Source organism: Streptomyces sp. NBC_00250, from assembly GCF_036192275.1.
Lineage (GTDB): Bacteria > Actinomycetota > Actinomycetes > Streptomycetales > Streptomycetaceae > Streptomyces.
This window is the reverse complement of record NZ_CP108088.1, coordinates 1-57,525: the sequence shown is the minus strand read 5'-3', so window position 1 is coordinate 57,525 and position 57,525 is coordinate 1. Positions and strand designations below refer to the sequence as shown.

Sequence of the window (57,525 nt, the reverse complement as noted above, 5' to 3'; positions counted from 1 at the left end):
CGGGCAGCCCGTGGTCCGCCTACTTCTCGATCCTCCTCCCTTACTGCACGTCGAAGAGCGCGCTGAACGCGATCACCGTGCTCTACGCCAATGAACTGCGCGCCGAAGGGATCCTGGTGAACGCGGTGAGTCCCGGCTACTGCGCGACCGACCTCAACCGCCACACCGGTATGCGCACGGCGGAGGAGGGCGCGGCCGTCGCGGTCGGCCTGGCGACTGTGGGCGATGACGGCGCGACGGGCACCTTTGTGGCCGAGGACGGGCCGATTCCGTGGTGAGACCATGCCGCGCCGTCTCCGCCCGAAGCCTGACGGGGGTGTTTCAACCCCCGCCGTGACGATCACTGGCCTCTTGCACGGCACCCATCCCCACGTGCGTTACTGGTAGTTGGTGGGCGCACAAGCCAAGCCAGGCACGAGGTGATCACTCATCTCGCGGAAACAGCGTCAAGGGCTGGGCCGCGAGTCAGCCTGCGGTTTCCATCGCGGTTGTGTGCTCGTCGTGTTCGCGCAGCATGCGCTTGACTGTGGCGGGTGAGGGGTGCTGGCCCCTCTTCGTGCCGGTGGTGATGACGAGGTGTTTGGCGATGTCTCGTCGGGCTCATCTCCTGCTCGCGCAGGTGGAGGGCCATGGACAACATCGACTCGTCGGTGACGCCCGCGCCACCGATCGCGTTGTCGCGCTTGCGGGCGGACTCGTGGCCCTCCAGGGTGCGGTCGCGGAGGCACGGAGTTGGGACACGGCGGTGAGCAGACTGTCGGCATGGCTCTCCAGGTCCGCCCGGGAGGCCGTTCGACCGGTCCGCTTGTAGGTCACGCTCGTCAGCCACCAGGCGAGCAGGGCGGTGAAGACAGCATTCCGAAGTGGTTGAGTGGGTCCACGAGCGCAGCCTCTTTCGTACGCGCGCGAGTAAGGGTGCGCCCTGCTGGTACACAACGACGATCGAGCCGTGACCACTCGTCGGCCAGGGAGGCAGGGCCTCGGGCGCGTCCACGTCGTCGACGAGAGGCTCCGGGACATCGAGGGCCCGCGTGCTTTGCTGCGGCGTGCTGCCGCGGTTGGGCGGGGACCGGGCCCGTGCGCGGCGTCCTTCGCGCAGGTGACGGGCGGGGCGGATGCGGCTGGGGGCCGGTCCCGGTCCAGGGCGGACCGGTCGAACGGTGCCTGCGGCTGCCTGGGGTCAAGTGGACCGCCTCGGCCCAGCCGGGCAGGCCACGGAGGGCTTCGGGATCCGCCGCGCCACCCTGTCCCTGGGCGGCATCACCCTCACGATGCGGCCGCTGGAAGGAAGCCTCCCCAAGTACCGGAGCCTGTTCCCCCAGACCTCCGCCACGTCCGCCCGGCTCGACCGCGCCACGACCGTACGGGCAGTGAAGAAGTGTCAGGCCATCCAGAGGGCCAAGTGGCTCAAGGATGTCCCCGTGGCGTTCGTCTGGGACACCGGCGGCCACATCCCGTTCGCCCCCCGCCTGGAAACGGCCGAAGGCGACGCCCGTACCAAGGGCATGCCCGTCCCGACGACCGTTACCAACGGCAGCGGCGAACGCCTGTACGGCGGCCTCGCAGCGTTCAATCCCTACTACCTCTTGGACGGCGATCAGCACCTTCACCAGCGACACCATCATCCTGCACCTGGGCGAGACGAAGGACGGGCACCTCAGTAGGCCCGGCCTCTTCACCGAAGGCACGGAGATGACGAGGCCGGGACTACAGCCACTTGCTCATGCACGTCCGGCTCAGCTGACAACGCCGAGCCCCACCCCCGCCCCCTCCGGCGGGGAATGGCCCCGGCCGGCCCCGAAGACACCCCAAGGAGGTAGCCCACGGCCGTGACGCTCGACTGGAGGGGAACCCCGATCACACACAGGTCCCACGTCCTTGTCCCGAGGAAGTGGGGGACAGAGCTCCCACTCGACGGAGATGGTGGAAGGAGTAGTCAAGGCCCACACACCCACCGGACGGATCATCGTGGAGGTCCTAGGATCCTCCCGCCCGCGTGCTGAGGGCGGCACCGGCCGCTCCCGCTGCGGCATCGCGGCGCACAGCGTGACGTTTGTCCCCAGCGCGGCCGGCTCCCTTCCGGAGGGCCGCCCAGACAACGACGAGCTGGCAGAGCTCAGCGCATTGTCGAGTCGAACGTCTCGTCGGAGGCGTGGGGAGGTGCTTCCGCCACCACTCCCGTCCGTGGACGGCCGGGGCACGGTAGGCGTCGTAGGCGATGACTCAGTCGAACCCGGTCAGGCCGCTCCAGTGGTGGACGAACCACGCGACCGCTCCTGGATGTAGAAGGGGTCAATTTCGGCGGCGAAGGCGTCCGCGTGGACGCAGGCGGCCTCTGCTTCCAGACGCGCTCTGCCATAGGCCCGTCTGGGCATGGCTACGGTTGCGCCGGGTCCAGCTCGGCGGTGATTTGACCGATGAACACCCGCTTACGTCGCGATCGCCTCGAACTAATCGTTCGGCGGCTGGACCAAGGCCTTCACCGACCCCCGGCTCTGCGCGGCCATCGTCGACCGGCGCACCTTCAACGGCACCATCATCGAGACCGGCACTGACTCCTTTCACCTCGCCAGCACGCGAGCCCGGGCTGAGGAACCCGCCAAGGTCGGCTGAGTGCGATGGCTGCCTGTCTTGACCTGAGTGACGAGGGGGTTGGGGGGCATCGGAACGAAGGCCGGTGCGAGAAGATGGTTGTATGTGGGTTCAGCGTGTGATCGAACTGACCGGGTGGGAGCCGCTCGGGATCTCCGTCGACTGGGCGGCGATCGAGGGAGAGCTGGGGGTTCCGCTGCCGGCGGACTACAAGGAGCTCTACGAGGTGTTCAGCGGCGGCGTCTTCAGTGATTCCCTCTACTTTCTGGGGCGCGACGAAGGCCTGGCGTTCGACTTCCTGACGCAGTGGCGGGTCTTCCTGTCGGTCGACCAGGACAGCAAGTTCGGGAACGTCTCCGCCGTGGAGCCCTATGCGATCTACGCGCCGGGCGGCAAGGGACTGGTCGGGTGGGGCTCTACCGAGTGGGCCGACGAGTACTTCTGGCTGATCGATGCAGAGCGGCCGGGGGAGTACCCCGTCCTCGCGCGGTCCAATGACGTCGGCGCGTGGCACCGGTACGACATGTCCACCTCGGAGTTCCTCTATCGCGTCCTTGCTGATGCCGATTTTCAGCCTTTCGGGATCGCGCAGTACAACCTCGGCACAACGTTCGAGCCCGGCTCCGGCGGCCCCTTCGGCGGCGGGCCACTCTGACGGGAGGCTGGCTGTCCCACGTTCGTGGACACGAGAGTGCCGTAGTTTCTCGGTTCTGGCACTGATCTTGGGGAGCCGTCGTGGAGCGTGACGTCGTTGTTCGATTGCGAGGGGCTGGCTCGTGCGAGACGGCGTACGCCTAGGCGTCTGACAGCCGGAAGCGACGCTCCCTCAGGTGCCTTTCGTTCGCTGCTGTGGTCGGCGGTGGACGGTGATGGTCATGCAGACCGACGCACCGATCTGGGACTCGCTGGTGCTCGCCGGGATTGACGAGACGGAGGTCGAGGCGGCTACGGCCGGCTTCGGCACGGTCGAGGTGGTGGCGGGAGGCCGAGCCGCAGGGGCTGCATGTCCGGACTGCGGCCGCTTCTCGGGCCGGGTCCACGACCGTTATCAGCGCAGGCTGAGGGACCTTCCTCTGGCTGAACAGGGCTTTGTGATCCGGCTGACGGTCAGGCGCTTCATCTGCGGGTCGGCGGACTGCCCACGCTGTGTTCTCGGCGCTGAGCACGATCGACCACGGCGATCGAGCCCGTCGTAGAGCTGTCTGCCCTACTTCGTCGGCACAGCCGGAGGAGGCGTCACACCTGGCTCGATCGTTGACCTGATGTATACACGAGTACGACCTGATTCGAGTGTGTGTGCGAAGAGGTCGACGCAGTACTGGACATCCTTGCCGTAGGGCGATGCGACGTCACCAGGGCAGAAGCCGCCTTCCCGCAGCCCTTGGACGAGCGTCTCCGGCTCGACCAGACCCAGGTGGGAGAAGCCCGCCGTCGCCTTGTAGCCCTTCTGCTGGGGGTGCAGGTTGGGGATCATCTCGGTTCCCTCCGGCCTCAACGGCAACAGATAGGCATCGGCGTCCTTGGTGGGCAGGGTGAAAGCGAGAAGTCCGACGTCGTAGCGCTCGCCGGTCTTGTACCCGGCGCGCCGGTCCGAGGCCTCCGCCGGGACCCTGATGCCGATCTGTTCGCTCATCCAGGCAGGTGTGACACCGCTCGACCAGCAGCAGCTTTCCTCTTGGTTCACGTGGTCGGAAACTGCGTCCTGCACGGCGAGCGCAGCAGCGACGACTGCTGCGGCCACGGTGAGGACCACTCCTGTGAGGACAGCGACTGGGCGGCGCACTGACTACTCCTGATGCGTTGCGGATTCGGATGCGAGCGTGCCGACGGTTGCAGTCGGGTGGTGGGGCCCGTTGGAGAACGCTTCAGCGGTGTCCGCCGTCGTCGCGGACTCCCCCCTGTTCCCGTCCCGGGTCCGTGCGCGTGCCCTCCCGGCCAGGCTCGTCCGGGGCGGGGAGCGGTTGCCCGCTCGGAGCGTAGCCACCCAGGTCGTACTGCTTCACCGAGCTGCTGCCCGACATGTCGAACTCCCGGGCAAGGCCCGTGGTGTGCATCTTCGCCATCTCACCGTCCGGGACCCCCATGCCCAATATGGTGACGCCCTTGTCCTTGTCCCAGTTGTAGCGGTCCCACACATTGGCCTGGTAGTCGAGACGGATCGAGGGCTGACCGTTGGCATCCGGCACCACCGTCACCACCCCGGTCACGTTGGACCTCGTCGACCCCACCGCATAGAACCAGTTCTTGTCCTTGTCCTGATCGAAGCTGAAGTCGTCGTTACCGGTCTCCACCGGAATGGCGACCGGCTGCCCGCCGTTCCGGCGGAACTCCTCCAGCGCCTGCTCACGCCATGCGGCCTGGTGCTTCTCGACCGTTTTGTCGATGTGGGTTCTGAAGTCCTTGTCGTCGGACATCATCTTGTCCACGGGCAGCTTCAGGGGATCGCCGTCGTTGCCCAGATAGTGCGCCATATGGCGGGAGGCGTCGTCGAGACCTCCGAAGTCGGCGCCCTCGACGATCATCTTCATCTTCTCCCTCGTCCACCGGTCCCTCAGGCCAGGCGACTTGACGTCGTATGGTCCCGATCCGGCATCCGGCGCAGCTCGCTTCACCGTGGGATGGAGAAGGCCCGCCGCCAGCAGTTCGTCCTTGCGCGCCATCCACAGCTCGCCCCGCGCGGTCGGGCTCAGCGACTCCCAAAGCCGCCGCAGCTCGCCCCGCTGCGGGTCGGTAGCCTTCCCTCCCAGCGACGCCAGATTCATCGCGCGCGGCAGTTGGTCCTCGTCAAGGGAGGTGTACGCGGCGTGGCCGGCGTTGAGCGGGTCGCCTCCGTGACTTGCCTTGAGGGCGCGAGTGGCGGCGGCGTCGATCTCCGCGGCGTGGGCCACCAGGCCGGTGATCGTGTCGGCGTACCACTGCATCAAGTCTTTGGTGCGCTGTGAGGCCGGTTCCGGCGTGCATCGCAACTCTGTCACGCGCACGATGCCGCCGACCCCGACGGACACCATCAGCGGCGCGGGAGGGGCGCCCCCGGTCCCGTCTCCGCCCTTGGCTTGTTCGGCCAGCGAAATGACCTGCTTCTGAATGTTCGTCAGCTCGGCGTGCGCGTCCTCCAGGACCCGGTGGATGCTCTGTGCCTCCGCGTGCAGATCGAGAAATTCCTTCGCGGTCCCACGTACGAAGTCCTTGGTGACCGTGGCGTTGATGCCTTCCCACTTGGCCGAGTCGGACATCTGCACCAAGCCGTCGTAGACCTCGGTCCGCAGTTTGTCGAGTTCGTCGGCCATGGTCTTCCAGCCGGCGACGGCCGTGCCGAGCTTGCCGAGATCCATCTCGACGAGATCCTTGTATGTGAACACCGCTGCTCCCCCCTTCGGCCCGCTCGTCCTACGACATGTACTTGGAGAGCTCGGACACTGGCATCGCAGAGCCGTCACGGCCACGCATGGACGCCTCGATCAGTTCGTCGTTCTTCGCGTGGGTCTTCTGGGAGTAGTTCAGGTGGTTGGAGATATGGGCGCACATCTGCAGGACGGTCTTGACCTGCGAGTCCCAGACCGAGAGCGTCGTGGATAACTCGTCTCCCATGGTCATGTTGTGCGCAGACAGCTCCTGCGCCGCCTGGGCGGTCGAGCCGGCTCCGTTGGTGTTACTGCCCGCGCCGGCGATGTCGGCCTTCCTTCGCAGCTCGGCGTGCAGCAGGAAAGCCTGGTTGCCGACCGCGCCCAGGTCGTCCTGGGCGACCACTAAGTCGAAGGGCGAACCGGCCCCAGGGGTGCCGGCAGGATTCTCCCCCGCATTGAGTCGCATCCCGACCGGTTGCCGCTCCTTCGCCTCGGACATGAGACCGGCCCACTCCTGATTGAACGTCATGCCCGCACCATCCCCCCGACGGATTACATGAAGTAGGAACAGTACAGCCAGAGTTGACGTTTCGTCAGGTCAATCCAGCACGTCCTCGTGCGCGTGCCGGGAGTCGGGAGACGGGACCACACCGAATCGGCCGCGCCCTTCGCGTACGCCATGTGCACGAGGCGTGTCACCCGCTGGCGTTGATGTGCTCGATGTGGGTGCCCGGGCGCACGCCTGCTACACCCGGCCCACGCCCAGCTCCGTGAGGGCCTCGCACCCCGATCCTGCCGACGGCAAGCTGCACCAGCGTGGAGAGCCCGGCAACCGTCACCATCACCCCGGCGTCCCCGATTGGGCCCTGCAATAGAATCGGCCAGCTCGGACGTGTGGTGACGCCACCGCATCGCAAGTTCAGGAAGTACGCCCCCCACTTGTACGAGGAGATGTACGAACGCCAATGCAAGGCAGGCCCCTCCCGCGGCTTCCGAGTCGAGCACGCCATCGGCCACCTCAAGAACCGGCCGGCACTGACCGCCGCGAGAACGGGAGCGGCATCGTCCAGGCCGTCGCTAGTCTGCTGTCTCATCAGCAGACGGGACCTGATCCCCACAGGCAGAGGTGAACACTCATCCCCGACGGTCCTCGACGTCTCACCGCCTACGGTGCACGAGCCCGCCAGCCGGCCATCCGTCCAGTACTCCCGGTCCTGGCGCGCAATCGGCTCGGGCTACCTTCTGGAGGTGCCCCCCGCCGTCGTGGCCGGCTGATCGGTGTCGCCGTGCCAGGTGGGCCAGCCGAGGAGCCGGGGCCGTTCGGTCACCCAGGCGCGGGTGTCCGTGCCGATCTCGGCGTCGATCAGGGCTTCCAGCCGGCGGGAGTAGTGCAGGACGAGGTCGTGGTGGGCGGGGTCGGCTGCGAGGTTGCGGACTTCAGCCGGGTCTTCCTGGCGGTCGTAGAGCACGACGTCGTTGTCGGCGAACAGATCCTTCAGGTCCGCTGGGCGGTTGGGGTTCAGGGGGGAGAAGTACCGGCCGAAGGTGTAGCGGGCGTCGGTGTAGCAACGGAGGAATCCGCGCTTGGTCCAGTCGGGGCGCAGGGCGCCGCTCTGGACGCGTGCCGGGGCTTCCGGGTCGGCGAACTCGAACCAGAACGAGGCGTCCAGGGTCACGAGCGACTCGACGGCGGACAGCACTCCCTCGCGTGCTGCCGAGCCGTTCAGGGCAGGCAGGAGGGAGCGGCCTTTGAGCGCGGGAAAGCGGGTGGCGATGTCCGCGGGGGCGACACCTGCGCATTCGAGAAGCGTGGGGGCGAGGTCGACCGCCGACGCGAGGGCGTCGGTGCGCGTGCCGCCGTCGATGTCGGGGTGGCAGAGGATGAACGGGACGTGGAAGTTCTCGTCGTAGACGAGATTCCCCTTCTGCCGTAGACCGTGGGATCCAGCCATCTCCCCGTGGTCGGCCGTGAAGACGACGAGAGTGTGGTCCGCCTGTCCGGAGGCTTCCAGCGCGTCGAGCACCAGCTCGACGCTGCGGTCCACGTCGTGCAGGGCGTTGAGGTAGAAGTTCAGGCCGTCGTACCAGTGTGTGTCGTCGGCGACGGGCCCGAAGACGGTGTCGAGCATCCGTGCGTACTCGGCCACGGCGGGAACCGCGCCGGACAGATCGTCGTGCAGGCTTTCTGGGAGCGGGAAGTCCCAGCGTTTCCGGTACACCGGAATGTCGGCCGCCGCCTTGGCCACTACCGCGTGAGCGAGACCGAACGGCAGCTGGACCTGGGGGGAGCCGCCGTAGTCGAAGCTCATGATGTCGTGCGGGTTGACGAAGTTGACGGCCATGAACCAGGGCTGGTCCTCCGCCACGGCGGGCGCCCTGTTGCGTAGCCAGCTCACCGCCTGGCCGGCGATCACCGGGTCGATCTTCAACCCTGCCCATGCTCCTCCGTCGATGTCGCCCCAGTCGTTGAACTCGCTGAACCCGTAGGGCTCCAGTGCGTCTGTCGTCGGTGCGGGGCGCTCCGGCGTGACGTAGGCGTTCGAGAGGTGCCACTTCCCCTGGTAGGTGCAGTAGTAGCCGGCCGAACGGAGCATGGTGCCCAGCGTGCCGAGGCCCGGATCGAGCGGGCGGATGTACGGCATGTTGTCGTTGTCGTAGATCTCGGTGGCGGGCAGGTGCTGGCCGGTGTAGAGCACGGACCGGGCGGAGCTGCACATCGCGGATGCTGAGTAGAACCGGTCGATGACCGTGCCCCGTGCGGCCAGCCGCTCTCGTGCCGGCAGGGAGAAGCCGTCGGGGCGCGGGATCGCCGCCCGCTCCTCGTCCGTGACGATCAGCAGAATGTTGGGGCGACGTGTCATGGCCACTTTCCCTTCGACATGCTGCACCTGCGGTGGCGCCGCGCAGTGCAGGGTGCACCGATAGCGGTGCACCCTGCCCGAACCTAGGTCGCGCAGACACGTGCTGCCTGCGAGGAAGCCATGACGTGAATCCGTCCGGGTGACGGACATGCCGCCTATCAGACGCAGTCTCGCTCCCCGACGGCACGGCCAGGCGGCTGGCACCGGGGCGATCCCGGGCGACTTCGACGGCGTGAGAACAATGTCCTGGTACGGCATTGCGGACCATGTGCGGCCGAACACCGGAGCCGGTGGATGCGGCGGGGTGGCTCGTCCAGTTGCCGCTGTGAGGTCCTCACCCCGAAAGCAGCCGGCGCTCACCGACCGTGCCGTTGGTCACCCTTCGACCTGGAGCGTTCGGACGCAGTCGCCCTGGACCTGCACAGCGTGCCCGGCGGCCTGAGGGACGCCTGGTAGCGCAGGCCCGGACGGCGACTCGTAAGGTGGCGGCATGCCTAGAACTTCACCCGCAGTAGCCCTCGAAACCCTCCTCGCCGGGAACAGCCGATTCGTGGCGGGTACGCCCGGGCACCCCAACCAGGACGCCGCCCGCCGAGCTGAGCTGGCCCCGGGCCAGGAACCGTTCGCTGTCGTCCTGGGATGTTCCGACTCCCGCCTGGCCGCGGAGATCATCTTCGACCAGGGGCTCGGTGACCTGTTCGTGGTGCGCACCGCGGGGCACGTACTCGGCTCCGAGGTACTGGGCAGCGTCGAGTACGCCACCACCGTGCTGGGCAGCCGTCTCGTGGTCGTCCTGGGTCACGACTCCTGTGGCGCTGTCGCGGCGGCACGGGCCGCGGTCGAGGACGGGTTCACGGCGAACGGCTTCGTCCGCGACGTGGTCGAGCGTGTCACCCCGAGCGTGCTGGCCGCGCGAGCTGCGGGCCTGACCAAGGACAGTGACATCATCGACGAGCACATACGGCACACGGTCAGCCTGCTTCTGGAACGCTCCCGCGTCCTGTCGGAGCAGGTCGAAGCGGGTGAAGTCGCCGTCGTCGGAATGGGCTACCACCTCGCCGACGGCAGCGCCCGGATCGTGGCGTCCCACGGAGCCGTCTCCCATGACGCACTGTCGGCCGTGGGGCAGGCCTGACTGTATGACGACGACCCGATAGCCTGCCGAGCCACCGGCCCGTGCGGCCGGACTCCGGGAAGCGGTAGCCGCCTTCCGGCAAGACCGTCGATTCATGCCGGCATTGGCGTCGAGTCATGCGGCCCACGGACACCGTCTACGGCGTGGCCACGGACGCCTTCGCGGCCACGCCGTCGCCGGCCTGCTGGCCGCGAAGGGACCGGGCCCCAGAAGCACCACCGTCGGGCGCTGGGCCGCCTCCTGGTCCCACTCCTCCTGAGGTCGGCTTTCGGTGTCGGCCCCGGCCCTTGCTCATCGCGGGCCGGTCCCACTCGGCAGGCTTCGCCCTCTCGGGCGGCGGTGGGCGTAGAAGGGCTTTGGCAGCGGCCAGGTTCTCGACAACGTCGACCACCTGCCACTCCGTGCCGGTCCACTCTTCGATCGCTCTCGGCGCGGCGGGGTCGACGTGGGCCTCGCGACGAGGACCGCCGCTGAGCGGCACCGCGCGTCGACGCCGTGCCGCTCGGCCCATGGCTCCACCAGCGCCGGCCGCCCGGCCAGGACCGGGTCAGGGAACTCAACCTCTGTGGTCGTCCCTGCTTCTCCGTGAAGCCGTAGTCCTCCGGGGCATCGTGGGGTACTTCGCCCTGTTGGAGCCCACCGAGGCCACCGGCCGACCCGATACCGCCCGCCGGACGCAGGGGGCCGGAGCCAATGCCAGTGGCTCCGGCCCCCTGCCTCGTGACTGTAACCCTCCCGGTCACACGTTCCGGAAGTCCCGCCGGCCGCGGTCCACGGACAACCGCATGGTGTTCCGACGCCGACCGCCCTGGATCTCCCTACGCCGCCGCTTGACGCGCGTACCTGGCGCAATCGGGACGAGTCTACGCGCGGAGACGAAGGGCATGCACTCGAAGCGGAAGACATCCATACCGGGGGCTACCCGCCGGTACGCGCACCCTGCTAGAAGTGTCGCGTTCAACCAACTCACCTCCCACACTCTGGATTTGAGGCTGATCGCCATGCTCTGGCGAAGATTCGTGCTGTCCGCGTCAACCGCGCTCGCGGTGGCCGCCGCGGCCCTCGGAGTCGCCCAGCCGGCCGCCGCCGCCGGCCACCGCTACGTGGCCCTCGGAGACTCGTACTCCTCCGGCGTGGGTGCCGGAAGCTACCTCTCGGACAGCGGCGACTGCCGGCGCAGCACCAACGCGTACCCCCGTCTGTGGGCAGCGGCCAACTCTCCCTCCTCGTTCTCCTTCACCGCGTGCTCCGGTGCGACCACCGGTTCCGTCCGCAGCGGCCAGCTCGGCCCTCTGAACGCGTCCACGACCCTCGTCAGCGTCACGGCGGGCGGCAACGACGTCGGGTTCGCGGACATCATGCAGACCTGCGTGCTCAACAGCGAGGCCACCTGCGTCGCGGCCGTGAACACCGCAGTCGGGAAGATGAACAGCACGCTGCCTGGTGGCCTCTCCGCTCTCTACGGGGACATCCGCAGCCGCGCACCCCAGGCGCGCGTGGTGGTTCTCGGGTACCCCCGGTTCTACCAGCTGTCCGGGAGCTGCATCGCCGGACTCAGCGAGACCGAGCGAGCGGCCATCAACCGGGGTTCCGACACCCTCAACGGCGTTCTGGCGAAGCAGGCCGCGAACGCGGGCTTCACCTTCTCCAGCGTCGTCGACGAGTTCACGGGCCATGAGATCTGCTCCGCGGACTCCTGGCTGCACAGCCTGTCCGTCCCGCTGTACAACTCCTACCACCCGAAGGCCACCGGGCAGTCGGGCGGATACCTGCCCGCTTTCCGTTCGGCTCTCTGACGCTGCCAGCAGCTGCTGACCGGCACCGGCACCGGCACCAAGGCGCAGGCAAGAGCCCGCACGTGCGATACCTGCCTGTACGAAGGGACCGGATCGGCCGCTCGGCGGCCGATCCGGTCCCGTGTCACATCTGGGTCAGTCAGCGCGCGGCCTCGTTCCCGGGCCGCCTCCCAGTCTTGTCGCGGTTGTCGCCGTAGCCGTTGTCGCCGTAGCCGTGATCACCGTTCTTGCAGCCGCCGTAGCCGTAACCGTCGGGCGGGCAGACGGCGGGGATACGGAGCCGGACCGAGGGGCTCTCGACAGCGGAGCCGTCGGGGTCGGTGCCGGTGGCCTTGGCCGTGTTGGTGACGTGGCCGGCGAGGGCGTCGGTGATCAGGACGGTGGTCTGGCCCTTGTCGGCGAGCCGATGGATCTGGTCGAAGACACGCTGCTCAGCGGCCGCATCGAGGGCGCTGGTCGCGATCTCGGCGTTTGGTCCGCCTCCGCGGCTAATGCTGTGACCGTGAACGTTCACCGGGTCGCTCGTTGTGCTGGTTGGAAGTGACGACGCTTCCAACCATCGTGGGGAGGCAGGGTGGCGCATCCGGTCAAGGTCCGTGGGCTGACCGAGCAGGAAGGGCAGAAACTGCAGCAGGTCGTGCGGCGGGGCAGTACCAGCTCGGTGCGGTTCCGGCGGGCGATGATGCTGCTGGCCTCGGCCGGCGGCAGCACGGTCCCAGTGATCGCGCGGCTGGTGCAGGCGGACGAGGACACCGTGCGTGACGTGATCCACAAGTTCAACGAGATCGGGCTTGCATGCCTGGACCCTCGGTGGGCGGGAGGCCGTCCCCGCCTGCTCAACCGTGACGACGAGGACTTTGTCGTTCAGACGGCCACCACCCGGCCGACGAACCTTGGCCAGCCCTTCACCCGCTGGTCGATCCGCAAGCTCGCCGATCACCTGCGCAGGAACATAGCCCGGCCCGTCCGGATCGGCCGGGAGGCCCAGCGCTGCTTACTGGCCCGCCGCGGGATCTCCTTCCAGCGCAGGAAGACCTGGAAGGAGTCTCCGGACCCGGACTTCGACGTCAAGCTCGCCTGCATCGAGTACGCGATCAACGAGCGGACCGACCGCACGTTCGCCTTCGACGAGTTCGGGCCGCTGGGCATCCGCCCGACCGCCGGCTCCTGCTGGGCCGAGCGAGGCCGCCCCGACCGGCTGCCGGCGACGTTCCGCCGCACCCCGCGGGATCACCTACTTCCACGGCTGCTACTCCGTCGGGGACGACCAGATGTGGGGCGTCAACCATAGACGTAAGGGCATCGACCACACCTGGGCGGCCATGCGAACGATCCGGGCGGCCCGTCCGGACGGCGCCCCGATCTACGTGATCCTCGACAACCTCTCCGCCCACACGAACTGGCGGATGAAACGGTGGGCAGTCAAGAACACGGTCGAGCTGTGCTTCACCCCGACCTACGCGTCCTGGGCCAACCCCATCGAGGCCCACTTCGGACCCCTGCGGCAGTTCACCCTCGCCAACTCCCACCACCCCAACCACACCGTCCAGATCCGTGCCCTGCACGCCTACCTGCGCTGGCGCAACAACAACGCCCGCCACCCCGACGTCCTGGCCGCCCAGCGACGCGAACACGCCCGCATCCGCAGCGAGAAAGCCATCCGCTGGGGCGGCAGACCCCTGCCAACAGCGGCCTGAGCAGGACGCAGCGTCGGCCTCACCCTGCGGGCAGCGCGGAAATCGGGCTGCGACACACTGACGTGGTGACCGACAACGCCTTCGTGATCGTCTCCGGTCTGCCGGCCAGCGGCAAGAGCACCCTGGCCCGCAGGCTCGCCGTGGAACTCGGCCTGCCGGTCATCGACAAAGACGTGATCCTGGAATCGCTCTACGAATCCCTCGGCATCGGCGATCAGCCATGGCGCTACCGACTGAGCCGGGCCAGCGACGACATCCTGTTCGCGCTCGCTGCCGACGCCGGGCGAGCAGTCCTCGTCAACTGGTGGCACCGCGACACCGCCCCCGCCCGACTCCACCAACTCGACGCCCAGCTGGTCGAGGTGTTCTGCGACTGCGATACCGAACTTGTCGCTGAACGGTTCCGGACACGCAAACGCCACCGCGGCCACCTCGACCAGGATCTCACCCGCGAGGAGATCTGCGACCGCGTCGCGGTCTGGGCCGCCTACCCAGGACCGCTCGGACTGGGCAGGCACGCTTTGATTGTCGACACCACCCAGACAGTCAACATCACCACCCTTGCCGAAGAGATCGACGCTCTCCTCGCCGGCACTCACCAATGAACTGACGGCGACACCACGACCCGAACGGGACAGCTCCTGGCCGGTCTTGGACGAGGCCGTGACGACGAGCAGCCCCGACGGCAAGACGCGCACCCGCTTGTTCTGCAGGTCCGTCAGTTCCTCTCGGCGGTGGAGGTTGTGGTAGGCCAGCGCCAGGGCGAAGGCGTCCCGCTTCCCGATGTTCGTGCTCTCGTCGCACCGTTCCAGGCACCTGAGCAGGTAGGGGATGGTGAGAGCTGCCGATCGTGTGATCTCGCCACCGGCGTCCCTCCACGCCTTGCGCCACACGCGGAGCCTCGCGCGGAACTCGGTGGGGTCGGGGCGCATACCCTCGGTCTGCCAGTCGTAGATGCGACTCATGTACTGGCGGACGGTGTCCGGCCTGAACTCGCCAGCCTTGCCGCGCCGGATCAGATGCAGGCCGCACGAGGTGTACGCAGGCGCGGTGCACAGGTGCGCGACCCGCTTCTGCTCGGCACACCACCGTAAACTCATTGGGTGCTAGCCCGGCAGCGCGACACCCGGGACGGCGGACGATCCAGCGAACCCATGATGCGACCGCGCGAGGGCACCAGGATGTCTTCATGCGCAAAGAGGGTGCGGGACCGGGGCAAGTGGCCGGTGGTGGTGAGGGTTCTGGTGGAGCCGGTAGGGGCCGCGATCGAGGCCGATGCCCTTGAAGCGGTGGTATGCAGCAGCGAGGGGTCAATTTCTGCCATCTTCCCGGTGTTCCCATAACTCCTGGTTGCGTGTGGGTAGCGTCTGCGGTCATCACTCGGCCGGGGTGTGAGTCGGCCGGCGTTGTCCAGAACAGAGGGAGTGGGTAAGGATGCTGAGTGTGGAGACGTCTCTGAAGGAGGCGATGACCTCGATCGAGGGGAGCGTGGCGGTCGCGCTGGTCGATTACACGAGTGGCATGGCGCTGGGAACGCTGGGCGGGGGCAAGGACCTCGATCTGACGGTGGCCGCAGCGGGGAACACCGATGTGATCCGGGCGAAGGTCCGCACGATGGAGATGCTGGGCCTCAAGGACGACATCGAGGATGTGCTGATCACCCTCGGCAGCCAGTACCACCTCATGCGACTGATCAGAGGCCGCGGGGGCAACGGCCTGTTCCTGTACCTCGTTCTAGACAAGGGCCGGGCGAACTTGGCGATGGCCCGGCACCAGCTCAGGAGAATCGAAGCGGGCCTGGAGCTGTAGCCGTCTCCTTGTTTCCGTCTCTGCATGCCCACGAGTTGAAAAAGTCTTCAACTCGGCACATGTGAATGTGATCAGGCCACGGCAGGCCGGGCTGGGAGACGGGAGGATGGGTGCATCTGGGTACCGAGGGTCCGGCAGCTTCAGCTGCCGGACCTGCAATGGTCGAACCGTTGGTTGGGAGAGTTGTTCGCATGCAGGTGCCGCTGTATCAGGCCAAGGCGGAGTTCTTCCGCATGCTCGGGCATCCCGTCCGGATCCGTGTGCTGGAGCTGCTCCAGCACGGCCCTGTACCCGTACGCGAACTCTTGAACGTGATTGAGATCGAACCGTCGAACCTCTCCCAGCAACTCGCGGTATTGAGGCGGTCCGGCATCGTGATCTCCATCCGTGACGGTTCCACCGTCAGCTACGCTCTCGCCGGCGGCGACGTGGCGGAACTTTTGCGCGCCGCACGGCGCATCCTCACCGAACTCCTGGCTGGACAGAACGAACTCCTTGCCGAGCTTCGGCATACCGAAAGCTCGGCGCAGGCGGCTTCGGCTTCCCCCACTTCCGGGAGGTGACCTCTGGCCGCTGGGTCGTTGAAGATGTCGATGCTTTCAGAGCGCTTGGATCCCGAACGGCTGGGCGATCGAGACAACATGATCGGTCTTCGTTTCGGCTGCCGGCTCGATGCCTTTCGACAGCCTGTAGCCCTTCCAACAGGGGGTAACGCTGCAGATCGCTGAGACCGTTCTCGACATCGCTTGATCGGGCGGCCCAATCGTATTGACCATCGACGACGCCCAGCACATCGACCCGAGCAGCAAGCTGGTGATCGATCGGCTCCTGCGCCATCTTGCCGACGCGCCGCTCGGCCTCGTACTCAGCCACACGACGGATGGCGTGCGCGGTGGCGGACACGCGGCCATGGTCGAGGAGATGCTCCAGCCCTGGGCGGACGACGGTGTGCTGGCTCGTCGACAACTGGACGGCCTGCCGGCCGATGCCATCTACGAGTTGGTTCGAAGAGTCCGTCCCACGGCTTCCCTTGCCTTCTCCGAGAAGCTCGCCCGGCTGACCGACGGCAGGAGGCCCGGCCGCGGATCGCGGAGGAACTGGGCATCAGCCCGGGCGAGCTGGCCGGCCTGCATCGCAGGCTCGAGGTCGTGCCCGGAGCGCAAGCCCAAGGCGACGGCCGCCACAGGATTATAGGGCAGCTGGCGGCAGGCCAAGGCGGTCGTGCCATGCCCGACGGCCGACGGGCGTCACGGCGAGAGCGCGGGTAGTGCCGATGCGCGTCATCCATCCAGTGGCGAGCGCGTGGGCGCACAGGGCAGCACCCACTGCGCCCGCCAGGTGGGGACGGCGCTCGGTCCAGTCGAGGCATGCGCGTACCGGCGGTCGGCGTGAGCCGCCAGGCACCGTGATGCCGACCTCGGCCAGCCAGAGGGCGCCCTTGCGGGTCAGGGCCGGCTCGGGCCCCCAGTCCAGCAGCGCGCGCTCGACCATTGCGTCGGTGATCGCGAGCGCGACGGTTCCGGCCAGGTGGTCGTAACAAAGTCGCGCGCGGGCCAGTGCCTGCTGCCGGCCGGAGGCCGACAGCGAACGTGGCGGGGCGCTGCGCTGCGGAGCCAGCGCGGCAAGGCTCTCGATCAGTTCGACCACACTGCGGTCGGCCACCCGAATGTATCGGTGGCGACCGTGACGCTCCTCGACGAGGAGTCCGCCATTCACGAGCAGATTCAGATGCGACGTCGCGGTGGAGGGCGCGACCCCGGCATAGCGTGCCAGCTCGTTCGCCGTCCACGCCCGGCCGTCGAGCAGCGCCAGGCAGAAAGCGGCCCGGGTCCCATCAGCCAGCAGCCTTGCCACGCCCGCCAGGTCTACACCCACGTCCTGACCTGAGCGCTCAATGTTCACCGTCCCATTGTCGCCGAATTCCCTTCGACGCTCGTCGAAGCGTCTGCGTCATAGCGTCGGTATGTGTACAGGGCTCGCCGGCCCTGCACCTGCATCCACCCGCGAGGCGGTGCCGCCTCCGCTCACGCACTGGAGCAACCATGACCGCGTCACCACATCCCGGACTCCGGACGGACCTCGTGGTCACCGACGCCCCCATCCCGGCGGACATCGCGGTTATCTCCGACGCGCTGGACCGTTTCAACATGGAGAACACGGGAGTCGCCGACCGCAAACCGCTCGCCGTCCTGGTCCGTGATCCCCAGACGCACCAGGTAGTCGGTGGACTCACCGGACGCACCTCGCTCGGGCTGTTCTTCGTCGACCTCTTCTACCTGCCGCCTCAGCTGCGTGGCAGCGGGCTGGGAAGAGAGATTCTGCGGCAGGCCGAGGGCGAGGCGCACACCCGCGGCTGCCGCATGGCGGTGCTCTACACGATCACCTTCCAGGCCCCCGGCTTCTATCGGAAACAGGGGTGGAAGCGTCTGGGCGACGTCCCCTGTGATCCGCCGGGCACCAGCCGCGTCTTCATGACCAAAGAACTCACCGCATCGACCGGCAACCCCGGTTGGCCCCGGTAGGTCTGCCGTGCCCATTTTGCTCCTGCCAGCGCCTCGGCCCGTTCCTCGGAGGTGACGTCGTCGTATTCGCCCTCGGGCCGCTGCGACTGCCGGTGGTCGAGGTAGCACTGGTAGTGGCCGACGACGTCCTCCGATCATGCGTGCCGTCCAGGCCGACGCCGACCTCGCGGGCCGGATCGACTGGAGCATGGTCAGCGTCGACCCGAGGTCATGCCGAGCCCGTCAGCACGCGGCCGGGGCCCGAAAGAAGAAGCCACCCGTCTGTTCCGCAAAGTTCAATAACTGGTGCGAACGATCACGCCGACGGAGCGGCCATTAACGCTGAGGACCGATCCTGCGTGCCTAGTACGGTGACCTTCTCATCGACCGAATCCCTCGATGAGATCCTTAGGAGAAGGGGGCCGGCGCAGCCGCGGTGGCGGGGGTGCCAGCGGCAGCTGCGTTCATGGCACTGGCAGGTTTGCAGGTACCGGGGGAGGAGCGAGCGGCGGGCATGGCCTGCGAGAGCCGCCGAGCGTGCGGAGCGGCCGTGAAGGGATTCGGGAACGGAGCTGCAGTGAGGGCAGACGAGCAGAGGGCCTTGAGGCTGGGGCCGTAGCTCGACGACGGGTGCGTCACCCGATTGCCTGCCGCTGCTTGAAGGCCGCTCACGGGCACTGAACCCCTTCCGGCAAGCTTGGATCACCACCCGAGGTGCAGCGATGAACTTTGCAGTGACCATGTCCGAACTCATCAACAGATTCGGCATCACAGGCATCAACCTCTTCCCCCGATACGACCACCTTCCCCCACTGCACGAAAAGACAGCTGCCTTCCTCAGCGCAGTCGGACTGCCTCATAGCGACCAGTTCATGTCCCGCACCGAAGGCGACCCCATCAACCTCGCGGACAGGTTCTCCGAAGAAGACGGAGAACTCCCGAAAGAATGCGGAACATGGCTGGAGATCGGCTGGTTCCAAAACATGATCATCGCCCTGGACCCGGCGGACAGAAAAGTGTACGCATTCCCCGAAGGTACCCCACTCGAGGATTACGAACAGCTGAACCGTGACGTGGAATCCCTCGTCCATACCGTCGTGGCGTTCGAAGAATTTTCCATCGCCTGCCAGGAGGCAGAAGACCTCGACCTCTTGGAAAACCGCTTCAAGCACCAGATCAACCTGGACGACCAGCTCCCGTTCAGCGACGAAGACTCGCAGTGGTCACGCATTACCGATGATGTTCTGGAAGCATGCTGGACCGCCTGACCGACGGATCAGGAGTAGACAGCGGCAACAGCGCGACCCCAAGGCCGGAAACCTCTTTCCAGCTGAGTGAACAAGTCGCTCTGAACGGTCTTCGTGAGGCGGTCCTCGCCCGCGATGCCGAGTACTACCGGGAAGCGGGCGTTGAGACGCTGGCAGTGCTGATGGCGAGCGGTTGGCTGGAGGAGGAACCAGCGCATTCGGCGCTTGACGTCGAACGCGTGGTCCGCTGCGAGGAGGACATGGAGGAGCCCGGCGACGTAAGAGTGGTCGAAGCGGCGGAAGGCGTCGAACTGTTCGGGACGGCGCAGCGCGTGCGGGAGGTTGTCGAGGAAGCGGTTCGGGGCGGGCTGGGTGTGCGTCAGAACTGCAGGTCACAGAGTCTGCTCCCCGCACCCGCAGGGATGGCCCCCCACCACGCTCCTGACGGCCCTCGTCCAGCACACGCCCGGCACCCCGAACCAAGTCGTGCGCGTCCATCAGCTCATCCAGCGCACGACCCGCCACACGCTCACCCCCCCCGCCAATACGACCGGACCGCCCGCAGCGCTGCCGACGCCCTCATCGCGGCCGGCGCCGCCGCCGCGTTCGCCGAGCTGCTCGCCGACCGCGTGCGAGTACAGGGGAAGGATCACCCCGACACCCTCATTGCTCGACACAACCTCGCCCATTGGCAGGGGGAGGCGGGGGATGCGGCCGGAGCTGCCGCGGACCTGGCCGAGCTGCTCGCCGACCAGGTGCGGGTACTGGGCGACGACCACCCCTGCACCCTCGCCACCCGAGGTGACCTCGCCCGCTGGCGGGGGCAGACGGCCGAGACGGGCCCGAGTGTCGAATAACGATCGCACCCTCAAGTGATCAAGCACCCCTACGGGTGATCTTGTGGCCGTGGAGGTACAGGTGCGCACGGGGCCGAGTCCTTGGCCTCCGAGTAGGGCTGGCCCGAAGGCGGGGCGGGCTGGCTGGCCTTCTTGGGCGCGCCAGTGGTGTTCCTCGGCCATGGTGTGCCGACGGGTCCAGCGGCATGGCCATATGAAGCGGCGATGGAAACCGGTGGGGGTGGGGGCGAAGGCGCAGCGGCCCCCAGGCGGATCTGGTCAAGGTGGAACCCTCCGGAGAACAGGCAGCCGCTCAGGTCGGTATCGGTCAGAACCAGGTGCGCGGCGTCCACCCCGCGTACCGAGACCACCCGTACGCCGCTGTCGATGCCTGCCAGCAGCGCCCGCCCCGGTCACCGGCGCGCCCCGGCCCGCCGACGTCCTGGCCTGGATCGACTGCACAATCCGCGCCGTCCACACCGGCGACGACCACCTGATCGTCGTCGGCGCGGTCGAGGTCCTGGGCGCGGAGGACGACGCCGCGCCGCTCCTGTTCCACCGCGGCCGCTTCGGTCGCCTCAGTCCCTGACGGGCTCCTCGCGGGGCTGGTCGTCGGGCTCCAGAATGTACAGGTCCCAGGCGTCGGGGTCGCCGACGAGCACGTACAGCTTCGGGTGCTCGGGGGTCCCGAACACCTCCCAGGGGCCCAGGCTCCCATCGCAGGCGTCGACGGAGACCCCCACATTCTGGGACCACGGCCCGTCGCCCCTGTGGTGGACCCAGGTGCCGGAACCGGTGCAGGGCTGCCCCGCGTCGTGACGGTCGTCGTCGAAGCCGAAGGTCTTGACCCCGTCGGCCGTGACCTTGCCGTCCGCCGTGAAGGTGATCCTGCCGCCGTTGCCGTCGGACCACGTCCCGGCGAGCCGTTCCGCGGTCAGCCGCGGAGGTTCGTACCCGATCCCGGCGTACAGGGCGATACCGGCGAGCGCGCCGGTGACGACGACGCCGAGCGTCCCGCACAGCGCCACCCGGCCGAACACCGCGATGCCGGAAACCCGCGGGCGGTCCGGCAGCACCAGCCTGCGGACGACCAGCGCCGGGATGCCGAGCGCCGCAGCGCCCATGAACCACCCAATGAGGCCCGATGAGACGTTCTCCGGGAACCCGGCGGGCACCATCGACGCCGAGACGAGCCCCGGCAGGGTGCCGCCGACGGCCGCCAGGAGCGGGATCCACCACCAGACGTCACGCCCCGAGACCGTGCGGCCGAGCCATCCGGCGACGGCCACGAGCGGCATCACCACGACGACCGACAGCAGGACGGCGCCGACCGCCCCGGCCGCCACTCCGATCAATCCCATGACGAACAGGAAGAAGATGTTGAACAGGTTGTAGCCGAGGGCCGGGACCTCCTGGGTCTCCATCCACACGTAGAACACGATCGCCCCGATCACGGCCTCGAAGAACAGCACCGAGACCGACGCCGTGAACGCCGAGCCGAACCGGTCTCTCACCCGCACCCGCGTCTGCGCCCGGGCCGGAACCTGTGCCTGCCACGGGGCCCCTGCCTGCACCTGATCCCGCATTTCTGAACGCATTCGAATCCCCTCCGCCGCGCATCATCCTCCATGCGGGGCGGAGCCGCACCCTTGGGGTCGGTGTCGTTGATCATCGTTGCGTGGAATGTGCGGTGCGCGAACACCCCCCCGGATGTGTAGGAGGAATGACGGCCAGCGCCTCAGGTCCCCGGCAAGGCCTCCTACCAGCGGTGGCAGCAGAAGCTCGGCTACTCGGGCAGCGACGCCGACGGTGTCCCTGGCAAGAAGTCGTGAGACGTTCTCAAGGACCCCAAGCAGCTGTAGTCGTTGAACCTCCATGCGCCTGCTCCTCTTGACCCTCACCGTGGCCCTCATCCTCGGAGGGCTCGTCCTCCTGGTGACCGGCAGTTCCACGGCGGCAGCGATCTGCACGGCCTACTTCGCAGTCGTGATCCCGCTCGCCGTGCTCGTCGGCCGGGCCATCAAACGCTCCGACCCTCCATCCTCGGACTGAAGGAGTACTTCGTGCGCAAACGAGCTCCTCTGGCGGTTGCGGCCATGGGGGCTGCACTCGCACCCGTGGAGCCCGTCGACGGCAGCGAATGAAAGTCGCTGGGGATCCAGCCCCCTTGTCCTACGGTTTCTCACCGTAATAGGGGGACCCGGCAGAAGACTTCGAGGTCGGGGAAGAGATCACCGTCGTCGTCGTGGAAATCGAGCGGCCCCCGCCGGGTGTTCCTCGCCGGGCCGGAGAGCGGCCGGCGCGCAGGTGTGGTGCTGGCCACGTGACGGAGGTCGTGCCCGAGTCGTTGATGTGACGCGGCCGCTGCTCGCTTGCCGCCACCTTGGGCGCCTGCGGGCTTGAGGGGGCCTGGAGCTCAGACGCGCCCACCGAGTCCGAAGTGTCTACGAGCACCTCACATTTACCTGCCTGCGAAAGGAGCCGGCCGACCACCCTGTACGAGGTGGGAGACGCGGCGGCGGACCAGCGGCGCAACCCCCGCGAGCCGAGACAGAACGCCCCTGGCCAACGCGGGCTGCGGGAAGGAGGCTTGAAGGAATATGTAGATCGGTCTACTGTTCCCTCATGGGGTTGAAGGGTACGGAGACGCGGGTCCGAATGCTGGATGCGACGCAGGAGTTGATCGAGGCCGGGGGGTACCACGGTGCCGGACTCAACCAGGTGATCGCGGCCAGTGGCGCGCCCCGCGGATCGTTGTACTTCCATTTTCCCGGGGGCAAGGACCAGCTGGTCGGCGAGTCCGTCCGGCGGGCCGGACGCGTGATCGGTGACGCCCTGGAGGGTCTGGCCGACTCCAGCGCGTCGGTGGCGGAGTTCGCCGACGCGGTGCTGCGGCATCTGGGCGGCCGGCTGGAGGAGTCCGGATGGCGCAAGGGGTGCCCCGTGGCCACCGTCGCGTTGGAGACCGCCGCCACCAGTGACCCGCTGCAGGAAGCGTGCTCGGAGGTGTACACCTCATGGGAGGCGGCTCTGCGTGCGCGGCTGGCGGGCCGTCCCGATGCCGATGATGTCGCGGTCGTGATCCTCGCCCTCGTGGAGGGGGCGCTCCTGCTTGCCCGGACGCACCGCAGTATGGAGCCGTTGGATCGGGTCGCCCGCCAGATCCGTGTGCTGCTGAGCTGACATGGCCCGCCGGAAACCGGCGGGCTTTTCCGTGCCTCAAAAATATGTAGACCGATCTATTAAGGATGCTTCATGGACGCGATCGTCTTCGGCGCAACCGGCTTCATCGGCCGCTCCCTCGTCGCCGAGCTGCTCACGCGGGGGCAGAGGGTGGCAGCAGTCGCACGGAACGACACACTCACCCCCTGGCTGATCTCCCAGGGCGTTGACATCGGCGAGCTCGACATCGTCGCCGCCGACATCACCAGACCGCTGACGGAGCTGCCCGAGGCCCGCGACGTCTACAACGCCGCCGGTCGCTTCGCCTTCGGACTCGGTGAGGCGGAGGCGCGGGCGACCAACGTAACCGGGGCGCTCAACGTGGTGGAATGGGCTGCCGGCCTGCCGAGGCTGCGACGGCTGGTGCACATCAGCGGATACCGCGTCAGCGCGTCCGAAGGCCGCCTCGACTACGCCCGGCTGGGCGCCTACGAGGCGTCGAAGATCGAGGGCGACCTCGCGGTGCGCGCCCGGGCGGATGCCTTGGCGGTCCCGCTGACCATCGCCAATCCCAGCACCGTGATCGGCCCGGGCCAGTACGTCGGCATGGCCGCCCTCGTCGAGGATCTGTGGAAGGGACGGCTCCCCGCGCTGCCAGGCGGCCCCGACACCTTCCTGCCGATCACCACGATCGACTACCTCGTACGGTTCCTGGCAGAGATCCCGGCATCGCCCGCAGGCGAGCACTACTGGGTGCTCGACGACGAGACCCCTCTCCTGCCCGAGCTGATCGGCACGATCGCCGACCACATGGGCGTACGAGCACCTCGCCGCTCCATTCCCGCCGGCCTCCTGCGGCGCCTCCCGCGTAGAGTGACCGGCGCCGACCCCGAGACGCTGTCGTTCCTGTCAGCCGACCGCTACCCGACGGCCTCCGCCCGTACCTTCGCCGCGGGCGCCGGCCTGGAGATGCCCCCGGCCGCCGACGCTCTGCGCGCTTGGGCCGACGACCTGGTGGCCGCCCGCTTCGGGGCCGCAACGCCCTGGCTGAGCCCGCACGGCTTCCGCCGCTCCGCGGCCGGAAGCGCGACCTGGGTAGCCGGAGAGCGGCACCACCCCGAGCACGTCCTGCTGCACGGACTGCCGATGAACGCCGACCTCTGGGCACCCCTCGCCGCCCACATACCCGGCCCTGTTCTCGCCCCCGACCTGCCGGGCCTGGGACGCTCGGCCGCCACGACCCAGCCGGTCGACGCGTGGCTGGCCGATCTGCTGATCCCGGTACAGACCCGCCCGACCTTGGTCGCCCATTCCCTGGCCTGCGGACCCGCGCTCCGCTTCGCCGTCGACCACCCGGACCGCATCAGCCGCCTCGTCCTCGTCTCGCCGTCGTTCCTCCAGGCGCCCGCGCCCCGGCTGGCTCGTTCGCCCCTGGCCGCGCCGATGCTGCGACGCATGCCCGCCGCTCGGCTGGCGCGGGCACTCGGCGTCCCCGAAGGGCCGGAAGTGCAGAGCGCGGCAGCGGACTTGCGTCGTCCCGGAGCTGCCCGCCGGGTGGCCGCGGCCGTTCGCACGGATATCGCCGAGCGTCAGCAGTCACGAGCCCTGCTGGACCGGGTGAGCATCCCGGTCCAGATCGTCGTGGGCTCGGCCGACCCGCTGATCATGGCCGTCGACTGCCCGGTTGCCGAGCTCGCCGGGGCCGGGCACTACCCCCAGTTGACTCATCCTTCCCAAGTCGCCCACCACCTCGGCGCTCTCTCCATTTCGACCGGAGGATGACCATGACTTCAGTGCCGGGGGGCTCCTGTCAGGGCATGGCGGGGCTGGACCTGTCGTTGAGTACGTCGTTGCAGGCGGGGTCGGGGTGCGGGGCGACCTGGTGGTCGATGGCACGTGTCCAACGAGTGGTGGCTGTGGCGAGGTCGTTGTCGGCGGCAGTTGCGAACCAGACCCAGCCGTCGTCGTATGCCGCGTCGGGGACGGTGCCGACGACGTAGCGGTGGCCCGGCTCGAGTGGCAGATAGGCGGGCTTGGTCTTCGCGTAGGTGCCGTCGGCCTGCCGCAGGACGGACTGCCCGATCGTCAGCCTCGCGGCCGGAGCGCCCTTGAGCGGCTGGACGACCGTGACCTTCGACAGCAGTGCGCCGCCCGAGGCTTCGTCCTCCTCGCGGTACTCGACCGCGTGGTCGACGGTGACCAGGGCGATGGTGCGGGCGTAGCCGGCCTTGTCCTCGTCGGTGTCGGTCGCGGGCAGGCACACGCCGTGCGCGGTTGTCGGGGGTCCGCTCCCGGCGGGGGTGTCGAGGGTGGTGTACCAGGCGGTGCCGGCGGTGGTGAAGACGCTGAAAGCGCTCACTGCCGGCCCGTCAATCTCCCCGCCGGAGGCCGCTGCCATCGTGCGCCCGCGAAGCGTACGAGCGCGTCATCCAATTCGGGTCGGATCGTCGCGTCGCCCGGGTCTCCGGTGGGGCAGTCGAGCGGCCACAGGGCCACCCAGCCCGCGCTGTTGACACGGATCCGCGGCTCGGGAGTTGCCTCGGCAGTGAGCCGCAGGTGAAGCATGACGGTGCCGTCGTCATTCTTGCCGAGCGGCGGTTCGAACAGGCGCGGTGCGACGTCCGCGACCTCCCGCCACTCGAAGCGGAGCGTCCGCCTACCCAACGCGAACTCGATCCCGTTCTCGTCCAGGCATAACTCGGCGCGCCGCCAGGTGAGGGGCGGGATCAGCAGGTCGATGGCGGGGGGAAGCGCCACGAAGAAGCCCACGGTCTGCAAGGCGCCGGGATCCTGCCAGCCGTCCTCGAAGGTGATGATGCCGACCCACACCAGCGCGATCGTCCACATCCCCACGTACATGGCCGGCTGCCCCCCTCTGGTGATCCGCGGCCCGACGTAACCGGGGATGCGTACGGACTGTGGGGTGGTGCTCGCCGCGGGCAGCGGGCGGACCGGCCAGGGCACGCGGGTGCGGGCGCGCCGCCGACGCGCCGGGGCGCCGCCGCGCTGACGGGCCGCGAAGCCTGCCTGGATCTGGGCGTGGCGGAACTGGTAGACGCCGCCGACCTGTCGCAGCAGACCCACGCGGCGCGCGTCCTCGAGGAACGCCATGGTCGACCATGGCAACGTTCCCAGAGCCGCGAGAGTCACCTTCGCGAGCAGCCACTGCGTCCAGGGGCTAAGCGCCACGATCACCGCGGCCGCCCCGGCGGTTCCGGAGATCCAACTGCCGAACAGCACGCTGCGGTCGGGGGTGTGGACGATGCTGAGGGTGCCGATGGCTCCGATCACCGGTGCGACACCGAGCACCATGAGCACGGTGCTGGCCCGCTCTCCGCTCAGCAGTGCCCGCGGTCCGACGGCCTGCGCGGTGTCGGCGGGCGCGCCGACGACCATCATGAGCAGCGGCGGAACGATGAAGCCCAGCGCCATGAACGGCTTGTCCTGTGCCAGGAGCAAGACGATGGGTGCCAGAAACACAAGAAGCCAGAACAGGCCTGGGATACGCGACCGGTGGCTGCCGAACATGGCGAGCCGACGGGGCAGAGGCCCCTTCCACAAGTGCGAGAGCAGCAGGAGTAAGCCTCCCATCGTCCCGAACATCGTGGCGGCCCAGGCTCCCACGGCTACCTGGAAGGCTTGAAACGCATCGCCTCTGGTGATCCAGTCCTGGAACCACGAGGAACCCGTCATCAGCAGGACATAGCCGATCAGCAGCGCCGGCGCCTTGAGGAACGTCGGCGCCTTCGCTCGGTGCAGCTCCCACCAAGCTAACTCTTTGGTCTTTGCCGCGGTGAGATGGGCGGCTAGGAAGCCAAGGGCACGCTGCGCCTGTGCGTGCCCCCACTCGCGTACTGGATGGGGCTGGTGGGGCGAGGCCGGTCCGGAGGGGAAGGCTGCCGGAACGATGGAGTCGAGCAGGTGCCGTTCGATGGCCACGACATCGGGAAAGCGGGATTCGTCGACGAGCTCGCCGGGATCGGCGTCCGCGCGGGCGTACACCGTGCGGGCCAGCCACAGCATGAGCGGGGACGAGAGGGCCCTGGCCGACACGGCTTCGGGGTGGTGGGTGATGTGGTCCAGGAGCCCCTGCCAGCGCCGGGTGCGCTGGGGATGCGAGGAGCCGCGCAGGTACACGGCCGCCGCGGCCCCTTCCACCGGCTGTGCCTTGATCACGGCCGCCGCCTGTAGCACGGTCTCTTCTTCGACGAGTTCGGCATACTCCGTCGTGCGGGAGGCGAGAATGAGCGGCGCGCTGTCGGCGCCTGTCTTGTTGAGTCCGGCCAGCGCCGCTGACCGAAGCGGACGCGGTAGTTCGTCCAGGCCGTCGAGAACCGGAAGTACCCGCCGGTCGCGCACCAGGTCGCGGATCCGGGCTCGGTCGAGATCCCTGCTCAGGCCGATGTATTCCTCGTGGATGCGGCGCGCGAGCCAGACGTCGAAGTGTTCCTTGCTCGCGTCCCAGGTGGAAACCAGTAGCGGTACGGGAACGGGCCTCGTCACATCGTGCAGGCTCAGCAACTGCAGCGACAGAAGGATCGCCAGGGACGTCTTGCCCGTGCCGGGACCACCGATGATCACCAGACGCTGGGCGGGCAGAGCCTGGAAGGCAGCGGCGAGTTGGGCGAGGCCCGCAGTGCTGCCTGCCACGTCCGCCCCGATGTGCTCGCGGTGATCGGCGACCGTCCAGTCGGCCCGCCAGCCCACCGCGAGCCTGGCGCTTCCGGCCAGGCCGAGAGCCCCCGCCTCGTCCCGCCACTGAGCGAGCACCACGCGCGCCAATTCGGCGGCGGCGCGGTCCTGCGGCGTCTGCGGCAACGGCAGATGCAGGTGAACGGCACTGAAGTCCCGGCCCTGGATCACGTACGTCGCATTGCCCGAGAACACGTTGTGCACGTCGCCCTGTGCCTGCTCCGACATGGCCGCTCAGCCGGTCTCTGTCCGCGGTCTACAGGAAAGCTTCATCTTGTACATCCCCGTTTCGCCCGACGTCGCGTTCCTGCCGCTCCGATATCGGGCGGCGCGCCTCCGGACGTACAGACTCGTGGAGGCGGACTCGTGACGCCACGTCTGGACGCTCCATCACGGCACGGCAGGGCCGACGCCGCGTCATGGCTGGTTGAATGTGATGGGGCTGTGGAAATCCCGCCCCATGATGACGGTGTCCTGCCTGCCGCCCGTGATGCGGTTGTCGACATCACCCGCACCGGTTCGGGCTGCGGCGTCTTCCGCACTGCTCCGCCAGGCCGTGAGATCGTCGCGAAACGCGTGGTCGTACGTGGCCCGCAGCGCCAGCACGCGGGCGAGCGCTCGCGCCCGCTCCATGCTCTCGGCCTGCTCGTCCAGGGCCACGAGTTCTTCCTCCCCTGACGGGACCTCCTCGGGTGCGCCGGGCACCCTGTCCGGTTCGGTGCGACGCCGCACGAGGTCGCGCAGCGACATCCATGCCTGCTGCCCCGCCGCGCCCGCAGTGCCACTGGCCAGCGCCGTGAGGAGCTCGGCCGTGATCGCTTCCATGGGCCCTCCGTCCCCCGTGGTCCCTCCCAAATGCCCTCGCCTCCAATGGAGTTGGACCCGGCGGAGAGGGCGCTACACGAACGGTACCTGCCCGGATCTCACTGCGCCCGAACCTCCGTGCCGGGGAACTGCTGCAACACCCAGCCCCTCGCCGAGTATCGAGCATCTGCGCAGGACCATGAAGGGTGCCCTTCTGTCGGCAGGACAGCCGGCGACCACAACCGGCAAGGCCACCACCGACCAGCGCCGCAGCTGCAAGCCGGTGATCGGCTACAGCTACATCCACTCGGCCGTCGACGATCACTCCCGCCCGGCCTACAGCGAAGTCCTGCCCGACGAACGCCAGCCCACCGCCACTGCCTTCTGGCAACACGCGAACGCATTCTTCGCCGCCCACGGCATCACCGTCGAACGGGTTCTGACCGACAACGGCTCCTGCTACAAGTCCCAGCTGTTCACCCAGACGCTGACCACGGCCGGCATCGCCCACAAGAAGATCCGCCCCTACCGGCCGCAGACCAACGGCAAGGTCGAACGCTTCAACCGCACCCTCCTCGACGAATGGGCCTACCTACGGCCCTACACCAGCAACACCGAGCGAACCGAAGCCCTGACAGGCCTTCCTCCACACCTACAACCACCACCGCTGCCACACCGCACTCGACGGCCACCCGCCCATCAGCCGCGTCAACAACCCTGCGGGTCAATACAGCTAGGCCGTTGTATCGGAAGTGGATCTCGTCAGGTGTCGAGTGGAAGTTCCAGCAGTTCGTCTGGGGGCTGGAAACCGAGGCGCCGATAGAGCGGGGTGCTGCGCTCTGACGGCCAGACGATCAAGCCCTCAAGGCCTGCACTGCGGGAATGCTGCTTCAGCCCCTCAAGGAGCGCGGAGCCGGCTCCTTTGTTCCGCTGTGACGGCAGGACGAAGTAGTTCGTGACATAGCCGACCGGGTTGTTGTCCTCGTAGGGATCCGGCATCCGCTCCACCAGACAGAGGAAGACGTGACCGCAGATTTCACCTTCGGTCTCCGCGACCCAGGCCAGCCAGTGGCCGTCCCTGAGCCGGTCGTGGATCCATTGCTCTGCCTCTTCCAGGGGCCGAGCGGGGGTCGGTGGTCGCCCTTCGTGGTCCTCTTGCTTGAACGTCCATCGGAGTTCGGCCAGGCGGCCCGCATCGGCGGGTCGGGCGGAGCGCACGGTGAAGTCTGTGATCATGGGGCGATTTTCCCGGTCACACCGCGGTGGGGCGATCTGATTTCCGTGCCGGCCACAGCCATTCGTTGATGGCCGCGACGAGGACGGAGTCTTCGTGGCGGACGGCGAGTTTCTCGTAGTGGGTGGCCACCGCCCGGTGCCTCTGGGGTCAAACCTCCGCATGAGCGTCCGAGTCCGCGGCCGGCCGGCTCGATGTCGACACCACCTGGCGGCTCGACCTGCAGTTCCCCCTCTTTTCGAGCCCGGCGGCGTGCTGGTGGGCCCGGCACACCGTGGAGTCGACGTCGATGTCCCACATGATCAGATGCTTTGCGTCGGCCTGGGCCTGCAGCTCGGCGAGGAAGCGTTTCCAGGTGCCGTCCCGCTGCCAGCGACGGAACAGGTCGTACACGCGGCCCCAGGGACCGTACCGCTCTGGCACATCCCTCCACGGCGCCCCGGTGCGTGTCCGCCAGCGTATGCCGTTGATCAGCTGTCGCCGGGTCCAAATCGGCGACCGTCCAGGGTTCTTGCCCGTTGGCAGCAACGGCTCCAGCCGGGCCCACTGAGCATCGGTCAGATCGCCACGTTTCACAAAGTGAGATCATCTCTCAGCGGACTGCCTGACGGGACACCTGGCGGATGGGACGATCCGTGACGTGATCGCTTGGATGCACCGAACCCGACTCCGGGTGGTGATAGTGGTGTGCGCTATTGCAGCCGGCCTGCTTCTCGTTGGCGCCGTCGCGCATGTCACCGACCTTCTTCACCACGGCCTTCAGCCTTACGAATGGGCTCCGAGGTGGCTCAACTTCTACTGGTCCTCGCTGGCGCTCCTCGACCTGCTTGCAGCGGCGCTTCTGGTCAGCGGCAAGCGCCGAGGGATAGACCTCGCTTGCGCCATCATGACGACCGACCTCGCCGCCAACTGGTACGCGACCTGTGGCATCCAGCAGAGCAACCTCGCCGCTCAGCCCGGCCTCCAACGACTGGTCGCCTTCAGCGCATTTGTCTTGGGAACGGCGCCTTTCGTCCGACGACACCTCAGCTGAGCTGACGGGAAAGGGACCCACTTCCGACACACGGCCTACAGCTTGCATTGCATTGCCTTCGAGGTGCCGCTGACCTCCGATCGGTCTGTCGTCGTCGGTCGTTGGCGGCCGTCGTTGAGCCTCCTCGCGCGGCCCCGAGGCGGCCCGACCCGGCCGCGCGGCAACTGATCGTCAGCGCTGCCGGGTCTGCGCCCTGTCTCCGGCGCGTCCTGTTCTGAAGCCGGGCGCATCCCGGCTTAGCCTTTGAGTTCGAGGAGGCCGGGCAGACGTGCGAGCCCAGTCGGCCCCTCCTCGTGGAGCCCTCGCGAGCCATCCGGTAGGCGCACCTGCCGGGGCCGCCCGCAGCATCCCCATCTGATCCACTTCCGCCAGGGCTTGCTGACCCCCGCGTCGCGCGCCGGGGTTCAAGCGTGCCAGGACTGTGGGAAAGACGCCTCGGTTACTTGCGTCCTTCACGGTGATGTAGTCAGGCGTGACATCTACGATTAGCCATCGGGGACGCGAGCTGTACATGACGCTCGGGCAGAGCCGGAGCTCGACGTCGTTCCATCCGGTGTCGGCGTCTCAGGTGGGCGGAGCCGAACAGGTGTCATGCAGCGCGCGCAGCGGATTCAATGGAGAGGCGGCGAAGGTCATACCGTCCGGGCCGCTTTCGTTTCGTCAGCGACCCGGAACCATAGTGGATACCTCGTGCCAGGGGGCCGAAGTGCCAGTCATGCTCTACTACCCGCGGATCGAGCCGCCGACCGAGCTGATCCACCAGGCGCTTCTGTACTGGGACGGTCTTTCGACCGTGGTGCCGGCCGACGGCAACCTTCGGCAACTGGTCATCCCGCCCGTGCTGACCGACCTTCAGGCTCGCGGCTTCTACAAGCCTCAATCCTTGGACGTGGATCTGCTGTGGTCCAACTCCCCAGCCGCGCAAGCCCTGCGCGCAGATCTGTTCGAACTGGCGACACACAGGGCAGACACTCCCGGACTGAACCATCGTGACACCGTGCTCTGGGGGACCAAACTCGCCGGTTGGCTGCGGCGCGAGTTGCAGCGACTCGGCTTGGCTGGTCCGCAACTCACGGCCCCCGACAACAGTCATTACATGCTGGTCCCGCGTGCTGTCTCGCAAGTCGTGATCGGTGTTGTCGCGCGAGAACTCGCAGCCGCTGACTCGTGGTCGTCGCAGATCCCATGTACGGATGACTCGTACTCGGAGGACTCGGCCTTGCGGCACCCCGGCCGACTTTCACGCTGGCCCTCCGGGTGGCGGCCTGCTTGGGAGGTCGAGATCGGCAGGCTGCTACCGCTGCCCGCTTCCTCGACCCCGATCGCGGACGTCATCGCCTTCCGTGAGAAGTACGACGACGAGCGTCAACGGCTCATGCGATGCATCCACACCATGCTTGGTGACCTGCGTCGCGACTACGAGCACCCGGCCGACGTGCTCGCACACCTTCGAGCCGAGATCTCCGAAGCGGCGGAGGACTACCACCGGATCGTACGCAGCACCCGATTCGCCTGGGTCCAACGATCCATCATGGTCACCGTCGCCGTGACTGCGGCCGCCGCAGGCTCGCTCCTCGCCCCGGAGGTGGGCTGGGTGCTCGGCACCGTGAACGGCTTGGCCCTCAATCTCGGTACGCGGGAAATCCGCGGCGCAGGTCGTTTCGGCGAGCGGAAGGACTTCAGCTATCTGCATCGTGTGGGGGCCGAACTCGCCTGAGCCATGAGCCATTCACTGATCTGAGAGCTCTTCCGCAGGTCGCGTCACTGCCGCGGAAGGTCGCCGACGTCCTGGAGGTGCATCGTCATCCCGGAGAGGTACGCACGGCCCTCGGACGTACCCCCTGCGGTATGACCTCGAATCGTGCCTGGTGGGGCCGCGCGGGCCCCCTCTCCCTCCTAGCGTGGAGGGCATGTCGTCGTCACTGTTCACCTTCACCGTCAAGGACTTCAGGGCCCAGCTGCGCCAGCTGGTGCTCACGGGCGCGGCCGTCGCCGTCGGCGTGGCCTTCCTCGTCCTGTCCGTCGGCGGTGCGGGCGCGCTCGTCCGGTCCTACGAGCAGTCGGCCGCCGCCGACGTCGGCGACGCGCCCGTCCAGGTGGTCCCCAGGGCCGGTTCGCCGCTCTCCGCCGACGCGGCGACCCGCGCCGCACGGGTACCGCAGGTGATGGAGGTGGCCGAGCGGCTCGTCGGCCACGCGAACGTGATCGCCCCCTCCGGGCGCCCCCTCGACGACCGTGCCTTGGTCACCTCGATCGCCGCCGATCCGGCCCTGCGCTGGCAGCGCCTCGCCGAAGGCCAGTGGCCCGAAGGCCCCGGCGAAGTCGTCCTGGACCGGAAGAGCGCGCGGCGCGTCGGCGTACGGCCGGGTGGCACCGTACGGCTGACGAAGGCCGACGGCGGCACGGCGGACGTCCGGCTCACCGGGCTCCTCGACACCTCCGCCTCGAACACCCTCGGCGGGCAGCCCGCGATCGGGGTGCCGTACGCGCAGGTGCCGACGTACGCAACGGGGGTACGGGCGGAACGCCTCGACCTTGGCATCGCCCCGGGCGCGGACGACCTCGCGGTGGCGACGGCGGTCAAGAAGGAACTGCACGGCAAGGTCTCCGCTTTCACACACGCCGGGGCCGTCGAGGACGCGAAGCGGAGCGCCGGAACGATGTACGCAATCGTGATGACGGCTGCGCTGTCGTTTGTCCTCATCGCGATGGCCGTGGCGCGCATGGTCGTCACCAACACCTTCTCCGTGGTCCTCGCCCAACGCGCCCGCCATCTCGCCCTGTTGCGGTGCATCGGCACCGACCGCGAGCAGATCCTCCGGATCATCCGCCGCCAGGGCCTCATGCTCGGCGCGCTCGCCTCCGCCACCGGGCTCGCGGCGGGCGCGGCGGCCTGCGCCCTCGGCACGGCACTACTCGCCGGCCTCGCCGACCTGGGCCCCATCGAGGTGTCGCTGATGCCGGGCGGGTGGACGTTCGGGCTCGCCGGGGCCTTCGGGGTGCTGCTCACCCTGTGGGCGGTGCGCAAGCCGGCCCGGGCCGCCGCCACCGTGCCCCCGATGGCCGCGCTCGCGGCGAGCGGGGCGGCGAAGCTGCCGGAGCCGGGCAGTCGGGCCGTCCGGGAGTCGGTCTCCGTACTGATGCTGGTCGCCGGTGCGGGACTTCTTGTGCTGGGCGCGTTCGGCGGCTCGGCACTCTCCCTGCTCGTCGTGACGCTGGGCGCGATCCTCACCTTCTTCGCCGTCCTGCGGTACGCGCGCCATCTGCTGCCGCCGCTCGTCGGACTGCTCGGCCTGGCGCTGCGCCGGCCGTTCGGCACGGTCGGCCGGCTGTCCGTACAGCAACTGCGGGCGAACGCCGGCCGCACCGCCGCCGCCTCCTCGGCGATGCTGGTCGGCGTGACCGTCGCCGTCTCGGCCGTGACCGCGATCGGAGCCGCCAAGGGCGGACTCGACACGCTGCTCGCGAGCCGAATGCCGGCGGTCTTCACCCTGGACACGGACGCAGGCCGGGTGCCCATCGACGCGGTCACCGCCCTGCGCGCCGCCTCTCGCGAACTGACGGTCACGCCTGTGCGTACCGCGACCCTCACCGTCGACGGCCGGAAGACGCTGGTCGCGGCGGCCGACCCGGCGGGCCTCAACCCGGACGCCGAGGGAGTGGCAGCGGCCCGCACCCTGAAGGACGGCGAGGCGCTCACCCTCGCGGGCCGGGGAAGCACGCTGACCGTCGCCGGCACCCGGCTCACCGCCGTACCAGGCGCGGCTTCGCTGCCCGTCTCCCTCTTCCCGGAGGCGACGGTGTACGTCACCGGGGCCACCCTCGACCGGCTTTCGCCGAGCGGAGTCACCGTCTCCACCGTGCTCCTCAACCCTGCGGGGGACACCGGCCACGACGCGGCCCGCGCGGCGGTCGACCGGGCCCTCGCCGCCCACCCGGAGATCCGGATCGCGGACACCGGATCCGACGCCGACCTGATCCGCGGGATGCTCGACCGGATGATGCTCGTGGTCACAGTCCTGCTCGGCTTCTCGATCGCGATCGCCGCGATCGGCGTGGCCGCCACCCTGATGCTCACGGTGGAGGAACGCACCCGCGAGTTCGGGATGCTCCGCGCGATCGGCCTCGCGGGCGGGCAGCTGCGCCGGATGCTGACCCTGGAGTCGGTGCTGCTCGCCCTCACGGGAGCGCTCGCGGGAACACTCCTGGGACTGGTCTACGGCACGCTCGCGGCCCACTCGGTCCTCGCCGGCCACGTCTCCCCGCTGGAAGCCCTCGCCTCCTCGGGCGGCACGGCCCTGACGGTCCTCGCCATCCTGGCGACGACGCTCCTGACGGGCATCGCGGCCTCGGTCGTCCCGGCCCGGCGGGTCCGGCGGATGGTCGTGGTGGACGCGCTCCAGGCGACGTAGCCGGGAAGCTGATGGGAGGCGCTCGGCTCAGCTCTCTGGTTGTGGGGCTTTCCACGCGCGAGCCGGGAAGGGCTTGTCGTGCGAGCCGAGCCAGGGATGATCGACTCATGCGAGGCAGCTTCGTCAGGGTCGCCGAGTACTCCAGCTGTAGATCGTGATCTTCATGTCTGGCATGCGGCTTGTCGCTGGTAATGGCTGGTGCGGGATCGCTGCTGATGATGGCGTCGCCAGTCGGACCAGCCGAGTCGGTGGGCGACATCGTGGAGGGGCTGGAAGACGAGCGTGATGAACAGGCGCTGGATCTCGTTACAGGACAGCGGGACCAGCCCGTTTGGGGCGGGGTTGCGGGCGTGTTCGTCGGCGCGGACGACGGCCAGGAAGGCGTGAGTGAGCATTGCGAGGGTGACCCAGCGGGTCCAGGAGACGAGGTAGACGGCGACCTGGGAGTTCTCGATCCGCCCGGCCGTTCCGGTGTACTGGCGCTGGACCCCGACCGTGTGGGTGCCCTTCTTCACGTCGCCGGTCTCGTCGACGACCAGTACTGCTGCCTCGTCGTGGAGGTGCTCGATGACGTATTCGCGCACGTCGTCGCGGACGGCGTCGGCATCCCAGGAGGCCCGGCACAGCAGATGTTGCATGCCGTGCGGACTGGCCTCCCCGGCCCACTCCGCGATCGTCCAGCAGTTTTTGCGCGGCAGGTCCGACAGCAGTCCGAGCACCGGCCGCCCGACCCGGCGCCGGGGCTCAACACGAGCGAACCGGCCCGCGATGCGGCTTATCAGGCCCTCGAATGCTTCCTGCCAGCGGGCAGGGTCCACGCCGTGACTTACGGCCACCACCTGATCTTCTGTCTTCACGCAACGATGATCAACGGTGGCCGTACCCGTTCCCGCAGCGACCCCGCCAGCAAGATCATGATTTGGCGAGTCTGCCGTGGCAGGTGAGTGCTTCCGCCCCGTTCCCCGAAGGCACCGCCAACCGCGCTGTGGATGCCGTTGACAGCAGGGCTCGGCCAGTCGCTTTACCCGTAGTTCATGAACCAGTGAGTATCGAAAAAGCGGGCCATCGTGAACGGGTGATGCGGATCGATGAGGATGCGGCAGACGAACTCAGCGGCTTGGCAGTCGAAGGCGACATCCTCACCGTCGAAGGACCGGACCACGACAGGCCAACGGTCGGGGTCGCCGCCGTCGGCCCTCCAGCAATACAGGTTCTCGTGCTCCGTGCCTGCCCAGATGAGCAGGCCGTCCTCCCTGAGACTCGTCCACGGCTCCTGGTTCAGGTCCAGGAATCCGTCGAAGGCGCCCTTGCCGAACGTCTGGACCATGCGCTTGTAGTCGCTCGGCAGCGCGGTGCCCAGGCGGGACTCCATCTCCACCCAATCCATCTCCGGCCGCTGGTCAGACTGTGTCCAGCCGGTGATCAGCCTGAGCCGCTCCATCCAGTCGATGTCCTCGTCCTCGTCCGGAGCGACCCCCAAGGGTTTGGGCACCTCTCTGGGAGCGATTACCAGCACCGACCGCTCGGTCCCCTCTGCGTCCCGCGCCGTCCCCGTGCCAACCCACTGATCCCCGTACGCCCACGCCCGTAGCATCACGGCTCGGTCCTCGAAGGGGATGATGAGAGCCGCCCCCCTGGAATCGTCGACCGTCGGATCGGTGAAGCCATCGAGGATGAGGGTGCGCGGGGCGCCATACCTGCCTTCGAGTAGGTCGGTCAGGTCCTGCAGGTCCAGATCGCCGGGCAGGTACATGTAGCTGTTCCCGGGGCCGAGTCGGGCCAGCAGATCGTTGACGTCCGCTTGCGTGAGCTCCATGGCGGACAGTGAAGCGCACCGCACTGACAATGCGGCCCATCAGGCCTTCGAATGTTTCCTGCCAGCGGGCAGGGTCCACGCCGTGACCTGCGGCCACCACCTGATCTTCTGTCTTCACGCAACGATGATCAACGGTGGCCGTGCGCGTTCCCGCAGCGGCCCAGCCAGCAAGATCACGATCTACAGCTGGAGTACTAGCGTGGGGTTGCCGTAGTTGGCCCGTTCCCGGTAGAGGGAATCGGCACTCTCCCGGTCCCCAGCCTCCTCCTGCAGGCGGGCCAAGGCGCATAGATCGTAGGTGACGCCCTGGGCAGCGGCTCCCCGGCAGAGTGCTTCGGCGTACTCCCGACCCCCTCCCCTCTCCCACATCTGTAGTAGGGAGCTGAAGAGGAAGTGGTGGCCCTGAGTGGCAACTTCAAGGCTGAGGGCTTCAGTGCCCTCTCGGTCCCCAGCCTCCTTCCGTATTCGCGCCAGCTCGTGCAGGGCGGAGGTGTCGCTCACCATCAAGGTCGGGAAGAACGCGGGCAAGTCGCCCTCGGTCGCCTCGCTCTACCGGGCGCACGCTGAAGCCGAAGAGGCCGCGGCGGACGATGACCTGCCGCTGTGGCGGCCCAAGCCCGTCCGCATCCGCCGGCCAGAAGACCCGCTCACCCCCGAGGAGATCGAGCTCCGCGAACGCCTCCAGGCCCAGCCCCACCCGAGTCGACGTGGATGCCGAGGAGGAATCCGGCCACGGCGTGCCCGGCCTCGTGGATCGCGACCTCAGCGGTGCGGTTGCGGAGGTCGAGGCCCTCTCCGTGGATGGATGGCGCAGCACAGGCGCCGCTGCGGGGGCCGGTGGAAGTACGGGCCGTGCTCGCCCCAGTAGTAGGGCGGCTGGTCGAGGAAGGCCGCGGGGCCCGGGGTCGTCGAAGTCAAGAGGGATGAGGGTACGACTCGGCGGGGTGATCGTCGGATCGCGCGATCGACCGACAAGCAGATGACTCGACCCTTCGGGTGGACGTCCCCACTTGCCTTCGAGCTCCTGGGCCAAGCGGACGAGTTCGCCCAGGACGCCGCTGGCAATCGGGCTCGCGACGAGCACGCCGGGCGATCGGTGCCAACTCCCGCTCCCGCTCTGTGCCGGGCCGGGCCGGGCCGGGTGAGAATCCCCGCCGCCGGGCCCGGACCGTGCGGCGCAACGGCCGCGACCCACTCGGGCTCGGCGCGGCCATTAGCCTAACGAGGCAGGAGGCCGCCGCGTTTACGGCATGCTCACCTTGAACCGCGTTCTCGATGGGGACGCGTCTACGTGGAAATTACTCCCTGATCAGTGACGGAGCCTTCGTGTCTCTCATCACCGAGTACAGCACCAGTGCCCGGCCGGACCGTGGGCTCGTGGAGGTCTACGACTCGGACGCCTACCTCGGCAGCGACGCGGCGTTCTACCGGTCAAGGACCCAGGTAGTCGCCGGAGACGGCTATCACCTCTACCTCCAATGCCTCCAACCCGGCATCGTGGTACAGGTCGTCATCAGGGTGTGGGACACCCCCCAGAAGCCCCCGGAAGACGCCGAGGGCACGGTCCCGGTCTCTCTGGAATCAGAGACGGGCCAGCTCGTCGTCAATCAGCTCTCCTTCGGGCCGGCGGGCACGATGGACTTGCCCCGACCCGGCGTCTACGACGGGCACGCGGCATGGAGCGGGCGCGAAGCCACGGCTGCCTACTACAACACGTGTACCCAGCGCGGTGCCGAGGAGCAATGGGACGATCAACAGATAGGAGCAGCGTGGAGACAGTGCCCCACGGCTGAGCAGTACACCCTCGACCTCTGGTTCGTACGGGAATCCGAACCAGAGGTCGAGTGGGACGAATAGCCTGCGCCCACCAGCGCATCGAGCGCCTTCTCCAGTTCCCCCTCCGCGCCCGCGGCCGCGTCCGGACCAGGGATCGGCGACGGCAGGGGTTCGGGTCGCGGTGGGGGCCCGCCGCAACCTCGCCGCCATCGCCTTCCCCGACATCGAGGACGGCCAGGAGGACGAGGTGCCGATACCGCTCGAGGATGTCCGAGCCACCCGCCGGAAGCGCCAGTCGGGAAGGCACGCTGGGCGTCGGCTTCAACGACGTCACGCAGGTCCTCGTCGTCGGGGGGCAAGCCGAGCGCGGCTGGTCCTCAGCCCCCGCCCGCTGGCCCGGGGGGTGAACTGGGCGGTCGCGCAGGACCTTGACCACCAGCAGCCCCGGCCGCCCTGTCCCTGTCCCGGTCCAGGGTGCCTTGTTCCCCGCGTGACCGCCCTCGCCGGTAGCACTCTCAATCCCTCATCCTGTCGGATCAGGAGGTGCCCTCGGGGGCGAGCTTTCAGGGCGTCCAGCTCGCCTCACTCACCTGCGGCGGTCACGGGCAGCCCGGACCGTTCGGGTTGACGTTGCAGCTCACCTGCCAATTGCTCCAGGAGCCGTTGGTGTAGCGCACCCGGAACCAGTAGTTGTCGTCGCTGCCGATGGCCGCGATTGTGAAGTTGTAGGGGTTGTCCTGCAGATGAGCGATTTCGATCCCGCTCTTCACCCACCCGCCCATGGATACCCAGCCGTTCCAGGAGCCGTCGGTGTGGGTCCAGTTCGTCCACACCGCATGATCGGAGCCGACGACGAACTCTTCCTTCGTCCCGTCGGGGAATTTCGTGGTCGAGATGCCGTACTCGCAGAAGAACTTCTGGCTCTTGTTCGTGCAGTAGGTCGCCGCCTGCGCCGGCGCCGCGGCGACACCGACCCCGGCGAAGGCGGCCAGGGCCGCAACTGCCGCGAGGGCACTCTTGAATCTGCGCATATCCATGTTCCTTTGCATAGTGGCGTGGTCGAGCCGGGGAAGAGGGTGAGCCAACGCCTCGACGCCCCCGGCATGTCAATATCCTCGACCTCTCCTCTAACGCCACGCTGTCGATTCGCTTACGTCCGCGCGGGACGAGTTCTCGGAGCCCTGGTGGTGGGCATGCGCCGGGAGGTGGAGGTCGCGCGCCAGATGGGCCGCGAGCAGCACGTCCGCCCCGGCCCCGTTCACCTACCGGCGTCTGGACGCGGTCGTGGTCGGCATGTCGACAGCGCACGCAAGCTGCCCAGCGCCGCCAGGCCTGGGCCAGGGCGCGGCTTGTCGTGCTGGTCGGGGAGTGGCGGGTACGGATGACCGAGGAGATGGGCGACACCAACCCGCCGGTGACGCCCATGATTGCCAGAGGCGACCAGTTGGTCGTCCCGCAGGCTTCGAAGGTGACGTACGGCACCGCCTACTTCAACGCGGGCGGCAGCCGATGGAGGGACTGCTGGGCGACCTGTCACTCTCCCAGGCCCCGGCGAAGGAGTTCCCGCCCGTGCTGGACGCCTCGGCCGGCTCCTGGACGTGGTCGGAGGCCGCGTCGGCCTCGCAGACCGGGAAGAGCGGTGATGCCCCGGGGCGCCGGCCGACAGTGTCCCCGCGGCCGCGCGGCGTTGTGACCGGCATGGGACTGGTGGAGACGGCGGGGCCTGGCATCGAGAAGCAGGCCGACCAGGTGGCGGAGGGGGCGTGCGAGCTCGCGGACGCCGCGGCCGGTACCCGGCTGGCAGCACGTCATGAAGAGTGCGGACCACGCGCACAAGGAACGACCCGAGAACCTCGGAGTAGCACCGTGGACCAGCCCGGTGCGGCCCCGCGCGCGGGAGCGGTCCACGGTGATCGGCTGCGGAGTCTGCGGGTGCGGTGGCACGCTGAGTTGGGACGAAAGGTGGGGGTTCGTACGGGGTGACAGGCGGCAGATTCAGACGGCGGTACTGGGCAGCGCGGACTCCGAGGAGCCGCTGATGCTCCCGCTGGAAGCGATCGAGCGGGATGCCTTCCGCCGGCGGCACGAGCACTACGCGTTCTGGTGAGGGCTGCTACTCGGAGGCTGCGGGGTGCGGCTGACCACGAAGCTTTACACCGATCGGGTGTGGACAGTGCCGACTTCGCCCGGCCGGACGGCGTGGCGATCGGATCGGTGGTCGACATCCGGTTGAAGACCCGTGGGCTGCGCGTGCACCCGGACCAGGCAGTAGCGCCCGTGTGGGACGAGGACGGCGTAGAGCCGGTGCTCGGAGCGCCCCGTGCCCGTGCCGCCGCCCGCGGCGTCCACTCAGCCGCTCCCCGTGTGCTGCGGGGCTCCGACGTCGCCTCCGCCGTGCTCGCGCACCGCGATCCGGGCCAGTTTCGTCAGCATCATGCCGTTTCGGATCCGGACGGCATAGTCCATGGGGAGTCCGTGCATCCGGGTGCCGGGGCCCCGCAGGGCGTGCCAGTCCAGGACGAAGAGCGTGTTCTCGCCCCAGGGGATCAGGTTCATGGCGATGCGGGCCGCGCCGAAGGGATCCGCCTTCGCCTCCAGCTCCAGACGGCGCTGCGGTTCGCAGATACGGACGACGCAGCTGTCGTCGAGGGTCAGAGGGCCGAGGCCGACCCGGACCCGCAGCCGGGCGCCCACGTCCGGCCAGTGCAGATCGGCCTCGAGGACCTGTTGGGTGCCGGTCACCCATTCCCCGTAGCGGTGGCCGTCGGCCAGCAGGCTCCAGACCTCGGACGGCGAGCTGAGGACCAGACGGCGGTTCCGGGCCACACCGACCACGCTCCTTCTCCAGGGCAGGCACGACACGCCTCACCGGTTGCTCGGCGTGCTCATCGACCGTAGCCGCGAGGTGCGCAGCACGCACCCGCAGCGGATCCGCCTCACCGGGGTGGCTCTGGTGCCGGTGAGGTCGGGTCGGGTCGCGGGACGGTCGGGCCCTTGCGACAGGACAGGAGTGAACAACTGTGGCGGTGCGGTCCGACAGGAGGAGGGACAGACAGATGAGGGCCTGGATGATGCGGGGTTCGCCCGGATCCGAAAGGGGCGCAGGTAGGGCTTGAGGCCTTGTCTTTCATATGCGTCGTTCCGTCCGCCGTGGGCTGAGGGCGTCTGCGGTCAGTGCGGCATCCGGCTCAGCCGGCCCAGGGCCGTCAGGCTCGGCATGAAGAAGTACTCGCCGCCGCGGGTGACGACGAAGGTGGGCAGGCCTGTCACGCGGCGGCGGATCGGGCGTTCCGCTTCGGATGCCGCCGGGCTTCGCCGCAGAACTGCTGATCTTCATCGAGGGCAGTTTCAGGCCCGATCCGACAGACACATCAGGGCGAAAGCCCTGTCGACTTCCGGTCAGGCACCGGGTGATCGAGATGGGCGAGCGCGGGTTCGATTCCCGCCATCCGCTCCAATGCAAAAGCCCCAGGTCAGCGACCTGGGGCTTTCCATTGCTTGGATCCCTCAGGTTCAGGTGCCCCTGGTCGGGGCTACTCGCCGCGTGGGCGCCAGGTAGACGCCTGGCGGATGGATACCAGCGCACCCCACACCCAGCCTGCGGCACCGATGAGAACGGACGCCGCAATGCACACAAAGAGGAGATCCCCCGAGATGTACGAAGCACCGGATTCGGTGGTGGGGTATGCAAGCCACGCGCCGATGACGGAGCCCACGACGCCAGCCAGGGCCAGGGGTACGAGAACGCTGTGGGCGGCTGTGAACCAGTAGACGCGCGGGCTGCCAGTCAGGGTCGTCACGGGTGCGAGTGCGCGGCCGTTGCGGAGGAACTCCGCCAAGCCGGCGAAGCCTGAAGCCGCCGCCAGCATGGCGATACCGGCGAGGCCGAAGAGAGTGAGCCAGTTTCCCTGGAGTTGGTTCACTTTGGCACCGGTGAGCCATTCGCCGCCGATCGTGTCGACTTCGGCCCCCATGGGGAACGTCCGGTACGCCTGGTGCTTGATCTGCGGTACTGAGAGATCTTCCGAGCTGCGGGACACGAGAACGGTCTGGGTGATTCCTCTCCCATCGTTCAGCGATGTCACCGGGTCGGTCTGTTCGACGCGCACCACATGCCGGCTCCCGTTGTTCCAGCCGAAGAGTTCACGCAGGCGCGGATCCGCGGGCGGCCCCGACAGGGTCGACCGCTTGGGTGAGCATGCCAGCTTGAGGCTCTGGAGCGCGGGGCACTGCCCCCTGATCGTCAGTCGGTTCACCTCAGGGTTGGCGGTCAGCGAAAGAACCGCCGTATTGGCGGGGAGCGAGCGGAAGAACGCCGTCACCTGGCGGGTCGTGGCGGCTCGCGGCTCAATGACGAGGGCCGAGGACCCGATGCGGTCGGCCGTCGCCTGCGCGGCGATGGCGACCGCGCCGTTATGGCCCTGCCAGGCAGCCACCTGGAGGAGCAGCCCGATGGCGACCACCACTCCGGCGGTCATACGGGCCAGGGGGCCGGGGTGGGTCGCCGCGCGGCGGCCAGCGATGAGAAGTCCCGGTCGGCCGAAGCGGCGTCCCAGTCCGGCCAGTTGCTTTCCCAGTGCACCGGTGGCGACGGCGATGGCGGCGGGGAGCGTGGCCAGGGTGCCGGCCGCGCCGACCCAATTGGTCATGACGTGGGCGGTAGTGCCCGGAGTGAAGAGGTCCGGTCCACGGACGGCGATCAGGAGGAGAATCGGGCATGCCACGGCCCACTTCGCAGGAGACCGGCGTGCCCCTCTGATCCGGTTGCCGGTCGCGCGCTTTCGCCCGGTCGCGTCCGACAACACCACGGTCGCCAGTACCAGCGCCGCAGTCGCGAGGACCGCCGGCAGGAACGCCCACCACCAGCCGCGCAGGTCGGAAGCGACCAAGACGTGTCCGGCCCAGGGCAAGCGGATGTCGACGGCCGATGCGACGGCGACCGCGACCAGCGTGAGCAGGGTTCCCGCCGTGGTGGGCCCGAGGGCTTCACCCAGGACAATCACGGCTCGGCGTCGTGGTGTGGCACCGAGCACCGCGACCAGAGCGGTACGCCGGTCCCGGGCGTGAGAGCCGGTCCGCGCCGCCACCGTGAGCAGTACCGTGGCCGGCAGGACGAGGAGCAACCCGGTCAGGACCAGGAACGTCCACTCGGGTTTCGCGTTGTCCGACTGTCCCACTGTGTAGAACGTGGGGCCGGCAGCCGGTCCGTAGCCTGTGATCGGCCGGACGGTCCCTCCCTGAGCCGGACTGAGCGGCACGACGTAGGCGAAGAGCTCGTCGGGCGACTGCAGCCCCTGGTTGCCGATCGTGCCCACCATGCGGCCGTACCGGGTCGTGATGTCCTCGGCCCCAGGGTGATCCCTCAGCGCCGGCGAGAGCACGGCCTCGCCGGGCTCGGGCCAGCTGGACACCCCGGGGGGCAGCGGAGCGTCCTCGGACAGCCGGGTGAGGAAGACGACCGGGTAGGGGGCGCCGCCGGGTACCGAGTCGCCGGCGACGCTCCAGGCGGCAAGGGCTGTACTGCCCGGCACGTCCTCCTGAAATACCGGAGTACGCGTCTCTCCGCGCGACGCTTGCCCTCTGTAGGTGGCATGCGTGGCGAGCACCGACGCCACCGCCAGGGCCAGCATCGACGTGGCCAGGAGCAGGGCGACGAATCGTACGCGTCCCCCTTCGGTACGGCGGCCCGCCGCCGCACCGACGGCGATCAGCTGTCGGGTCAGGCTGTGCTGTGTCATCGGCCCGTCGCCTGCCCTTCGGGGGCTGGGGCCAGAACTCCTCCGGTCAGGACCATGACGCGGTCGGCGCGACGCGCCACCGCCGGATCGTGGGTCACCAGGAGCAGGCCGCAGCCGTACCGCCGCGGCATGTCGAACAAGGTGTCAGCCACCTTCTCCCTGGCCGCCTCGTCAAGAGCACCGGTCGGCTCGTCCCCGAGAAGCAGCGTCGGCGAGTTGATCACCGCACGTGCCACCGCGGCCCGCTGCCGCTCACCGCCGGACAGCTCCTCGCTGGACTCCGCGAGCGGCACTCCCAGCTGCGCCAGCAGCTCCTCCGCCCGTCCGTACGCGTCCTTGCGCCCCATCCCCGCCAGCAGCGCCGCGAGGGCGACGTTGTCCGTGGGAGAGAGCTCCGGCAGGAGTTCGCCAAACTGGAAGATCATACCGATGTGTTCGGCACGGTGCCGGGCCAGGGCCGCGCCCCGCAGACCGGCCATGTCCACCCCGCCCACTTCGACCGCCCCGCCGGAAGGCTGGACCAGCCCCAGAGCGCAGGACAGCAACGTGGACTTGCCCGAACCGCTAGGCCCCATTACGGCGACGGACTCCCCGACCGCGACTTCGAGGTCCAGCGAAACGAACAAGGACCGCCCGGGGACCTCGTACGACAGCCCCCTGATGGACAGCACCGTCTCAACCACAGCGTCCTGCTTCCCACAAGCCTTGCCGTATTGACTCATTCCTGTGCGAGACGGGGTGGCGCGCAAACCGCGCCCGGCAGCAGTTGCCGTCCAGGGAGGCCGTGGCGAGTGCCGACAGCGCATCCGGAAGCGGACCGCGTGCTCCGACCGAACAGCGGTGTCCGTCGGCGCAGGAGACGGAGGTGAGCCTCCGCGAGAGTCCGGGTCCCGACGGCCCCTGGTCCAGGGCGCCCCAAAGCCCCGTTGTCCGGCGGACGGTTCCGCACCGGACGCGACAGAAGCTACGTGGCGGTCACGGAGTCGTCGAGGCGAATTGATCAGACCTTGTCAGGTCCGTTTTCTTTGGATTGTCACGAACGTGATCAATGGAGAGGGGGATGGTGGCGGAGGTGATCGAGAGGGGGTTTAGGCCGCCTGCCTCATGTTTCAGGGGTGTTGCGGGGCGGCGAGATCGTCCGGAGGCGGGGTGAATGGGCGTGGGATGGATCACACACCTCAAGTGGCCTCGCGTAATTCTCGCTTGACTATCCCTCGGGATGTGCCCAGTCTCTTCTCCCGCAAGGACTTGAAGCGGGAAGGCGTGCCCATTCCGCTGCTGTTGTCGACTGTTCCTCGGGGGGGCCGAGGTGACTCGATGGAGGAATTCTGATCGGCGTCCGATTGCCATCCCCCTGTGTCGTGCGGTCGACGCGGGGCTCTGAGGGCCCCGTGCTTTTCGACGTGAGCCAGTTCCGACCTTGGAGAAACACATGCAGTTCAAGAACGTGATTCGTTCCTACGGCGCCCGGGTGGCCGTCGGTGCCGCGGCGGTCGGCCTTCTGACGGCCGGAATCGCGGGCCCGGCCGTCGGGCAGGAGTCGACCGGGCGTTCCGTCGTCGCGGCCCCCGCGGCGAAGGACGCGCGGCAGATCGGCACCGGCCCGCTCGCCACGGTCGGCGGCGTGGCCGTCTCCGCCACGGCCGACAGCGCCACGCGCGAGATCGCCCAGGCCTCTCCGGCGGCCGTCACGGCCACGGCGAACCTGTGTGGCACCGGCTACTACCTGATTCACGCGGAACAGGTGCCGACCCCTGAACAGCGGCTGGGGACGGTCTTCATGTACCGGAAGAACGTCGCTCCCTGGAACGCCTGCGCGATGTTCGACAACAACACGGCCAGCGCCAAGTGGATGAAGCTCAAGATCTGCCCGAACACCGTCGGCGCCACCTGCGACGTGGACGAGGGCCTCTTCAGCCAGTACGCGGGCCCCGTCCGCGTGACGGACGGCTGGTGCGCCCAGACCACTGCGCTCATGAAGACCAGCAGCGGCGCCAGCACCTACCTGGTCAACCGCACGTTCCGTCCTTCCTGTAACTGACCGGAGAAAGGCGGCGGCATTCCGGGGAATTCCCGGTGTGACGCCTCAATTCGCCCGACGGTACCGGGTCCACGCTTCGGCGCGGGCCCGGTCTCGTGCGTCCGCCTGCGATCGGGAGCGTTCGAGGGGTGCCGCACCCGACCCGATGTGCATGTCCTTATGTAAGAGCTTGATGGGCGAATAGGTGAAAGGGGCGGCATGAGTGACAGCCCGGCAGGCCGGCTGCAGGCGCTCTTCGAGGGGCGCCGGCTGACACCGACGCAGCGGCGGATCGCGCACTGCATGGTGCGGCGCTCCGGTGACGTGCCGTTCCTGTCCAGCGTCGAGCTCGCCGAGCTCGCCGGGGTCAGCCAGCCGTCCGTCACCCGCTTCGCCGTCGCCCCCGGCTTCGCCGGGTACCCGGCGAAGCCGGCTTCCCGTACACACGCTGCAACTACCCGCGCCCGGCCTACGAGCCGCCCGGACGGCCCACTGCGCCCGGGGCAGTCCACGAGGTGTATCGCGCCGTCGGCCAAGGCAACGGCCAGGTCAGGGGAGTGGGTGACGACCCTCCCCTGTTCCTCTCACGCGAACTGGATTTGAGGGTTCAGGCAGAGGTCCTGCGGAGGCTTGCCTGTGTATGCGTTGCCACGGTCTGCCAGATGGGTCTGGTGGCCGCTTTGTCGGGCTGGGTCGGATGCCACCCAGTGCACCGGAACTATAGTTGTCGTGACAGCCATTGTTAACTATAGTTGTCGTATGACGTCGATTGAAGGTACCCCCGAAGAGCGGGCTGAGCTGGGTAAGGCCCTGACCGATGCCCTCACCCCGATTGCGGCGGCCATTCGCTCCCGCCAGTCAGGGTTGTCCACGGCCCGCATGTGGGAAGCGGACCCGGTTGATGTGACTCTGTCCGTCCTGGCTGCCTGGAAGGTGGTGGATACGGAGGTCAAGCAGCTGACGGCGACCGCAGCGGCGACAGCCGGCTCCTACGGCGCGAGCTATGAGCAGATGGGGGCGGTCTGGGGCATGACCCGTCAGGGTGCGCGCAAGAAGTGGCCCGACGCGGTTCCCCGCCCCGCGGCCAGGGCGGCGCAGACGGGCGGGGTGCTCGAACTTTTCGGTGGCACCGCCGAACTGGTGCAGGACCCGTCGTCCGGCGGCTGGGCCTGGGAGAGCGTAGGCGCGGACGAAACGCGCGGTGCCGCTGAGGCCGGCACCTGGTACGCGACGAAGGAAGAGGCCGCCGCTCATGCCGGGGCCTTCCTGCGGGAGCACGCCACTCCCTTCTCGTAGTGCTTCAGTGTGGTTTCACCCGGCTCGTCACCGAGCCGGGTGAAAGGAATCAGGTACTCAGCGATCGCCGGGGGCGAGCAGGCTGGTGACCTCGGCGAGCGCGGCCGCACCGGGCGTGAAGTACTTCCGGGCGGCGTGACGGACTTGTGCCGCGACTTCGCCATGAACAGCAGCAGGAGGGGCGGCAGCTCGGCAGCTCAGTGGATCTGCGCAGAGTTCAGAGCGCGCGAGCGTTCGGCCTGCTATGACCACTCCCACCACGCAGGTCGCTACCTCCGACACCACGAAGATGGAGGAAAAGCAGCCCGTAAAGCCGACCGCCCACTTCGCCGGAAGTCACGCGGATATCATCGAAGCCCTGAATTTCGCTGAATTCGGAATTGCCCCGAAGGCACAGCCGCCCGCGCAGCGCGGTGTGCTGATCGAGACCGGCCGGAACCGGATCACCTTCAGCGCCTACGACTTCGAGACCGCCGTCTCGGTCACGGTCCCGGCCACGACGCCGCTCGCGAAGGGCTCCTCGCTCGTCGACTTCCCCGAGCTGAAGAAGACGCTCGCGGCCATGGTCGCCGGTGAGACCAAAGCCGACGCGACCGGGACCTGCGTGTCGCTCGCCGGAGACCTGCTGGCCACCGAGCAGCTCACAGTGCCCGTCACCACGCACGACATCCACGAGTACACGCAGCCGCTGGGCGCCGTGCCCGCCATGGCCACCATGGACGCGCAGGCCTTCCTCCGACAGCTCAACCGCGTACTGCCCGCGGCGGGGCGCGACGACACGCTGCCCGTGCTCACCGGTATCCAGATCACGCTGGACGGCGAGACGCTCACCATGGCGGCCACGGACCGCTACCGCTTCGCCGTCGCGGAAGTCCCCGTCCCCGTCCCCGTCACCGTCGCCGTGCAGCCGTCACAGGAGCCGCTGAACGCGCTCATCCCGGCCGCCACCCTCTCCGCCCTGGCCAAGCGGCTGAAGACCCACGATGGAGCCGTGGGCATCGGCATCCTCGAAGCCGGCCAAGCCGAAGGACAGCCCGGGACCGACCGGTCCACTCCGCGCGCCACGCTGTCGCTGGGCTCCGTCACCGTCACCATGCGCTCGCTGGTCGGCGGCCTCCCCAGGTACCAGTCGCTCTTCCCCAAGACGTGCGAGACGTCGGTCCAGCTCGACCGCGCCACGACCGAACGAGCAGTGAAGAAGTGCCAGGCCATCCTGACCGCCAAGGGTCTCAAGTCCGTCCCCGTGATGTTCGCCTGGGACGCCGACGGCAACCTCACACTCGCCCCGCGCATGGACACGACCGAAGAAGCGGCCCGCACCAAGGGCATGCCCATCCCGACGACCGTCACCCACGGCACCGGCGAAGGCCTGCGCGGAGGCATCGCCGCCTTCAACCCAGCCTTCCTCCTGGACACGCTCGGCACGTTCACCACCGACACCATCACACTGCACCTGGGTGAGATGAAGGACGGACGGCTCAGCAAGCCCGGACTCTTCACCGAGGGGCCCGAGATGGCTGGGCAGGGCTACAAGCACCTGTTGATGCACGTCCGCCTGGCATGAACGAGCAGCAGCCCGCGGGGGCGGGACCAGCCGTCCCGCCCCCACACCCGCCGACGACTTGTCGGCCTCGGCAACGGCACGACGCGCGGTGACAGCCGCCTCGCGTTCGCAGTGATGTCAGGGCAGCGCAGGGCCGCCACCGCCTCGGGCGGCGGCCCTGTCAGCCTTCGCCCGCCGGCTCCTAGTCTTGGGGGATCTCCCCGTCCATGGACTCCAGAAGGTGGTCCTGGCAGTTGGGGCGCCCCTCCAAGGGCGACAGCCCGGCGGCCTCGCCCGCGTGCCAGATCACCTCGACCATGATCCCGGCTGCCTCCATCCACTCCTCGTCGCCGCAGAATCGCACTGCGGCAGCGCGGGCCATCGCCCGGGCAGCCTTCCGCGCCGCCACGGCGGTTGAAGTGTCAGGGCCACTGAGACCGACTGCGGTCTCATAGGCGAACGGGGCGCTGCCCCTGGGAGCGGTGCACCTGAGGGAGCGTCATTTCCGGCTGTCAGACACCAAGGCGTACGCCGTCTCGCACGAGCCAGTCCCTCGCAATCGAACATCGAGGTAACGCTCCGCGACGGCTCCCAAAGATCTGTGCCAGAACCCGTCACTCATCGACAAGTGCTCTCGAACCTAGGTTCTGGCACACATTCCGGATGCTGTTGGTGATCTTGCCGGGGCCTGCTGGCACGGAGCTGAGGCGCTCTGTGCCAGCTGCTTGCCTTGTGCCAATGAGCGAGGCAACTCGGGCCTTCGGCTGTTCTGGTGGAACGGCAGGCAGGGTTCTACGCTCGTGGGGCGAACGGGCGGGCGGTCGAGCCGTGAGGTATCCCCGCGTGGGGAGACGAGGGGGAGTGCTTCGTGACGAGGGCAGCGTTTCAATTTCCTACATTGCAGTCGGACGATCCGGACAGTCTTGGGGGCTTTCAGCTGGTGGCGCGGCTGGGCGAGGGCGGTATGGGGCAGGTGTTTCTCGCTCTTTCCCCCGGTGGGCAGCCAACGGCTTTGAAGGTGATCCGTCACGAGTTCGCCGGAGACGCGGAGTTCGGACAGCGATTCGCGCGCGAGGTGGGCGCCGCACAGAAGGTGCGCGGTGCCCACCTCGCGCCGTTGCTGGACGCCGACCCCCAGGCCGAGCGGCCATGGCTGGCCACGACGTACGTGGCCGGGCCCTCCCTGCGGGACCTGGTGGCCGATCACGGTCCGCTGCCGACCGAGCAGGTGATGCTGCTGGCCTGGGGCATCGCCCACGCCCTCGCCGACATCCACGCCGCGAACGTGGTGCACCGGGACCTCAAGCCCGGGAACATCATGCTGGACGAGAGCGGTCCGAAGGTCATCGACTTCGGCATCGTCAAATCTCTGACCCAGTCGGTGACCTACCGGAGCCATTCCACCCGGATCGGCACCCCGCTGTACATGTCGCCCGAGCAGGCTTCGGGCCGCGCCGTCGGCGCGGCCTCCGACATCTTCGCGCTCGGTTCCACCCTGTACTTCCTCGCCGCCGGCCGTGAGGCGTTCGCCGCGGAGAACGAGTGGGCCGTTGCCCACCGCGTCGTCGCCGACGACCCGGACGTGTCCCTCTTCACTCCACCTCTGCGCCAACTGATCGCCGCCTGCCTACACAAGGACCCCGGCCAACGCCCGACACCGTTACGTGTGCGGGAGTGGTGCGAGGAAGAGCTGGGTAACGCACTCGGCCCGGGCGCCTGGATGGGGATCACCGGTGCCCGCGCGGCTATCCAGGCGCGCACCAGCGCTTTGCGCGCCCTCGCTGTCGACGGCTCGGAAGCGCCAGACGCCGCCTTTCGTAATCAGCCCGATTCCCCGTACATGACGGGTGGCGATGAAGGCGGTGGGACGACGGAGGCCGGGCCTGACACCTCATCGGCTCCCGCCGCGTTGCCGGGTACGCAGATACTGCCGCAGCAGGTGCCGAACCCGATCGGGCCCCCATCGGTGGGTGAAGTGATCGGCACCCATGTGGCAGAGATCCTCGTGGCAGCGGGAGCGCTCGTCTACGCGAGCTTCAGGCCGCTCTTTTCGGAGACATGGAAGAAGGAGCCCTCCGGCACTCAAGTGGCACACGTAGTCGAGCGCTTCAACTGGCAGCACCCTTGGGAAGCGATTCCCAGCGGCATCCCCGGAGTGGAGACGAGCTGGCAGGCGATACCCACCGGGATCATCGGTACAGCGGCCGGCCTCGCCCTGGCACTCCTGTTCCTGCTGAGGCTGGCCGGCAGCCAAGACCTGAAGAAGTTCGGCCTGGCGGCAGGCGTGATCTGTACCGGCTGGATCATCATCGTGACGCTTCTTGGTCTGTGGGTGCTCGCGATGACGTTTGGCCTTGAGCCCTCGGATGACGCCAACCCGGGATACACGATTCGCACCGTGCTCCTGCCTGGAGGGTGGATGCTACTTCTCGCAAACGGCCTGATGGCTGACGCGCTCCGACGCACGCACGGATACCTCGCAGGGCGGGCAGCAGGCAGTCCCTGACGCCCGGATCCGTCCCTCGCCAAGGTGGGTCAGATCGGAGCTGCAGTACCCCGCAGGTCCCAGCCGCCCGCCGCTACCACCGCGACGACCCGAGGCGCTGCATACGAGTCGCAGCGCGGCGCGGGAAGTACAGGCGGCTATCCCACGTCGACCGGACATACCTGCGGCTCGCGACCTACCGGGCCGCAACGCCACGCTGATCGAGTCGGCCCGAACGGGTTTGTCGCCGTGTACTGGCGGCCGGGCGGGCAAGACCGTCCCCGTCCCACGCCCTTCCGGTCGAAGCCGGCGGTCATGCGGCCTCACAGTGGAGGAACTGCGCGGGTCAGGGGGCCGAGGTCGCCGCAGAGGGCGGCGTGCAGCGCGGCTGCCAGTTCGCGCGCCCGTGGCTCGCCGCCGACGCCGTGCAGCACGAAGTAGACCGGGCCCGGCTGGCCGATGGTTGTCGTGGGGCGGCCGGCGCAGCCGCTCCGGCTCCGGGTGTCGCTGGTCCTCAGGCCTGACCGGCCTGGCCACCACTTGTCCCGGCAGCTCCCGGTCCGCATCCAGGTGGCACGAGACGGTTCGTCTTGTTATGGTCGGAGGTATGGGTTCGCACTACGACTTCCGCTGATTCAGGGCGCCACGCCCGAGCAGACCGCACTCCGATGAGCTGCGGCGGCCCGGCGTTCCTTCCGCTCCCCAGTTCGAACCAACCCAGGGAAACGAATCATGCACGCACGCGCCCAGCTGGCGATGAAAGACGTCTCCAAGGCCTTCGGTGACCGCTCCGTCCTGGACCAGGTCACCCTCACAATCCGCCCCGGCGAACGGGCGGGGGTGATCGGCGAGAACGGCTCCGGCAAGTCCACCTTCCTGCGCCTGCTCGCCGGCCTGCAGCAGCCCGACACCGGCGAGCTCACCGTCGCCTTCCCCGGCGGCACCGGCCACCTAGCCCAGACCCTCGACCTCGACCCCGCCCTCACCGTCCAGGACGCCATCGACGAGGCGCTCGCCGACCTGCGCGAACTGGAGCGGCTCCTGCGGGAGGCCGAAGCGAATCTGACCGACGCGGCAGCCCTCGACGCGTATGGGGAGCTGCTCACCGCGTTCGAGGAACGCGGCGGCTACGAGGCCGACGCGCGCGTGACGGCCGCGATGTACGGGCTGGACCTGAGGCACCTCACCACCGACCGGGTGCTCGGCACCCTGTCGGGCGGGGAACGTTCCCGCCTCGCGCTGGCCTGCGTGCTGGCCGCGCAACCTGAGCTGCTGCTGCTGGACGAGCCGACCAACCACCTCGACCGCGACGCCGTCGACTGGCTGGCCGGGCAGCTGCGCGCCCACCGCGGCACCCTCGTCGCAGTCACTCACGACCGCGACTTCCTCGAGCGGGTGACCAACGTGATCCTGGAGGTCGACCGCGACACCCGCTCGATCACCCGGTACGGCGACGGCTGGTCCGGCTACCGCACCGCCAAGGCCGCCGCCCGGGCGCGCTGGGAGCAGCGCCACCAGGAGTGGCTGACCGAGCTGGCTCAGACGGAGAAGCTCGTCGCTTCCACGGGCGAGCGGCTGGCCGTGAGCGGCAAGGACCCGCGGGAGGGCTTCGGCAAGCACCGCCGTTCCCACGAGGCCAAGCTCGGCGGTCAGGTGCGCGCGGCCCGTCAGCAGCTGTGGAAGCTTCAGCAGTCGCCCGTACCCGCCCCGCCGAAGCCGCTGCGCTTCACCGCGGCCCTGAAGACCGCAGGCCCCCAGGCCGAGCCCGCTCTGCTGGCCGGTGTCACCGTCGGAGGCCGACTTCATATCGAGGACCTGGCCGTCGCTCCGGGCGGGCGACTACTGGTCACCGGCCCCAACGGGGCGGGCAAGACCACCCTGCTGCGCGTACTGGCCGGTGACCTGGAGCCCGGCACCGGCAGCGCGAGGCTCCCGGCCCGCATCGGCTACCTGCCGCAGGAGCTGCCCGCCGCGCCCAGCCGGCGCCCCCTGCTCGATGCCTTCGCGGCCGGCCGGCCCGGCCCGGCCGAGGAGTACGCCGAGGAGCTGCTGGCCCTCGGTCTCTTCCACGAGGAAGACCTGGCACTGCCCGTGGTCGCGCTCTCCGTGGGGCAGCAACGGCGCCTGGCACTGGCCCGGCTGGTGACACGCCCGGTGGACCTTCTGGTCCTGGACGAGCCGACCAACCACGTGGCGCTGTCCCTGGTCGAGGAACTGGAGCAGGCCCTGGCCCACTACCCGGGTACCGTCGTCGCGGTCTCGCACGACCCCGGCTTCCGCGCCGGATTCGGCGGGGAAGAACTGCGCCTGCAGGCAGGCCGGATCCAGTAATACCGCGATGCCCGCCGCCGCGCGACAGCCTCTACACGCTGGACACCTGCTGAACCTCGACGTCGGGTTGAAGTCGGAGACGGTCGCGACAGCCGAGGGCGTGCTGCCGCACACGCCGCCGACGTACCGCCGGCTGTCCTCGCGGCTGGCACAGGCCCAGCGGGAGGCCGCTTCCCCGACCTGATCGACACCATCCGCGAAGTCCACGTCCCACCGGCCGGGCCGGACGCCGGCGCGTTCGCCGCCGAGATGCCCGACTGGTTCCGCCTGGACCACACCACGGGCCAGAAGCAGGCCGTGTACGTCGCAGCCGAGAAGGACACCCTCCGCCAGCAGCTGACCGGCTGGCTCGAGTTCGCGGGCAGCCCGGTGCTCGTGGTCCGCGGCTTCAGTACGCCGACGACGTCCGCCACTGCGTCGCCCACGAGCAACGCAAAGCCCGTCTACTCGTGGTCGGCGACTTCGACTGCTCCGGCGAGGACATCGAGCGGGACTGGGTGGAGCGCACCGGCTGCTGGAGCTCGGTGACCGGGTGCTGCTCACCTACGAGCAGATGCGCGCGTACGGGCTTCCAGCGACCGAGGGCCAGCGCGGTGACCCGAGGTGGCCGGCCTTCGCCCGCCGCTACGGCTTCGACACCGAGCGCCGCGGTCCGCCGTGGGCTGGTCGCCGGGGCCCAGCGTTGTGTGGTGAGCAGGGCCGGGTTCGAGGTGTATCCGGCGGAGAAGTGGTGTTTCTCTGTATGGCTGGGCGCCGGCCTTCGTACAGTGGTGGGGGCCTTTCATGTCGATGGGCTTTCGCCAACGGGGGGTCCGTCTTGCGTACACGTCTTGCCGCTGCCGCCGCCACGCTTGCCTTCAGCGCTGGCACGCTCGCTGCCGCACCCGCCGCCAGCGCGGTCGTCCCGGACAGTCAGTTCGACGTCTACTACGGGGAGACGTACACCTGGGGCACCATCAAGTGGTACAACCGTTCGGTTGTGGTGGAGGGGACGCACAAGTCGGTCAGCCCGGCGGGCTGTCGTGGTACCACGGTCTACACCCTGGACAGTCAGGGTCGGCAACTGAGGGTGGACTGGAGCAGGTACGCGGTGTGCGGTGGCAGTGCCCGATTCACGATGACCGTCCCCGCGGACGTTCCCGGCGGAGCGGCGTTCGTGCGGGTCTGCCTCGACAACGGCCGCACCGACCCCCCGGTCACGGCCCTCGCCTGCAAGCGCTACGGACGCCCCTGACGGGCAGGGCACCAGCGGCGCCCGGAGCGCCGCTGACGGCGATGGCCCGCCAGTCCCGTTCCGGGGTTGGCGGGCCCCGCCATTGTCGGGCCCAACTCGCCTGCACCGTCTGGGACGGTACGGCCGGGACACGGACTCTCATGAACGTTCAGTTGATGGTCGGCCGTGGGTTGACGTCACGACGTCACGACGTCATCTGGCCCTGATCCGGGAGCTCGGCTCAGCGGAGACGCCCACGTGGGGTCGTGGCGGGATCTTCTCGTGAGGTGGGCCAGCAGGTGCTCTGCCGCGATGGAGGCAGTGTCTTGCGGCGCGCCGACTGCGGTCAGGGCGGCGGTAAGCCTTGCCGATGCGGTTTCCGGCACGTCCGGGTCGGTGAGGAGGGGTAGCAGTAGCAGGAAGCGGGTGGCCGTGTCCTGGACGCCTTCGGCCGCAAGGGACGGGCTGTCAGCGATCCGGATGAGGTCGTGCCATGTCAGCCCAGTGCCTGAGAAGTCTCCGTCCCAGCTGGCGATCTGCTCGACGTAGCTTCTGCCTGGATGGGTGAGGAGGTAGTCGGTGCCGTAGTCGCCATCCAAGTTGCGGTAGATCACCACGCATCCGGGGCCGTCATGTGCCGGCACCCTGAACACTGGCCAGCGTTCAGGATCGAAGAGGACCTCGGACAGGACGTCGGCATCGGCGCCGTCCTCACCGAACCACTCCGGAACCGGGCGCTCGGCACACCCCCCGTCGCTACACATCGCCAAGAGGTAGTTCGACCAGAAGCCCGGGTGGACCAGCAGTGACTCGCCCGGCACCAATGGGCCTACGTCATATCCCTTGATCAGCACCCCTCGATCCTGTCACCAGCCTCTGACACAGCCCGATCCGGGATCGGCAAGGGGGTACCGCCCAGTTACGGGACAGCCCAAGGACCTGGTGTTGTGCAGTTCGGGTGAGCGGGTTTTTGGCTGGGTGGTTCACTGAGTCTGTGCAGGTTTGGAATGCCCCGGTGGTCTGACCTGTGGGTTTCTGGCTTTGGGCGTGCCTGCGCAGGTTGGTTGAGTACACCGCAAGTTCAGCGATCCCCGGTACGTGGTGGCGGTTACGGCGATGGCGCCATGCCTGCTGGCTGGGGAGCCCGCTCTGCGAGGTGGGCCTCACCGCGGCATGCCCCTGGGCCAGTTTCAATCTGGAGAACAGAATGAAACATCACTGCGAGGGGTGGACTGGCATGATCGGGTGATGCCTATCACTATCGAGTTCTTCGTGGCACCGGATGATGAGGTGGCTACTCAGGTCGGGCCGCGGCAGCGCCGGCATGGGTTTCCCGCGTTCGCGTGCGCGGATTTCTACCCCGACGATGCGGTGGCGGACTGGGAGGTCCTGCTAGTAGGGGGTGTGGCTACAGACTCGCGTGATGTGGTGCCGATGAAGAATGACGGCTTCACGGTGTTCGAGCTCCCTTCTCGCCTGTGCTCCGCTCTGGTGCAGGCGAGCAATAAACGGCTGGTTGAGGTTGCGGGTGCATGGGCTGAGCTTGCCGCAGTCAAGGATGAGGGTGTGCGAGCCGAGACAGCGGCCGGGATCCTGATGGGGCTGGCGGATCTGGCCCGCAGGGCAGAGGGCTTTCGTCAGCCTCTGTACTGCTGGTATTTCGCACCCTGACCGGGAGCCGCGATACGGCAGACACCCCCACCCTGCTGCTGGCCAGGCCCGCGAAGCGGGCTTCAGTCCTGGAGGCGGAGCCGGAAGGACCAGGGCGGGGGAGCGCAGCGGACCCGCGCAACAGGCCATAGGCCCGGACCCCGTGAAACGGGGTCACCCAGGCTCGCGAAGCGAGCCGTTCGGGTGGAGCGAAGCGAAACCCGAACCCGTCCGGCCCGAAGGGCCGGCCCCGGCCCGGCGAAGCCGGGCCCGCCAGCGCAGCGAGGCGGTTCGCTGGCACATTGCGCAGCAATGTGGTCCCGCCCTAAACACGCCCCCTCTTTGAGGCTCGCGCAGCGAGCCTTCCCCACCCGCAACCCGGACCGCGCAGCGGGCCGGCCCCCCTCAGTCCCCGGAGCGCAGCGGAGGGGACCACCCCGCTACGCGGGGTGCGGTGAGCGCAGCGAACCGCTGCGCTTGCTTAGCGCGCAGCGCTAAGGGA

Annotated in this window: 48 protein-coding genes and 7 pseudogenes (1 of these 55 only partly in view); 34 read left to right on the top strand and 21 right to left on the bottom strand. The window is 68.5% G+C overall.

What is annotated here, in order from left to right:
* The 5 genes and pseudogenes from OG259_RS00280 to OG259_RS00260 all read left to right on the top strand — a co-directional run.
* Nucleotides 1-278, top strand: the 3' portion of a protein-coding gene (locus OG259_RS00280) for an SDR family oxidoreductase (protein ID WP_328940289.1). The gene continues 457 nt to the left of window position 1, outside the view; only the last 278 of its 735 coding nucleotides appear in the window; its start codon lies beyond the left edge, outside the window; the stop codon is at nt 276-278.
* Nucleotides 279-1,184: 906 nt separating this feature from the next.
* Nucleotides 1,185-1,664 carry a hypothetical protein gene (locus OG259_RS00275; RefSeq protein ID WP_328940288.1) on the top strand — a complete coding sequence of 160 codons (480 nt, stop codon included), beginning with the start codon at nt 1,185-1,187 and terminating at the stop codon, nt 1,662-1,664.
* Between the two features lie 769 nt (nt 1,665-2,433).
* Nucleotides 2,434-2,613: pseudogene (locus OG259_RS00270) on the top strand (ATP-binding protein); the annotation flags it as partial.
* 97 nt (nt 2,614-2,710) lie between these two features.
* Nucleotides 2,711-3,247, top strand: coding sequence for an SMI1/KNR4 family protein (locus OG259_RS00265; protein ID WP_328940287.1), 537 nt, complete (start codon nt 2,711-2,713; stop codon nt 3,245-3,247).
* Between the two features lie 220 nt (nt 3,248-3,467).
* Nucleotides 3,468-3,788 carry a transposase family protein gene (locus tag OG259_RS00260; protein ID WP_328940286.1) on the top strand — a complete coding sequence of 107 codons (321 nt, stop codon included), beginning with the start codon at nt 3,468-3,470 and terminating at the stop codon, nt 3,786-3,788.
* A gap of 11 nt (nt 3,789-3,799) precedes the next feature.
* On the opposite strand, the gene OG259_RS00255 is transcribed toward OG259_RS00260, so the two are convergent.
* From OG259_RS00255 to OG259_RS00240, 4 genes are all read right to left on the bottom strand, one after another.
* Complete coding sequence (locus OG259_RS00255; RefSeq protein ID WP_328940285.1) at nt 3,800-4,333, bottom strand: hypothetical protein; 534 nt, start codon at nt 4,331-4,333, stop codon at nt 3,800-3,802.
* Between the two features lie 124 nt (nt 4,334-4,457).
* Nucleotides 4,458-5,951 carry a hypothetical protein gene (locus tag OG259_RS00250; RefSeq protein ID WP_328940284.1) on the bottom strand — a complete coding sequence of 498 codons (1,494 nt, stop codon included), beginning with the start codon at nt 5,949-5,951 and terminating at the stop codon, nt 4,458-4,460.
* Nucleotides 5,952-5,979: 28 nt separating this feature from the next.
* A complete protein-coding gene (locus tag OG259_RS00245) occupies nt 5,980-6,465 on the bottom strand; it encodes a hypothetical protein (protein WP_328940283.1) in 486 nt (161 codons plus the stop codon).
* Nucleotides 6,466-7,171: 706 nt separating this feature from the next.
* On the bottom strand, nt 7,172-8,797 hold the full coding sequence (locus OG259_RS00240; protein WP_328940282.1) for a sulfatase-like hydrolase/transferase: 1,626 nt from the start codon (nt 8,795-8,797) through the stop codon (nt 7,172-7,174).
* A gap of 490 nt (nt 8,798-9,287) precedes the next feature.
* Here OG259_RS00240 and OG259_RS00235 point away from each other — a divergent pair, with 490 nt between their 5' ends.
* The gene (locus tag OG259_RS00235; RefSeq protein ID WP_328940281.1) at nt 9,288-9,932 is read left to right on the top strand and encodes a carbonic anhydrase; all 645 of its coding nucleotides are present in this window, start codon (nt 9,288-9,290) and stop codon (nt 9,930-9,932) included.
* Nucleotides 9,933-10,068: 136 nt separating this feature from the next.
* On the opposite strand, the gene OG259_RS00230 is transcribed toward OG259_RS00235, so the two are convergent.
* Nucleotides 10,069-10,443 carry a DUF6087 family protein gene (locus OG259_RS00230; protein WP_328940280.1) on the bottom strand — a complete coding sequence of 125 codons (375 nt, stop codon included), beginning with the start codon at nt 10,441-10,443 and terminating at the stop codon, nt 10,069-10,071.
* 490 nt (nt 10,444-10,933) lie between these two features.
* Between OG259_RS00230 and OG259_RS00225 the strand changes: the two genes are divergently transcribed.
* Nucleotides 10,934-11,728 (top strand): SGNH/GDSL hydrolase family protein, encoded by a 795-nt coding sequence (locus OG259_RS00225; RefSeq protein ID WP_328940279.1) that lies wholly within the window; start codon nt 10,934-10,936, stop codon nt 11,726-11,728.
* Between the two features lie 139 nt (nt 11,729-11,867).
* Here OG259_RS00225 and OG259_RS00220 read toward each other — a convergent pair whose 3' ends face one another.
* Nucleotides 11,868-12,242 carry a hypothetical protein gene (locus OG259_RS00220; protein WP_328940278.1) on the bottom strand — a complete coding sequence of 125 codons (375 nt, stop codon included), beginning with the start codon at nt 12,240-12,242 and terminating at the stop codon, nt 11,868-11,870.
* 60 nt (nt 12,243-12,302) lie between these two features.
* Here OG259_RS00220 and OG259_RS00215 point away from each other — a divergent pair.
* The 5 genes and pseudogenes from OG259_RS00215 (at nt 12,303) to OG259_RS00195 (ending at nt 16,428) form a co-directional block, all read left to right on the top strand.
* Nucleotides 12,303-13,425 (top strand): annotated as a pseudogene (locus tag OG259_RS00215) (IS630 family transposase).
* A 65-nt stretch (nt 13,426-13,490) separates the two neighbouring features.
* Entirely contained in the window at nt 13,491-14,030 is a 540-nt protein-coding gene (locus tag OG259_RS00210) for an AAA family ATPase (protein ID WP_328940277.1), read from the top strand.
* An 829-nt stretch (nt 14,031-14,859) separates the two neighbouring features.
* On the top strand, nt 14,860-15,234 hold the full coding sequence (locus OG259_RS00205) for a hypothetical protein (protein ID WP_328940276.1): 375 nt from the start codon (nt 14,860-14,862) through the stop codon (nt 15,232-15,234).
* Nucleotides 15,235-15,425: 191 nt separating this feature from the next.
* Entirely contained in the window at nt 15,426-15,797 is a 372-nt protein-coding gene (locus OG259_RS00200; RefSeq protein WP_328940275.1) for an ArsR/SmtB family transcription factor, read from the top strand.
* Between the two features lie 205 nt (nt 15,798-16,002).
* Nucleotides 16,003-16,428, top strand: a complete 426-nt coding sequence (locus OG259_RS00195; protein WP_328947329.1) for a hypothetical protein — start codon at nt 16,003-16,005, stop codon at nt 16,426-16,428.
* On the opposite strand, the gene OG259_RS00190 is transcribed toward OG259_RS00195, so the two are convergent.
* Nucleotides 16,423-17,136, bottom strand: coding sequence for an ArsR/SmtB family transcription factor (locus tag OG259_RS00190; protein ID WP_328940274.1), 714 nt, complete (start codon nt 17,134-17,136; stop codon nt 16,423-16,425). The genes OG259_RS00195 and OG259_RS00190 overlap by 6 nt on opposite strands.
* A gap of 140 nt (nt 17,137-17,276) precedes the next feature.
* Between OG259_RS00190 and OG259_RS00185 the strand changes: the two genes are divergently transcribed.
* The 5 genes and pseudogenes from OG259_RS00185 to OG259_RS00160 form a co-directional block, all read left to right on the top strand.
* The gene (locus OG259_RS00185) at nt 17,277-17,756 is read left to right on the top strand and encodes a GNAT family N-acetyltransferase (protein WP_328940273.1); all 480 of its coding nucleotides are present in this window, start codon (nt 17,277-17,279) and stop codon (nt 17,754-17,756) included.
* A 133-nt stretch (nt 17,757-17,889) separates the two neighbouring features.
* A pseudogene (locus tag OG259_RS00180) lies at nt 17,890-18,018 on the top strand (IS5/IS1182 family transposase); the annotation flags it as partial.
* Nucleotides 18,019-18,457: 439 nt separating this feature from the next.
* Nucleotides 18,458-19,003 (top strand): SUKH-4 family immunity protein, encoded by a 546-nt coding sequence (locus OG259_RS00175; protein ID WP_328940272.1) that lies wholly within the window; start codon nt 18,458-18,460, stop codon nt 19,001-19,003.
* On the top strand, nt 18,988-19,839 hold the full coding sequence (locus OG259_RS00170) for a tetratricopeptide repeat protein (protein WP_328940271.1): 852 nt from the start codon (nt 18,988-18,990) through the stop codon (nt 19,837-19,839). The genes OG259_RS00175 and OG259_RS00170 overlap by 16 nt, the downstream gene beginning before the upstream one ends.
* Nucleotides 19,840-20,221: 382 nt before the next feature.
* Nucleotides 20,222-20,407, top strand: a pseudogene (locus tag OG259_RS00160) (flavin reductase family protein); the annotation flags it as partial.
* Here the strand turns inward: OG259_RS00160 and OG259_RS00155 are convergent.
* Nucleotides 20,397-21,332, bottom strand: coding sequence for a hypothetical protein (locus tag OG259_RS00155; protein WP_328940270.1), 936 nt, complete (start codon nt 21,330-21,332; stop codon nt 20,397-20,399). The pseudogene OG259_RS00160 and the gene OG259_RS00155 sit on opposite strands and share 11 nt — an antisense overlap.
* Nucleotides 21,333-21,693: 361 nt before the next feature.
* Here OG259_RS00155 and OG259_RS00150 point away from each other — a divergent pair, with 361 nt between their 5' ends.
* The 3 genes from OG259_RS00150 (at nt 21,694) to OG259_RS00140 (ending at nt 24,762) form a co-directional block, all read left to right on the top strand.
* Nucleotides 21,694-21,870 (top strand): hypothetical protein, encoded by a 177-nt coding sequence (locus tag OG259_RS00150; protein WP_328940269.1) that lies wholly within the window; start codon nt 21,694-21,696, stop codon nt 21,868-21,870.
* 606 nt (nt 21,871-22,476) lie between these two features.
* On the top strand, nt 22,477-23,001 hold the full coding sequence (locus OG259_RS00145) for a TetR/AcrR family transcriptional regulator (protein ID WP_328940268.1): 525 nt from the start codon (nt 22,477-22,479) through the stop codon (nt 22,999-23,001).
* A 72-nt stretch (nt 23,002-23,073) separates the two neighbouring features.
* Complete coding sequence (locus OG259_RS00140; RefSeq protein ID WP_328940267.1) at nt 23,074-24,762, top strand: alpha/beta fold hydrolase; 1,689 nt, start codon at nt 23,074-23,076, stop codon at nt 24,760-24,762.
* Between the two features lie 28 nt (nt 24,763-24,790).
* On the opposite strand, the gene OG259_RS00135 is transcribed toward OG259_RS00140, so the two are convergent.
* The 3 genes from OG259_RS00135 to OG259_RS00125 all read right to left on the bottom strand — a co-directional run bounded on the left by OG259_RS00135 (nt 24,791) and on the right by OG259_RS00125 (nt 28,497).
* Nucleotides 24,791-25,339: a hypothetical protein gene (locus OG259_RS00135; RefSeq protein ID WP_328940266.1), complete on the bottom strand. Its 549-nt coding sequence runs from the start codon at nt 25,337-25,339 to the stop codon at nt 24,791-24,793.
* Entirely contained in the window at nt 25,336-27,900 is a 2,565-nt protein-coding gene (locus tag OG259_RS00130; protein ID WP_328940265.1) for an NACHT domain-containing protein, read from the bottom strand. The genes OG259_RS00135 and OG259_RS00130 overlap by 4 nt, the downstream gene beginning before the upstream one ends.
* Nucleotides 27,901-28,089: 189 nt before the next feature.
* Nucleotides 28,090-28,497, bottom strand: coding sequence for a hypothetical protein (locus tag OG259_RS00125; protein WP_328940264.1), 408 nt, complete (start codon nt 28,495-28,497; stop codon nt 28,090-28,092).
* 247 nt (nt 28,498-28,744) lie between these two features.
* Here OG259_RS00125 and OG259_RS00120 point away from each other — a divergent pair.
* Nucleotides 28,745-29,213: pseudogene (locus OG259_RS00120) on the top strand (integrase core domain-containing protein); the annotation flags it as partial.
* A gap of 25 nt (nt 29,214-29,238) precedes the next feature.
* Here the strand turns inward: OG259_RS00120 and OG259_RS00115 are convergent.
* Nucleotides 29,239-29,712, bottom strand: a complete 474-nt coding sequence (locus tag OG259_RS00115) for a GNAT family N-acetyltransferase (protein WP_328940263.1) — start codon at nt 29,710-29,712, stop codon at nt 29,239-29,241.
* A 148-nt stretch (nt 29,713-29,860) separates the two neighbouring features.
* Nucleotides 29,861-30,286, bottom strand: a complete 426-nt coding sequence (locus OG259_RS00110; RefSeq protein ID WP_443051892.1) for an IS5 family transposase — start codon at nt 30,284-30,286, stop codon at nt 29,861-29,863.
* A gap of 64 nt (nt 30,287-30,350) precedes the next feature.
* Here OG259_RS00110 and OG259_RS00105 point away from each other — a divergent pair, with 64 nt between their 5' ends.
* The 3 genes from OG259_RS00105 to OG259_RS00095 all read left to right on the top strand — a co-directional run bounded on the left by OG259_RS00105 (nt 30,351) and on the right by OG259_RS00095 (nt 35,155).
* Nucleotides 30,351-30,743, top strand: a complete 393-nt coding sequence (locus OG259_RS00105) for a hypothetical protein (protein ID WP_328940262.1) — start codon at nt 30,351-30,353, stop codon at nt 30,741-30,743.
* 715 nt (nt 30,744-31,458) lie between these two features.
* Nucleotides 31,459-32,460 carry a hypothetical protein gene (locus OG259_RS00100; protein ID WP_328940261.1) on the top strand — a complete coding sequence of 334 codons (1,002 nt, stop codon included), beginning with the start codon at nt 31,459-31,461 and terminating at the stop codon, nt 32,458-32,460.
* Nucleotides 32,461-32,653: 193 nt separating this feature from the next.
* Nucleotides 32,654-35,155 (top strand): ABC transporter permease, encoded by a 2,502-nt coding sequence (locus tag OG259_RS00095; protein WP_328940260.1) that lies wholly within the window; start codon nt 32,654-32,656, stop codon nt 35,153-35,155.
* 425 nt (nt 35,156-35,580) lie between these two features.
* Here OG259_RS00095 and OG259_RS00090 read toward each other — a convergent pair.
* Together OG259_RS00090 and OG259_RS00085 are read right to left on the bottom strand one after the other, a co-directional pair.
* Nucleotides 35,581-35,973, bottom strand: a pseudogene (locus OG259_RS00090) (IS701 family transposase); the annotation flags it as partial.
* 203 nt (nt 35,974-36,176) lie between these two features.
* A complete protein-coding gene (locus OG259_RS00085; RefSeq protein ID WP_328940259.1) occupies nt 36,177-36,971 on the bottom strand; it encodes a hypothetical protein in 795 nt (264 codons plus the stop codon).
* 1,326 nt (nt 36,972-38,297) lie between these two features.
* Between OG259_RS00085 and OG259_RS00080 the strand changes: the two genes are divergently transcribed.
* A complete protein-coding gene (locus OG259_RS00080) occupies nt 38,298-38,828 on the top strand; it encodes a hypothetical protein (RefSeq protein WP_328940258.1) in 531 nt (176 codons plus the stop codon).
* Between the two features lie 518 nt (nt 38,829-39,346).
* Here OG259_RS00080 and OG259_RS00075 read toward each other — a convergent pair.
* On the bottom strand, nt 39,347-39,778 hold the full coding sequence (locus tag OG259_RS00075) for a hypothetical protein (protein ID WP_328940257.1): 432 nt from the start codon (nt 39,776-39,778) through the stop codon (nt 39,347-39,349).
* 779 nt (nt 39,779-40,557) lie between these two features.
* On the opposite strand from OG259_RS00075, the gene OG259_RS00070 reads away from it, so the two are divergent.
* Entirely contained in the window at nt 40,558-40,854 is a 297-nt protein-coding gene (locus OG259_RS00070; protein ID WP_328940256.1) for a hypothetical protein, read from the top strand.
* 242 nt (nt 40,855-41,096) lie between these two features.
* On the opposite strand, the gene OG259_RS00065 is transcribed toward OG259_RS00070, so the two are convergent.
* The 3 genes from OG259_RS00065 to OG259_RS00055 all read right to left on the bottom strand — a co-directional run bounded on the left by OG259_RS00065 (nt 41,097) and on the right by OG259_RS00055 (nt 45,168).
* Nucleotides 41,097-41,573: an SRPBCC family protein gene (locus OG259_RS00065; protein ID WP_328940255.1), complete on the bottom strand. Its 477-nt coding sequence runs from the start codon at nt 41,571-41,573 to the stop codon at nt 41,097-41,099.
* Nucleotides 41,574-42,280: 707 nt separating this feature from the next.
* Entirely contained in the window at nt 42,281-44,485 is a 2,205-nt protein-coding gene (locus tag OG259_RS00060) for an ABC transporter permease (RefSeq protein ID WP_328940254.1), read from the bottom strand.
* Nucleotides 44,482-45,168, bottom strand: a complete 687-nt coding sequence (locus tag OG259_RS00055; protein ID WP_328940253.1) for an ABC transporter ATP-binding protein — start codon at nt 45,166-45,168, stop codon at nt 44,482-44,484. Before OG259_RS00055 ends, OG259_RS00060 begins: the two co-directional genes overlap by 4 nt.
* Before the next feature lie 749 nt (nt 45,169-45,917).
* Here OG259_RS00055 and OG259_RS00050 point away from each other — a divergent pair.
* From OG259_RS00050 to OG259_RS00035, 4 genes and pseudogenes are all read left to right on the top strand, one after another.
* Nucleotides 45,918-46,526 carry a hypothetical protein gene (locus OG259_RS00050; protein ID WP_328940252.1) on the top strand — a complete coding sequence of 203 codons (609 nt, stop codon included), beginning with the start codon at nt 45,918-45,920 and terminating at the stop codon, nt 46,524-46,526.
* Nucleotides 46,527-46,724: 198 nt separating this feature from the next.
* A pseudogene (locus OG259_RS00045) lies at nt 46,725-46,931 on the top strand (MurR/RpiR family transcriptional regulator); the annotation flags it as partial.
* A 333-nt stretch (nt 46,932-47,264) separates the two neighbouring features.
* Entirely contained in the window at nt 47,265-47,801 is a 537-nt protein-coding gene (locus tag OG259_RS00040) for a hypothetical protein (RefSeq protein WP_328940251.1), read from the top strand.
* Nucleotides 47,802-48,216: 415 nt separating this feature from the next.
* A complete protein-coding gene (locus OG259_RS00035; protein WP_328940250.1) occupies nt 48,217-49,365 on the top strand; it encodes a DNA polymerase III subunit beta in 1,149 nt (382 codons plus the stop codon).
* A 181-nt stretch (nt 49,366-49,546) separates the two neighbouring features.
* Here the strand turns inward: OG259_RS00035 and OG259_RS00030 are convergent, their stop codons facing one another.
* Nucleotides 49,547-49,726: a hypothetical protein gene (locus OG259_RS00030; RefSeq protein ID WP_328940249.1), complete on the bottom strand. Its 180-nt coding sequence runs from the start codon at nt 49,724-49,726 to the stop codon at nt 49,547-49,549.
* Between the two features lie 486 nt (nt 49,727-50,212).
* On the opposite strand from OG259_RS00030, the gene OG259_RS00025 reads away from it, so the two are divergent.
* The 3 genes from OG259_RS00025 (at nt 50,213) to OG259_RS00015 (ending at nt 55,394) form a co-directional block, all read left to right on the top strand.
* Nucleotides 50,213-51,850, top strand: coding sequence for a serine/threonine-protein kinase (locus OG259_RS00025; protein WP_328940248.1), 1,638 nt, complete (start codon nt 50,213-50,215; stop codon nt 51,848-51,850).
* A 711-nt stretch (nt 51,851-52,561) separates the two neighbouring features.
* A complete protein-coding gene (abc-f, locus tag OG259_RS00020; RefSeq protein ID WP_328940247.1) occupies nt 52,562-54,160 on the top strand; it encodes a ribosomal protection-like ABC-F family protein in 1,599 nt (532 codons plus the stop codon).
* 817 nt (nt 54,161-54,977) lie between these two features.
* Nucleotides 54,978-55,394, top strand: a complete 417-nt coding sequence (locus OG259_RS00015) for a hypothetical protein (protein WP_328940246.1) — start codon at nt 54,978-54,980, stop codon at nt 55,392-55,394.
* 176 nt (nt 55,395-55,570) lie between these two features.
* Here OG259_RS00015 and OG259_RS00010 read toward each other — a convergent pair whose 3' ends face one another.
* The gene (locus OG259_RS00010; protein WP_328940245.1) at nt 55,571-56,227 is read right to left on the bottom strand and encodes a hypothetical protein; all 657 of its coding nucleotides are present in this window, start codon (nt 56,225-56,227) and stop codon (nt 55,571-55,573) included.
* Between the two features lie 394 nt (nt 56,228-56,621).
* Here OG259_RS00010 and OG259_RS00005 point away from each other — a divergent pair, with 394 nt between their 5' ends.
* Entirely contained in the window at nt 56,622-57,044 is a 423-nt protein-coding gene (locus OG259_RS00005) for a hypothetical protein (RefSeq protein WP_328940244.1), read from the top strand.
* Nucleotides 57,045-57,525 lie beyond the last annotated feature (481 nt).

Excerpts from the sequence above, each read along its gene's own strand:
- OG259_RS00125 (WP_328940264.1), bottom strand. The coding sequence starts at position 28,497 with ATGGAAGCGATCACGGCCGAGCTCCTCACGGCGCTGGCCAGTGGCACT.
- OG259_RS00230 (WP_328940280.1), bottom strand. The coding sequence starts at position 10,443 with ATGGGCCGAGCGGCACGGCGTCGACGCGCGGTGCCGCTCAGCGGCGGT.
- abc-f (WP_328940247.1), top strand. The coding sequence starts at position 52,562 with ATGCACGCACGCGCCCAGCTGGCGATGAAAGACGTCTCCAAGGCCTTC.
- OG259_RS00145 (WP_328940268.1), top strand. The coding sequence starts at position 22,477 with ATGCTGGATGCGACGCAGGAGTTGATCGAGGCCGGGGGGTACCACGGT.
- OG259_RS00085 (WP_328940259.1), bottom strand. The coding sequence starts at position 36,971 with ATGGAGCTCACGCAAGCGGACGTCAACGATCTGCTGGCCCGACTCGGC.
- OG259_RS00245 (WP_328940283.1), bottom strand. The coding sequence starts at position 6,465 with ATGACGTTCAATCAGGAGTGGGCCGGTCTCATGTCCGAGGCGAAGGAG.
- OG259_RS00185 (WP_328940273.1), top strand. The coding sequence starts at position 17,277 with ATGACCGCGTCACCACATCCCGGACTCCGGACGGACCTCGTGGTCACC.
- OG259_RS00200 (WP_328940275.1), top strand. The coding sequence starts at position 15,426 with ATGCAGGTGCCGCTGTATCAGGCCAAGGCGGAGTTCTTCCGCATGCTC.
- OG259_RS00050 (WP_328940252.1), top strand. The coding sequence starts at position 45,918 with ATGCAGTTCAAGAACGTGATTCGTTCCTACGGCGCCCGGGTGGCCGTC.
- OG259_RS00095 (WP_328940260.1), top strand. The coding sequence starts at position 32,654 with ATGTCGTCGTCACTGTTCACCTTCACCGTCAAGGACTTCAGGGCCCAG.
- OG259_RS00260 (WP_328940286.1), top strand. The coding sequence starts at position 3,468 with ATGCAGACCGACGCACCGATCTGGGACTCGCTGGTGCTCGCCGGGATT.
- OG259_RS00150 (WP_328940269.1), top strand. The coding sequence starts at position 21,694 with ATGCGCCTGCTCCTCTTGACCCTCACCGTGGCCCTCATCCTCGGAGGG.
- OG259_RS00070 (WP_328940256.1), top strand. The coding sequence starts at position 40,558 with ATGAAGAGTGCGGACCACGCGCACAAGGAACGACCCGAGAACCTCGGA.
- OG259_RS00175 (WP_328940272.1), top strand. The coding sequence starts at position 18,458 with ATGAACTTTGCAGTGACCATGTCCGAACTCATCAACAGATTCGGCATC.
- OG259_RS00060 (WP_328940254.1), bottom strand. The coding sequence starts at position 44,485 with ATGACACAGCACAGCCTGACCCGACAGCTGATCGCCGTCGGTGCGGCG.
- OG259_RS00140 (WP_328940267.1), top strand. The coding sequence starts at position 23,074 with ATGGACGCGATCGTCTTCGGCGCAACCGGCTTCATCGGCCGCTCCCTC.
- OG259_RS00005 (WP_328940244.1), top strand. The coding sequence starts at position 56,622 with ATGCCTATCACTATCGAGTTCTTCGTGGCACCGGATGATGAGGTGGCT.
- OG259_RS00235 (WP_328940281.1), top strand. The coding sequence starts at position 9,288 with ATGCCTAGAACTTCACCCGCAGTAGCCCTCGAAACCCTCCTCGCCGGG.
- OG259_RS00030 (WP_328940249.1), bottom strand. The coding sequence starts at position 49,726 with ATGGCCCGCGCTGCCGCAGTGCGATTCTGCGGCGACGAGGAGTGGATG.
- OG259_RS00040 (WP_328940251.1), top strand. The coding sequence starts at position 47,265 with ATGACGTCGATTGAAGGTACCCCCGAAGAGCGGGCTGAGCTGGGTAAG.
- OG259_RS00115 (WP_328940263.1), bottom strand. The coding sequence starts at position 29,712 with ATGATCACAGACTTCACCGTGCGCTCCGCCCGACCCGCCGATGCGGGC.
- OG259_RS00225 (WP_328940279.1), top strand. The coding sequence starts at position 10,934 with ATGCTCTGGCGAAGATTCGTGCTGTCCGCGTCAACCGCGCTCGCGGTG.
- OG259_RS00075 (WP_328940257.1), bottom strand. The coding sequence starts at position 39,778 with ATGCGCAGATTCAAGAGTGCCCTCGCGGCAGTTGCGGCCCTGGCCGCC.
- OG259_RS00130 (WP_328940265.1), bottom strand. The coding sequence starts at position 27,900 with ATGTCGGAGCAGGCACAGGGCGACGTGCACAACGTGTTCTCGGGCAAT.
- OG259_RS00100 (WP_328940261.1), top strand. The coding sequence starts at position 31,459 with ATGCTCTACTACCCGCGGATCGAGCCGCCGACCGAGCTGATCCACCAG.
- OG259_RS00170 (WP_328940271.1), top strand. The coding sequence starts at position 18,988 with ATGCTGGACCGCCTGACCGACGGATCAGGAGTAGACAGCGGCAACAGC.
- OG259_RS00240 (WP_328940282.1), bottom strand. The coding sequence starts at position 8,797 with ATGACACGTCGCCCCAACATTCTGCTGATCGTCACGGACGAGGAGCGG.
- OG259_RS00205 (WP_328940276.1), top strand. The coding sequence starts at position 14,860 with ATGCTGAGTGTGGAGACGTCTCTGAAGGAGGCGATGACCTCGATCGAG.